This window comes from Brevibacterium permense, assembly GCF_025506275.1.
Taxonomy (GTDB): domain Bacteria; phylum Actinomycetota; class Actinomycetes; order Actinomycetales; family Brevibacteriaceae; genus Brevibacterium; species Brevibacterium permense_A.
In genome coordinates, this window is the sequence record NZ_QYCP01000075.1 from 1 (window position 1) to 56,416 (window position 56,416).

Consider the following 56,416-nt stretch of genomic DNA (forward strand, 5'->3'; position numbering starts at 1 on the left):
GCCGACCCCTCCGACCTGCTCGACCTCGCCGGACTCCTCACCGACGACGAGCTGGCGCTGCGCGAAAAGGTCCGCACTTTCGTCGACGAGCGGATCCGCCCGAACATCGCCGACTGGTACGAAGGCGCGATCTTCCCGACCGAGATCGTGCGTGAGATGGGCGAGCTCGATCTCCTCGGCATGCATCTGCAGGGCTACGGCTGCCCGGGGCGTTCCGCCGTCGAATACGGTCTCGCCGCCCTCGAACTCGAAGCCGGCGACTCCGGACTGCGCACCTTCGTCTCCGTCCAGGGATCGCTGGCGATGTCGGCAATCCACAAGTTCGGCTCCGAGGCGCAGAAGAACCGCTACCTGCCCGGAATGGCCGCCGGAGAGATCATCGGCTGCTTCGGACTGACTGAACCTACCGCCGGGTCCGACCCGGCATCCATGGCCACCACTGCCACACGTAACGCCGACGGATCTTGGACGCTCAACGGCGCCAAGCGCTGGATCGGTCTGGCCTCGATCGCCGATATCGCCGTCATCTGGGCCGCCACCGACGACGGCATCCGCGGCTTCCTCGTGCCCACCGACACCCCCGGATTCACCGCCACCCCGATCACGCAGAAGCTGTCGATGCGGGCCTCCATCCAGTGCGATATCGAACTTGAGGACGTGAAATTGCCCGCCGAGGCGGTCCTGCCCGAGGTCACGGGACTGAAGGGGCCGTTCTCCTGCCTCAATGAGGCCCGGTACGGAATCATGTGGGGCGCCATGGGGGCCGCCCGCGACTCCTTCGAGGTCGCCCTCGACTACGCACAGAACCGCCTCCAGTTCGACAAGCCGCTCACCGCCTACCAGATCACTCAGGAGAAGCTGGTGAACATGGCCCTCGAGATCCAGAAGGGCACCCTCCTGGCCATCCAGACAGGACGGCTCAAGGACGCCGGGACCCTCGATCCCGTGCAGATCTCCGTCGGAAAGCTGAATAACTGCCGCGAAGCCATCGCCATCTGCCGGGAAGCCCGGACGATGCTCGGCGGCAATGGCATCACCCTCGAATACTCACCGCTGCGGCACGCGAACAACCTCGAATCCGTGCGCACCTACGAAGGTACCGACGAGGTCCACACCCTCATCCTCGGCCGCCACATCACCGGCCAGCAGGCATTCCGCTGATCTGAGTGGGTTGAAGCAGAGGCGGGCTGCATGGTCCGGGCAGGAAATTATTGGCGCATCGTTAGTTTGTACGTACACTGTGTACGTACAAACTAACGATGATGCTCTCACATCACTTCTTGCAAAGGGGATTCGTCATGGTTGCCGAATCGCAGATCAAAAGTCGCATTCCGCTTTTCGACGGGATGAATCGGATTCCGGGTGGAATCATGCTCATTCCGCTCATCCTCGGCTCCATTGTCGGGACCTTCTTCCCCGGATTCCTTGACCTCGGGAACTTCACCACGGCGCTATTCAAAGACTCGGCTCTACCGCTAATCGGCATCCTCATCTTCGCCACGGGGATGCAGATCACATTGAAGACTTCGGGTCCGGTTCTGGCGACAGCGGGAACAATTCTCCTGACGAAATCACTCATTCCCGCAGCGCTGGTCGTCCTCTTGGGGCATTTCGTCGGGATCGACGGAATCCTGGGAGTCTCTATCCTTGCGCTGATCGTCACCATGGACAACAGCAACGGCGGCTTGTGGCTTGCCTTCACCGGTCGTTATGGAGATGCCCGTGATCGGGGAGCGTATATGGCCTCAGCCATTAACGATGGTCCCTTCTTCTCAATGCTCTTCCTTGGCGCGGCAGGACTTGCCGACATTCCCTACACTCTGCTTCTGGCTGCAGTGATCCCGCTCGTTCTCGGTATCATCGTCGGCAACCTCGATGAGAAATGGACCGAGATCATGCGTCCAATTCCGAATATGGTGATCCCGTTCTTCGCCTTTGCCCTCGGAACCGGAATCGATCTCGGAAACGTCGTCACTGGTGGCCTTTCGGGCCTTTTGGTCGGCGCCTTTGCCACTCTCTTCACCGGAACTTTGGCGTACTTCGGATACCGGTGGATCCTCCGTCGTGGCAATCAATCCGGAATCGGAATTGCCTCGGCGACGACAGCAGGAAACGCCATCGCCACCCCAGCGATCATCGCTGGCGCTGATCCGACGTTCGAGCCCTTCGTCGAGGTCGCAACAGCCCAGGTCGCCTCGGCAGTTCTCGTCTCCGCCGTTCTCGCTCCGCTCCTCGCCGCTTGGGTCCTCAAACGGGAGCGCGGACTCAAAGCTCAGGACGAGAATACCGAGTCAGCCCCGCTGCGCCCCGAGGGACTGTGACATCCCCGGCAGTCCTCGTCGTCGCCGACGACCTGACTGGAGCAACTGACTCGTCTGTGCAGTTCGCGCGTGCCGGTTGGCAGGCGCGACTTCAACTCGACGAGTCCGTCAGCGAGAATCAGTCGAACGGGACGGTGAGTGCGCGAGTTACCGACGCTCGTGCCATGAACGACGACGAAGCACGTCAACTGACGCGGGAAGCAGTGCTCGCTGGTACTGCTGGTCAAGATCAGTGCCTCTTCCTCAAGATCGACTCAACCCTGAGAGGCTCCGTCGCCGCGCAGATCGACGGCGCCCTGGCTGGATGGAAGACTGGACAACCGGAAGCGGTGGCCCTTGTCTGCCCTGCCTACCCGGCGATGGGTCGGACCGTCATCGGAGGCAGGCTGCTCGTCGACGGTACCCCGGTTGACGAGACAGCCATCGGAAACGACCCGGTCACGCCGGTGACAACCTCATTTGTGGCGGAAATACTGCCTGACAGCGAAGCTTTCAACGGCTCAATCGAGCACGAGCACCTAAGGCGTGCCATCAAAAGGGCTCAAGGCTCGGGCACCGCGTCTCTGACGGTGGACGCCCGCACCGACAACGATCTCAGTACCATCGCGGAGGTGGTCGCAGAGTTCGGCGGCACCGTCGTTCCTGTCGGCTCCGCTGGGTTGGCTTCCGCTCTCTCAACTGTCTGGGGCTCAGAACTGGAATTCCGGGAATGGGTCGTGCCGACCTGCCGTCGACTTATTATCGTGGCTAGCTCTCTGCACACCGTGACCCGCGAGCAGATCGTCGCACTCACTGAGTCAATGGCTGGAGCAGTCGAAGTCTGGAAGCCTGATCTGACGCAGATCCTGCACCGGGAATCACGTCGAGCATGGCTGGAAGAGGTGCGCGCAGATGACTCATCTGCGCCTGTCGTCGTCATCGATGCCCCAGCTGGACGGACAGTCCAGACGGACCTAGTCGCAGAATTTATCGCTGAGACGACGGCCGAACTCACCGGGTCGGATCCATCGACAGGACTCATGTTGTTGGGCGGTGAAGGAGCGCGAGCAGTGCTCAACCGGCTCGGCGCTCGCGGCCTGCTTATTCATTCGACGGTGCGGGAAGGCATCCCGATCGGCACCATCGACGGCGGGAATCGCCACGGGACAACTGTCGTCACAAAAGCCGGCGGCTTCGGTCGCCTCCCTGATGTTGCATATATTGCTGCAGATCTGCTTGGCATCGAGCTAGAAGGAAAAGAATAATGTCACTACCTGTTTTGGCCATCACTTTGGGAGACGTTGCAGGGATCGGTCCCGAGATCACCGCGAAGTCACTTCTCGGACACGACGAGCTGCGTGAGAAGTGCGTGCCGGTCGTCATCGGCGATGTGGCCTCGGTCCGGCGCGGAGTCGAAGCAGTTGGAGGGGAAGCCTCGGCAGTTCGAGAGATCAGCTCGCCTGCTGAAGCTCGCAACATTCCCGGCACCGTTGAGGTCGTTCAGGTCGGTCAGGATCTGAGCGATGTCGTCGTCGGCGAGCTCAGCGCAGCTGCGGGAGACGGTTCTTATCGGTACGTCGTCGAAGCGTGTCGACTGGCCAAGGCCGGGGACGTTGACGGCATTGTCACTGCACCGCTGAACAAAGCCGCGATGCACGCCGGCGGTCACCAGTTTCCCGGCCACACCGAGCTGCTTGCCCATGAGTTCGGTGTCAAGGATTACTCCTTGGTCCTCTCCGCGGGAGACCTCTATTTCTTTCACCTGACCACACATGTATCAATGCGCCAGGCGATCGAGGACATCACCTACGGTCGCACGCTCAGCGTCCTCAAACTCGCAGGCGCCTTTGCCAAATCGATGGGTACTCCGGACGAACTGATCGGACTTGCCGGACTCAACCCGCACGCTGGGGAGAACCGCCTGTTCGGTAATGAGGATGCCGATGTTCTAGCGCCAGCCGTCGCCGCGGCGAAGGACTCCGGGCTCAACGTAGACGGGCCGCTCCCCGGCGATGCTCTCATTCCCTCTGCAGTGCGCGGCAAGGTCAACCTCGTTGTCGTTTGCTACCACGACCAAGGTCACGCTCCGTTCAAGGCTGTCTACGGCGATGACGGCGTCAACATCACCGTCGGTCTGCCCGTAGTTCGCGTGTCCGTCGACCACGGCACAGCCTTCGATATCGCCGGACGGGGAATCGCACGCGAGACCAGCCTTGTGCTGTCTATCGAACGCGCCGCGGCTCTGGCACCCGAATGGGGTGTCGTGTGGGAAGCCGCGCAAGTGATGTGAGATATTCTGATCCGGCCGGGTGAGTCAGCCGAAGGTCCCCGTTCGGACAGAGGAGAATCATGTGGATCGATGATCAGTCTCCCACCAGACTCGACCCTGCGTCCGATGTCCCGTTGCACAGGCAACTTGGTGATACGGTGCGAACTGCAATTGCAGGTGGTCAGCTGCCTCCTGGGACTCGATTGCCTACTGAAGCTCAGTTCCAGGAGCGATTTGGAATCTCCCGGTCGGTAGTCAGGCAGGCGCTGTCGGGACTCACCAGTGATGGTCTGATCCAACGAGGCCGAGGACGCGGAAGCGTTGTTGCACCGAAGCATGAGCATCACCGGGCGGTTCAGAAGATGTCTGGACTGTCTGCTCAGATTGCTACCTCCGACGACGTAGTTACTACCGAAGTTCTTCGACTCGAGAGCGAAGCTGATCCTCGGGCAGAGGCGGCTCTAGGGACTTCGGATCTCGTATCGATATTGCGTCTACGCAGTGTCGGAAGCGAGCCGATTGCACTTATCCACACATGGTTGGCAAGGTCGACTGTGCCGGGACTGCAAGCCAGCGACCTTGTCGATGTCTCTCTGCACGAGACTCTCGCAGCGCGTTATGGGGTCCCCGTTTCCGCTGGGCGCAGGCAAGTGCGAGCAGTCGCAGCTTCGGGATCTGTGGCTGCCGAAATGTCCGTGCCAGTCGGCGCTCCATTGCTGGTGCTAGAAGGCACCAGTCTCGATTCTGCAGGGTCAGCCATAGAATACTTCTGCACCTGGCACAGAGGCGATCAGGTAGCTTTCGATGTCGATGCAGGGGCCAATGCCCAGGACAATTCGCGCTCGTTCAAATCAGGAAGCGTGAATCCACACAGTTCGCCAGACGAAGCCTTGGGACTGAGCGTCAGTGCACTACAACTCGCTGAGTCCTTGACAGAATTTGCTGCGCGTATCTCAGATGAGTCTCAAAGTTGAATTGCTGGGCACCTTTTGATGAGTTAACTATTCGGGGGACTCGGCCGCCACATCACCGGCCAGCAGGCATTCCGCTGAGCTGAGTGGGGCTGCAGTCGGCCGGTACCCAAGGTCAGCCGCTGACCTGCATCCCGCCGACCCACACCTCGGCGGGGGTGCGCAGACCCTCCAGGTCAGTCAGTGGATCGGTCCCGAGGACCAGTAGATCCGCACGGCCGCCGTCGACAATCCGCCCCCGGTCATCCAGCCCGAGCGCATCGGCTGCGCCCGAGGCGGCCGACCGGACCGCCTCGGCGGCAGTCATCCCGGCTTCGAGGAGATAGCCGAGCTCATCGTGCAGCGACGCACCGTGGGGCACGGGCGCGAACGGCGTCTCATTCGCGTCGGTGCCCGCAATGATCCGCGCCCCCGCCTCATGCAGGGCGCGCACATTCGCCAGAGCGAGCGCGAACGCGGAATCGGCACGCTCGCCGAGGCGGGCGTCGGCAATCGCACGCATCATCACCAAAGTGGGGGAGACGATGGTGCCCGTCTCGACGATCCGAGAGATCGTCGCCTCGCTCAGCCGTGCCCCGAACGGGACATGCGTGAGCACATCGACACCGGCCTCGAGGCCGCGATCGAACGCCCCCGGAGTGACCGCATGGGCGACGGTGAGCAGCCCCCGGCCACGGGCACCGTCGACGAGCGCCCGCAGCGTCGGAATATCGAGGGCGGGCACCTCGGTGGCGCCCCGATCCTCGATGATGATCTTGATGAGATCTGCTCCGCCGGCCTCCCTCCAGTCGAGGAACCGCTCGGCATCGTCGGGCCCGGTGACACCGGATTCGATGGGGAATCCCATCGCCTCGATCTGCGTGCTGCCCGGCGCCGAGGCGGCCGATCCGGCGCTGACGATCCCCGGGATTCCGCGGTCGGACCGGAATTCTTCGACAAACGAGTCCGGATGCGTGCCGAGATCGACGAGCGTCGTCAGCCCCGAGTGAAGAGCACCGACGAGCATTGCGCAGAATCGTCATTGACCCACCCTAGTCACCGCAGGCACCCGCCGTCCTCACAGTTCCGGGAACGTGACCCCGGTCAGCTCTTCGGACACCGCCCACAGTCGGCGAGCCACCTCGGTGTCGGTGGACTTCGCCGAACGGGAGGCGAACCCCGGTCTTCCGCGGATCTCGAACGGACCGGTGGGGCCGATGTAGCTGCCACCGGGCAGATCGGCGACAGCGGCACAGAGCGTCGGCCGTGCCCCGTTCTGCTCGCTCTGGGCGACCACCCGGGTGAACGCACGGCTGACTCGGGCGTCCAAGGAGCCGTCGTCGCTGGACCCGAAGAGGTTCGTCGCCGCCAACCCCGGATGGGCCGCCGTCGCGAGCACCGAGGATGACCGTTCGGACAGTCGACGTTGGAGTTCACAGGTGAAGAGCAGGTTCGCCAGCTTCGACTGACCATAGGCGGCCATCGGCCGATACGGTCGGCCCGTCCATTGGAGGTCGTCGAATTCGATCGTGCCGAACCGGTGGGCGATGGAAGCGACGGTGACGATGCGCTCACGCACCTGCGGGAGCAGCAGATTCGTCAGGGCGAAATGGCCGAGGTGGTTCGTCCCGAACTGCGATTCGAACCTGTCGACGGTCCGGTACAGGGGCGGGATCATGATTCCCGCATTGTTGATGAGGAGATCGATCGGATCGGTGAAGTCCGCTGCGAAATCGTGCACCGAGGACAGATCGGCGAGGTCGAGGTCGCGCACCTCCGTACTGCCGGACATCGTCGTTGCGGCGGCTTCACCCTTCGCGCGATTGCGCACGGCCAGGATGACGTGGGCACCGCGGCTTGCGAGTACCCGAGCTGTCACCCGACCGAGACCGCTGTTCGCGCCGGTGATGAGAACCGAGCGCCCTGTGAGATCGGGAATGCCGAAGTCGATCGGAGAAGTCATGAGGCCATCCTAGATTTCCGCCCTGGCAGTCGGCTGTTCAACCGAGCCGCCACCGCACCACCGAATTTGTTAGGGTAGCCTTCGTGCCGAAGACCCCTGAAACCGGTGCGCAGATTCTGCGCCGAGCCGCCCGTCGGCGCATCCGTCCACTGCTCGGCGGGTCGGGCGCACTGTCCGTGTGGCAGGTGTGCGAAGCGCTCGTGCCGGTGGCGATCGGCATCATCGTCGACCGGGCGATCATCCCGCTGTCGATCCCGGCTCTCGTCATCTCGATCATCGGCCTCGGCCTCCTCTTCACCGTGCTCAGCCTCGGGTACCGTTTCGGCGCACGTCTGTGCAACTCCGCCCGTGAACACGAAGCCCACGCCCTGCGCGTCGAGATCACACACGCGGCGCTGACCGCCCCGAGCCTGCCGGCCGACCGCACCTCGGGCGAAATCCTGTCCACCGCGTCCGCCGATGCCGACACCGCGGCCGCGTCCTTCCAGCAGGCCGGACGCGGCATCGCCTCGGTGTTGGGCATGATCACCGCCGCGGTCTTCCTCCTCATCGCCGACCCCGTGACCGGACTCGTCGTCCTCATCGCCGTGCCCATCGGTCTGATCATCGTCGCCCTGCCCGGCCGGTCCGTCTCCGTGCGCGCGACCGCGCAGCTCGAAGCTGTCGCCTCCGCCGGACGCTCGGCCTCCGACCTCATGCACGGACTGCGCGTGATCAAAGCGATGGGAGGGGAACCGTGGGCGGTGCGTCGCTACCGGACCACCTCCGATGCGGCCGCCGAAGCCGGCGTCGCCACAGGTGAGAGAACCGGCCGCGTGGCCGGACTCGGGGCGCTCGTCATGTCCGCGGTGCTGGCGATCGTCCTCATCGTCGCGGGCCTGCGTCTCATCGACGGCCAGATGAGCGTCGGGGCGCTGATCGGCATCCTCGGCATGACCGCCTTCCTCACCGAACCCATGCGCGCACTCGCCGACATCGTCGGCCTCTTCGCCCAATCACACGGAGCCGCCGACCGGATCGCCCGCCTGCTCACCAGCCTCGATGCTGCAACCAGCACAGCCGATGCGACGGACACCCTCGCCGAGGCGGCCCCCACCACCCGTGGCACCCGCCCGAGTGTCACCACCACCGAATCCGGAATCACCGTGACCGGATGGCCGACGAACGGCGAGGCCCGAGAACTCACCACCACCGGCGGAGCGCTGACCTGCATCGTCTCCGAGGATGCCGAGGACGCAGCCGTGCTGCTGGCTGAGCTGACCTCTCATGCCCGGATCCTCGGCCCCGCCCGGATGCTCGTCGCGCCCCACGACGTCGACCTGTTCGAAGGCACCATCGGATCGAACATCACGATGGTCGTCGCCGACGATCGGACAGAGGCAGCCGATCACCCGACCGGCCACCCGCCGATCTCGCCCGAGGTGCTCACCGCCTCGGGAGTCGATGAGCTGCTCGACCTCGTCGACGGGGGACTCGACTATCGGATCCAGGAACTCGGCGGGAACCTCTCCGGCGGTCAGCGGCAGCGCGTCGCATTGGCTCGAGCCCTGAACGCCGACCCGAAGATCCTCGTCCTCGCCGAACCCACCACCGCCGTCGACGCGGTCACCGAAGCGAAGATCGCCCAGGGACTCTGCCGACTGCGCCACAGGGGAGGAGACCAGGCCACGATCATCCTCACCTCGTCACCGGCCTTCCTCGCCGCCGCCGACACCGTCGTCTATCGCCCCACGTCAGGCCCGCTGCTCATCGGCCGCCACGCCGACCTCCTCGAGACAGACACCGACAGCGCCGCAGCATACAGAGATGCGGTGACCCGATGACGACACCGACCAATACCACCCTGACGATCGCCTCGCGGCGTCGCTCCTTCGCTCATCTGGCCCCGCTGCTGCGCCGCAGAGTCGGCTGGATCGTCCTCCTCGTCGTCGCGGGACTGGCCAACGCCGGAGCCGGCCTCGTCGGGCCGTGGGCGATCGGCCGTCTCGTCGACGAACTCCCCGCCGGAGCCGACACCGAACTCGTGTGGACGTGCGCCATCGCCGTCGCGATCGCCGGCATCGTCATGGCCGCCGGTACATGGATCGGCGCCTGGGCGCTCGCCCGGATCGCGATGCCCGTCGTCGCCGAACTGCGCACCGAGGTCGTCGACTCGGCCCTGACACTCGAGTCCCAGCGGATCGAACGCACCGGCACCGGCGACCTCGTCTCCCGCGTCGCCGACGACTCCCGCAAGATCGGCGAGGCCGCCGGCCAAGTGCTGCCGCTCGTCGTCGAATCCCTCCTCGTCGTCGTGGTCTCCGGCTTCGGTCTGGCCGCCATCGATTGGCGTCTCGGCCTCACCGGTCTTGTCGCCGTGCCGATGTACTGGCTCACCCTGCGCTGGTATCTGCCCAGATCAGAACCCATCTACAAAGAAGAACGCGCGGCTTTCGGCAGGCGCGCCGGCCGCCTGCTCGGCGGCCTCACAGGTAGCACGACCCTGCGTGCCTATCGCGCAGAGGCCGGGGAGATGCGACGCATCGACTCCGCCTCCGCGCATGCCCGCGACCTGTCGATCGACGTCTTCCGATTCGTCACCCGCGCCTTCGGTCGCAACAACCGCGCCGAGGCGGTCGTCCTCTCCCTGCTCCTGGTCGCCGGCTTCGTCCTCGTCTGGTTCGGGGAGTCCACCGCCGGCGCCGTGACCACGGCGGCCCTGGTCTTCCACCGCCTCTTCAACCCCATCGGCGCCCTCGTGGGACTCTTCGATCAGGTCCAATCGGCCGGCGCCTCCCTGACCCGGATGGTCGGAGTCATCGACGAAGCCAGAACCGCGCCGAGGCGACCGATCCAGGCTGCACCCACCACCCCCACGCTCGTGCTCGAGGACCTGTGGTTCTCCTACGACACCGACCCGGATACGGACAATCACGTGCTGCGCGGGGTGAACCTGAGCATCGCGCCGGGTGAGCACATCGCCGTCGTCGGCACCACCGGTGCCGGGAAGACGACGCTGGCGAAGATCGCCGCGGGACTGTCCGCACCCGGTCACGGACGGGCACGTCTCACGGATGGCGGGGCCGCCTCGGCGAACGGGGTGAACGTGGGGTCGATGGACGAATCCGCGCTGCGCCGGCATATCGCCATGGTCGCGCAGGAGGTGCACACCTTTTCCGGCAGTCTGCGCGAGAACATCACCCTGCCGCGTCCGGACGCAAGCAATGACGAGGTTCGCAATGCCGTGGACATGGTCGGCGCCGGGTGGGCGACGTCCCTGCCCAACGGCCTCGACACGCAGGTCGGGGAGGGCGGGGTCCGCCTGTCCGCGGTTCAAGAGCAGATGATCGCGCTCGCCCGCCTCGTCCTCGCCGACCCGGACTTCGCGATCCTCGACGAAGCCACCGCCGAGGCGGGATCGGCCGGAGCCCATGTCCTCGAATCCTCCGCCGAGGCGGCCCTTGCCGGCCGTGGTGCGCTCATCGTCGCCCACCGGCTCAGCCAAGCGGAGAAAGCCGACCGGATCCTCGTCATGGAGCACGGGCAGGTCATCGAGGAAGGCACCCACGCCGAACTCGTCGGTGCGGGCGGCCGCTACGCCGAGCTGTGGGAGGCCTGGTCGGGCTGAGGTCGTTGCCCAACCCGCGTCATCAGCTCAGGCCGAGCACCGTCGTGGCGATCGTGAAGTAGAGGATGAGGCCCGTGGCATCGCAGAACGTGGAGATGAACGGGTTGGAGAACACCGCCGGATCCGCCCCGACTTTCTTCGCGATGATCGGCATCAGCCCGCCGACGGTCGCGGCCATGATGCACACCGAGAGCAGGGTCAGTCCGATGACCAGGCCGATCGCCCAGCCGTAGACGAGCCCGGCGATGACGAATCCCAACGCGCCGAGCACAGAACCGAGTACCGCGCCCACGCGCAGCTCCCTCCAGATCACTCGTCCGAGGTCGCGGACGCGCACCTCGCCGACGGCCAGGGCGCGGGTGACGGTGGTGGCCGCCTGGTTGCCGGTGTTGCCGCCGGTGCCGGTGAGCAGCGGAATGAATAGCGCGAGGACGACGACCTGATCGAGTCGGTCCTCATAGACTTCGAGGACCTGGACGGTGAGGATCGCTGATACGGCGAGGACGAGCAGCCACACGATGCGGCTCTTGACCAGGCGAATGATCGTCGAGGACAGGTAGGAGCGGTCCAGCGGTTCCGTACCGGACCCGCGGGCGAGGTCCTCCGCGTCCTCCTCGTCGACGATATCGAGGACGTCGTCCATGGTGAGGATGCCGACGAGCCGCTCCTCCTGGTCGGTCACCGGCATCGCGATGAGCCGGTGGGAGAGGAACTCACGCGAGGCTTCCTCACGATCCGTCAGCGCATGAGTGCTCAGCGAATCACGAACCATGTCCTCGATGATCGTGTCATCCTCGGCGGCAAGCAGGTTGCGCAGCGACACCACTCCGCGCAGCACCCGGCCGGGACCGACGACGGGCAGCAGGTAGACGGTCTCGGGTCCGTCGATACGGGCGCGTACGACCTCCATCGCTTGGGCGGCCGTCCAATCCTCGTGGATGCCGAGGACTTCCGGAGACATGTACCGACCGATCGCGGACTTCGGGTAGCCGAGCACCGCGGACGTCATCGACCGCTCGCCCGGGGTCAGCCCCTTCATCAGGCGGCTGGCCACGCTGGCGGGCAGTTCACCGAACAGTTCGGCGCGGTCATCGGGGTCGAGGCCCTCGACGATATCGGCGACCTCGGGTTCGCGGAGATTGCCGATGAGTTCGGCTTGGTACGCCGGAGGCAGGTCCTCGAAGACGTCGAGTGCCTCCTCCTTCGTCAGCACGCGGAAGAGCATCGCCGACTGCAGCGGGGTCGAGGTGTGAACGAGTCGGGCAATCTCGGTACGCGGGACCAGCCTGGCCAGACCGGAGATCTCGTCGAGAGTGCCGGGATCGATTCTGCCGGTGAGCGCGGATTCGAGTCGGTCGGCCGCCTCGGTGCCCTCTGTCGTATCGGCCACACATGCCCCCTCACCTCGGACGGAAACTCCCGCAGTCAAGCCTAGGCCATCCACGAGGCGGTGCCGACCTCGCCTCGACAGCGCGCAGCCGCGACAATTCGGGCAGCACCGAAACAACACAGCCCTACGATGGTGGCATGACGAGGAGATTCCCGGAGTCCGCACCGAACATCGCCGCCCTGGCGTCGGCCATTGCCGACCCGAGGCGGGTGATGATCTGTGCCGGCCTCCTCGACGGTCGTGCCTGGACGCTCACCGAGCTCTCCCGCGCCCTGTCGATTCCGATGTCGTCGATGTCCGAACACGCCAACGTCCTCATCGACCACGATATTCTCGCCGAGCGACGGGAGGGGCGACACCGCTATGTTCAGATCGCTTCGGCCGACATCGCCGACTGGCTGGAGCACACGGGAGCCCTGGCCGGCGGATCGATGACCGCAGCACCGACGCTGGCCGCGAAGACCCGTGACCGTCAGCTCATCGAAGCCCGCACCTGCTACCGACACATCGCGGGCCGGTTCGGAACTCAGCTCTTCTCCGCACTGATGCAGCGAGAATGGATCGATCCGTCACTCACCATCACCGAATCCGGGAGGGCCGGGCTCGCCGAGGCATTCGGACTCGAGGTCGGTCAACCGTCCGCCTCGTCGCGACCCCTTGTGCGCCGGTGCCTCGATTGGACGGAGCGCCGCTCCCACCTCGGCGGTCGACTCGGCGATGATATCTGCCGCACCTTCTTCGACCGCGGGTGGATCCTGCGACGCCCGCGCTCGCGAGCTCTGACGATCACCGCGGACGGGCGCGACCGCCTCGACTGGGTGCTCAGCGCACAGAGAGATCATCTCTGACCGCCAGCGAACATTCCGACAGCGAACAACGGAGACCGACGATGACCGCACCCACCGACACCGCGAGAGCCTTCCGCGAACTGCACGTTCCCGGCGACCCGCTCATCCTGCCGTGCGCCTGGGACGTGGCCAGTGCGCAGCTCTTCGCCGAGGCGGGGCATGCGGCCATCGGCACCACAAGTCTGGGAGTCGCCGCTGCCATCGGCGCCGCCGACGAGGATCGCGAAACCCTGACCACAAGCGCGGATCTTGCCGCCGACCTGCGACGGGCGCTGCCGGACCTGCCGCTGACCTGCGACTTCGAAGACGGCTATGGCGACGGCCCTGAACTCGTCGTCGACTCCGTGTCCGAGGCATTCGCCGCCGACTCCGCGACCGGACTCATCGTCGACGGCATCAACATCCAGGACTCGCGACAGAATCGGATGAGCGAACCCGGAGTGCTCGCTGCGAAGGTGACGGCGATCAAGGAGTCGTTCCCTGCTCTGTTCGTCAACGCCCGGATCGACACATTCTGGACCGGCCAGGACAACCTCGGCGAGGTCACCTGCCGCATCGACGCCTACACCGATGCCGGCGCCGATGGCATCTTCGTCCCCGGAAACCTCGACCTCACGACGATCGAGGTGATCACCGGCCGCAGCCGGGTTCCGGTGAATGTGCTGGCAAGTCCGGGATATTCGCGGACGACGCTCGCCGAGGCGGGGGTGGCCCGGATCAGCACCGGATCCCTGCTCTACCGGGCGGCGATGTCGGGGGCGCTGGGTACCCTGCAAGTGCTCGCCGACGACCGCCCCGCACAGGCGGAGAACGTGCTGCCGTATCGGGCTTTCACTGGACTGAGTCGAGCTCAGTCCTCCTGATACGAGTCGTCGATGACTTCGGGCATGCCGTCGATGACCGAGACCTCTTCGGTTCCGTCGTCGGCCAGGGCATCGACATCGAGGTCGTCACCATCGAGCTCGGCGACTTCGAACTCGTCATCGTCATCGGAGACCATCTCGTCGCCGACACGATTGCCCTGTTCCGCGGCAGGTGACTGATCGGTGTTGAACTCGTCGGTGAGGCCGGGAGCCTCGTTCTCGTCGTCCCAGCCGGCGTCGTCGATGAGAGCATCGTCGGCCCCTTCGATGCCCGTGCCTTCCGGCCCTTCGGCACCGGGCTCGACGGTCGCCTCGGCGGGCTCATCGTCGATGCCGGAGTCGACGTCGACCTGGTCGGCCTCGGCCTCGGCGGCGCTGAGTTCGGGATCATCCAACTCTTCGGCCGTCGGATCGTCGAGTTCGGGATCGTCGAGGATGGGGTCGTCTTCCAATCGGTCGGCCGCATCCGAATCGAACTCGCTCATGATCTCTCCTTCGCTCGCAATCATGTTCGGGCCCTCATTCTTACACGTTGATGGGCCGCAGGCCACGGGCGCGCACTCACTTCCGGTCGAAGCGCTCTTTCCACTCCCGCCAATCCCAGTGCGCCAGAAACTTCTCTCCGGCCATTCGGCCCGACGAGATGAGATCGAGTTTGTCGGCCGTCGTCAAAGCGAAGTCCGTGCTGCTGTGGCCGGTCGTGTCGACGAACACCGTCCTTTCGGTCACCGAAGGGTCGTCGATGTGCCGCCGGTCGTGCGCGTTGATCATCGTTGACAGCAGGGACTTCGCGTATTGGAAGGTCGTCGCGTTGGGCCGCCATTCCGCGGCCGCCGTTCGCCGGGCCGAGAGCATGACGCCGAGGGTCGGCCACCGTGCCGGCAACGCGTCCTTGCGGTCGAAGATGTCGACGGGAAAGTTCGAGAGCAGTCCGCCGTCGGCACCGAGCACGGAGTCTCCACCGGCCACATTCGGCTGGGCGGGCAGAGCGCGCGGTCGGAAGAAGAACGGGCTGGCCGCCGAGGCGCACACCGCCTCGGCGACGGACTGACTGTCCGCATCGATGCCGAGGGCCTCCTCGTAGTCCCAGGGGAGACGGAGCATGCGGCCGCGGGAGACGTCGGAGACGATGACGACGAGGCGATACGACCGTTCCGGCGGAATTGCGCTTTCCGGATCGTCGAGCTTGAGGTCACCCCATGTGCGCACCCCCTGATCGGCCAAAGCCGTGGCGAGGAAGTCGTGGAGTGCCTGCCCCACATATATCCCCTTGTGCAGCAGCAGTCCCTGCACTCGCCCCAACCAGGGGACGTGGCGGAAGGCAGCAGAAAGGTCCTCGAACTCGGTGAAATCCTGTTCGAGGACCTTCTGCCGCAGAGTCTGCGGGCCGATGCCCGCCGCGGTCAGCGCACCGACGATGGCCCCCGCCGAGGTGCCGGCGATCCGGTGGAAGCCATAGCCGCCGTCGGCGAGAGCTTCGACCGTGCCGACCAGGCCCGGCAGCTTCGTACCGCCGCCCTCTAGAACGAGATCGGTCATCGCCATGGCGGCTCCTTTCCTTTGCACACTGATTCCATTGTGGACCAGCGCTGAGGATGTGCCGCCTAGTGACGTGCGACGGTGACGGGCACGTCTCCTTCCGGTGACCTGTGCGTCCGGTTGGGGCCGGTGCGACCGGTGAAGTGGTCCATCGTCTGGTTGACGCCGAGGAAGTCCATGACCTTGTCGAAAGCGCGGGTCGGCAGGAGGCGGGCACCCGGAACCAGGCGGACGAGTGAGGGCATGACCAGCTGCTCACGACCGGATTCGACGGAATCGAGGACCCGCGTGGCCACATCGTTCTCTTCGAGGATGGGGAGCAGGCGGGGGAATTTCGTCTGCACTCCCTTGAACATGCCGGTGTTGATATAGAAGGGGCACACAGCAAGCGTATTGACCCGGCTGCCGTCGGCGCGCAGCTCTCCGCGCAGTGACTCGGTGAAGCCCACCGCCGCCCATTTGCTCGCCGAGTAGTCGGTCTGTCGAGCGACGCCGGTCAGGCCGGCAGCGCTGGCGATGGTGACCACCGAACCGCGGTCACGTTCGATCATTCCGGGCAGGAATGCTTGGGTCGTCCAGTACAGGGCGAAGGTGTTGACGTCGTAGAGGCGACGGATCGCCGCCTCCTCCATGTCGAGAAGCTTCTTGCCGGAGACGATGCCGGCGCAGTTGACGAGGATGTCGATCTGACCGGTCTGCTCGGCCATGGCGGCAACCTGGTCAGCATCGCCGACGTTGAGGGTGAAGGATCGGGTCCTGGTTCCAGCGGCCTCCACCTCGGCGCGCACCGCGTCCCCGCGTTCGTCCGAGAGGTCCCAGATGATGACCTCGGCTGCGCCGCGTGCCGCCGCGTCCAGAGCCATGAGTCTGCCGATTCCGCTTCCGGCCCCTGTGATGAGGATGCGGTTGCCGGCGATCTTCGTTCCACGCGTCATGTCTGTGCGTCCTTGCAGTTAGGCGTCAGTGCTGTCCCTCGCGAGCAGAACCCGCCCAAGCGGACCTCACGAGATGTTACTCAACAGTACATCAGTGTGCTGTGGGTCACGCAAGGGCGGGTTGGCCGATCGCCTGTCGCCCGGGAAGGTCAGCTCTCCTTCATGCCTTTCTGGATGAGGTCCATCACCGAGGAGTCAGCGAGGGTCGTGACATCGCCGACCTCGCGATTCTCGGCGACGTCCTTGAGCAGCCGTCGCATGATCTTGCCGGACCGGGTCTTCGGCAGATCGGGCACGATCATGATCGAACGGGGAGTCGCGATCGGTCCGATCGAGGACCGCACATGACTTCGCAGCTCACCCACGACATCGTCCCCACCGTCGTTCGCGCTCTCCCGGAGGATGACGAAGGCCTCGATCGCCTGCCCTGTCATCTCATCAGCAGCCCCGACCACGGCCGCCTCGGCGACCTTCGGATGTGCGACGAGGGCGGACTCGATCTCCGCGGTCGACATCCGGTGACCGGAGACGTTGAGCACGTCGTCGACGCGGCCGAGGACCCAGAAATCGCCGTCGCGGTCGATCTTCGCTCCATCCCCGGCGAAGTACACGTCCGGATACTGCGACCAGTAGGTCTTCTTGAACCGTTCCTCATCGCCCCATAGGGTGCGCAGCATCGACGGCCACGGCTCCTTGATGACGAGGTAGCCGCCGTTTCCGGGTTCGACGGATTTGCCCTCATCGTCGTAGACGTCGGCGACGATGCCGGGCAGCGGACGCATCGCCGAGCCCGGCTTCGTCTCGGTCACGCCCGGCAGAGGGCTGATGAGGATGCTGCCGTTCTCCGTCTGCCACCAGGTGTCGACGACGGGGCAGCGGTTCCCGCCGATGTGTTCGCGGTACCACATCCACGCTTCGGGATTGATCGGCTCACCGACGCTGCCGAGCAGACGCAGGCTGGACAGGTCGTACTGTGCGGGGATGTCGCGGCCCCATTTCATGAACGACCGGATGGCCGTGGGCGCGCAGTAGAGGATGGAGACCTTGTACTTCTGCACGATCTCCCACCACCGGCCCCGGTGCGGTGTGTCCGGGGTGCCCTCATAGAGCACCGAGGTGGCCCCATTGGCCAGCGGACCGTAGACGATGTACGAATGGCCGGTCACCCAGCCGATGTCGGCGGCCGTCCAGTAGACGTCGGTCTCGGGTTTGATGTCGAAGACCGCCCAATGGGTGAAGGAGGTCCCGACGAGGTAGCCGCCCGTGGTGTGCATGATGCCCTTGGGCTTTCCGGTCGTGCCGGAAGAATACATGATGTAGAGCGGGTGCTCGGAGTCGAAGGCCTCCGGAGTGTGCGTCTCCGCCTGCCGATCGACGACCTCGTGCCACCACAGATCGCGGTCGCCATTCCAGTCCACGTCCTGGCCGGTGCGGCGGACGACGAGGACATTGCGCACCTCGGGGCAGTCCTCCATCGCCTCATCGACGACGGATTTGAGGCCTGAGGCCATGCCTTTGCGATAGCCGCCATCTGCGGTGATGACGAATTCGACTCCGCAGTCTTTGACGCGGTCGGCGATCGCCGAGGCGGAGAATCCGCCGAAGATGACGGTGTGCGGGGCGCCGAGGCGGGCGCAGGCCAGCATGGCGAACACCGTCTCCGGGATCATCGGCATGTAGATGGCGATGCGGTCGCCGGTCTTGACGCCGAGTTCGGTGAGAGCATTCGCGGTCTTCGAGACCTCGCGCAGAAGATCGGAGTACGTGATGGTGCGGGTGTCGCCGGATTCGCCTTCGAAGTAGTAGGCCACACGATCGCCGAGGCCGTTCTCGACATGGCGGTCGACGCAGTTGTAGCAGGCGTTGAGGCTGCCGCCGGTGAACCATTTCGCGAAGGGCTTCTCCGACCAGTCGAGGACCGTGTCGAAAGGCGTCTCCCAGCTGATCCGCTGAGCTTGCTCCTCCCAGTAGCCGATGCGGTCGGCTGCTGCCTTGTCGTACTCGTCGGCTTTCGCATTCGCATTCTCGGCGAAGTCCGATGGGGGTGGGAAAGCCCTGTCCTCGTGGCTGAGTTCCTGAATCGTCGGATTGTTCGTCATCGTGCTCTCCTTTCACCCTGCGCCACCACGACGTGGGCGGGTCATCGAACTCACCTTCAACCTACTCCAGTCGGTTCGGATTTCAAGGGGTGCCCGCAGACGCGAAGAAGCCCCGCTGCCCAGTCCAGGACTGGGAAGCGGGGCTTCCATCTGGTGGCTCCGACCGGCGTCGATCCGGTGACCTTTCGATTTTCAGTCGAACGCTCTACCAACTGAGCTACAGAGCCGAGCCGCCGACATACTCAATAAGTATGTCGAGAGAAACAAAGGCTCTTCCGAAGAAGAGCCTTATGCTCCGCGACCCTGACGGGACTCGAACCCGCGACCTCCGCCGTGACAGGGCGGCGCGCTAACCAACTGCGCCACAGGGCCTTGCTGTTGTGATGGAAGACCTTACGATCTTACACCGTACCCCCAACGGGATTCGAACCCGTGTCGCCGCCGTGAAAGGGCGGTGTCCTAGGCCTCTAGACGATGGGGGCCCAGGTTGTCCTCGGATTCCCCGTGGGCAACGACGTTAAGCTTATCCCACCCGATTCGCGGAATGCAAAACGAAAAGGGGTGTCCTCGGTCACACGACGGAAACGGTGCACTTCGACGTTCCGCAGGGCCGCCTCGGCGTGGGGATCGGGGTCGCTAGAGTGGGAGGCATGGAGGCCCTGAGTGATGAGGAGTTCGACGGGATCCTCGGCGAAGCCCTGGATCTGCTGCCCGCCGGGGTGACCGAACAGCTGGACAATGTCGCCCTGTTCGTCGAGGACCGGCCGGAGAACGGTGATCGACACCTGCTCGGCCTCTATGAGGGCACACCGATCGGGGAGCGGGGGATCGCCGGGTTCGAGATGCCCGACAATATCTTCATCTATCGTGACAACCTCATCGACTTCGCCGAGGATCGGGATCACCTGCGCGAGGAGATCGTCATCACCATCGTCCACGAGATCGCCCATTTCTATGGGCTCGATGACGAACGGCTCCACGAACTCGGGTGGGGCTGAACATCCCCGACCGAAGGGGTTGACGGGCTTACCGACGAGTCACTTGACGTCACGGGAATTGGCGTCCGCAAGCCTACTTCGCCTATTGTGGGCGGGTACATATCAGCACCGATACAACATTCCGTCCGTATCGATGCGGGGACACGGAGCCGTGAAAGCTGCGCCTCCTGGCCCCGCTGACCTGCGGGCAGGAGGCACTACCCCCTTATGACAGTTGCATCCAAGACTTCCAGCGCGGCGACCCCGGCCGTGCGAGTGCTCAATCTGGCAGGCATCGACTACAGCCTGCGCAGCTTCGACCACGACCCCGCCACCCGCCGTTATGGTTCGGAGGCCGCCGACAAACTCGGCGTCAGCTCCGACCAGGTGTTCAAGACCCTGATGATTCAGGTCGACGGGCAGCCCGTGACCGCGCTCGTCCCTGTCTCCGGTCAGCTCGACCTCAAGGCCCTCGCCTCCGCGCGTGGAGCGAAGAAGGCCCAGCTGTCTGGCGTCGCCGAAACCGAACGTCGGACCGGATACCCCGTCGGCGGAGTCTCTCCGTTCGGACAGCGCCATGCCGTGCCGGTCGTCGTCGACCGCACAGCTCTCGACCATTCGACAGTGTTCGTCTCGGCGGGCCGTCGCGGTCTCGAGATCGAGATCCGCCCCGAGGATCTCGTCATGCTCACGAACGCCCAGGTCGCGAAGATCGCCGCGCTCGACTGATCAGCTCTCGCTGATCTGAACGTCGGTCCCCGGCCTCACACCCATTCGACCTCACCGACCTCGGGCTCTGCCCGACCGGCGGTGAGGTCGGCGTACATCGCCACGGCATCGGCCACCTCGGCGAGGGGAACCAGGACGTCGAGTCCGACCTCACCTCCGTAGTCGGCCCGCGTCGTCCACCCCCGGTTCCCGGCCGCCCGCTCCAGGGCGTTGGCCTGGGCATAGTCGACGTGTGCGGACACAGGGACGCGCTCACGACGGGTGACGATCCTCGCCTCATCCACGGCCGCAGAGGTGGCCTGACCGTAAGCGCGCACGAGCCCGCCCGCACCCAGCAGGGTGCCCCCGAAATACCGGGTGACGACGGCGACGACGAAGGTCAGACCATGACCGGTGACCACATCGAGGATCGGAGCACCCGCAGTGCCGGCCGGTTCCCCGTCATCGCTGAAGCGCTGAGTGCGCGAATCGGTGTCGAGGACGAACGCCGAACAATGGTGGCGGGCCTTCGGATGCTCGGCGCGCACCTCGGCGATGACGGACCTGGCCTCGGCCTCATCCGCGGCGGGGGAGAGCCGGGCGAGGAAACGGGATCTCCTGATCTCGATCTCGGCCTCGACGGGGCTGACGATGGTCCGGTAAGACATGCTCGTCACTGTAGTCGAATGTGTTCTACGATGAGCCCACGGGCGCGGATTCCGCGCTCATCCCCGGTACTTCAGTGAAAGGGTGACAATGGTGCACCAGCCAGGCGAGATCGACCTCGCAGCGCTCAAGGACGAATCCGCTCGAGCCCGTGAACTCGACCGCGCGCACGTCTTCCACTCGTGGTCGGCACAGCGACTCATCGACCCGCCGACCGTCGCCCGCGCCCACGGGTCGACGGTCATCGACGGTGAGGGTCGGGAATTCCTCGACTTCTCCTCGCAGCTGGTGAACACGAACATCGGCCACCAGCATCCGGCCGTCGTGCAGGCGATCAAGGACCAAGCCGATGTGCTGTGCACCATCAGCCCGGCCACCGTCAACGCGGCCCGCTCCGAAGCAGCTCGCCTCATCACCGACCGCACCCCAGCCGGGCTCGATCACGTGTTCTTCACCAACGGCGGAGCGGACGCGAACGAACACGCTATCCGCATGGCACGCCTGCACACCGGGCGAACGAAGGTGCTCTCCCGCTACCGGTCCTACCATGGTGGAACCCAGACGGCCGTCAACGTCACCGGTGACCCGCGCCGGTGGGAGAACGAGACCGGAGAATCGGGCGTCGTCCACTTCTTCGGACCCTTCCTCTACCGTTCGGAATTCCACGCCACCACGGAGGCTGAAGAGACCGACCGTGCGCTCCGGCACCTGCGTCGGACCATCGAACTGGAGGGGCCGGCGACGATCGCCGCGATCATCCTCGAATCCATTCCCGGCACCGCCGGCATCATGGTGCCCAGTCCCGAGTACATGCAGGGTGTGCGGGCGCTGTGCGACGAGCACGGGATTGTGCTCATCGCCGACGAGGTGATGGCCGGGTTCGGACGGTCGGGCAAGTGGTTCGCCTTCGAACACTTCGACATCGTCCCCGATCTCATCACCTTCGCCAAGGGCGTGAACTCCGGGTACGTGCCGCTGGGCGGAGTCGTCATCAGCGACGCGATCTTCGAGACCTTCGCCGAACGCGTCTACCCCGGCGGGCTGACCTACTCCGGGCATCCGCTGGCGTGCGCCGCGGCGGTCGCGACGATCAACGCGATGGCCGAGGAGGGCATGGTCGAACACGCCGCTCACATCGGGGAGACGATCATCGGGCCCCGTCTGCGGCAGATCGCTGAGAACTCGAAGCACGTCGGCGAAGTCCGCGGCACCGGAGCGTTCTGGGCGATCGAACTCGTCTGGGACAAGGAGTCCAAGGAGCCGCTGGCCCCTTACGGCGGTGGCTCACCCGAGGTCGCCTCGGTGGTGGCGGCGCTGAAGGAACACGGCGTCATCCCTTTCAACAACTACCACCGGCTGCACGTGGTCCCGCCGATCAACATCAGCGAAGAGGACCTCGAACGCGGCCTCGGAGTCTTCGAGAAGGTCCTCACCGACTTGGACTTCCCCCGCTGATTAACTCCCACTACTACCTGACGGCGGCCCAGCAACCTCGCGCGAGGTTGCTGGGCCGCCGTCAGGTAGTAATTAGAGGGATTGGTGGGTGTAGTTGCCGCCTAAGACTGTCGCGCGGACCGGGATTGCTGCGATCTCGTCCGCGGCCACGTTGGCGGGGTGGGTCTCCAGTGCGACGAAGTCGGCGAGCTTGCCTCGGCTCAGCGTTCCCTTGTCCGCGCCCTGGCCCGAGGCCTTCGCCGCCTCGACCGTGTATGCCGCGATCGCCTCATCGACGCTTAAGGCTTCGGCCGCCGAACCCATGACGTCCCCGTCGCGGGTCTTCCGGGTGACATAGGCTTCGATTCCGCGCAGCACATTGCCGTCGGCACAGGGTCGATCCGAGCTGCCGGCCATCGGCACACCCGCATCGACGAACGACTTCGCCCGGTAGATCAGGTGCCGCCGGTCCGGCCCGAGCGAAGCGTTCATCCCGTCCCCGATGCCGTCGGCGAACGCCGCCTGCGGAGTGACGACGATACCGTGTTCGGCCAGCGTCGCCAGGTGCTCGTCATGGACCAACGCGGCATGCTCGATCCGGTTCGGCACCGCACGGCGGCCATAGCGCTTCTGCGCCTCGACGATGTTGGCGATCGCAGCATCCACGGCGGCATCACCGATGGCGTGCACGGCCAGCGACCAGCCGGAGGCATAGGTGTCGAGGATCTGCTGACGCAGCACCTCGGCGTCGTCCTGCAGATAACCGGGGTGGCCCTTGCCCGCGTAGTTCTCCCGCAGCGCCGCGGTTTCGCCGGACAGGGCCCCGTCCATGAAGAACTTCACGGGCCCGATCGAGATGAGATCATCGCCGAGGCCGGTGCGCAGTCCCGCATCCAGACCGATGCCGAACCCGTCGGCGGAATTCGCCTCGATCGGGTGCAGCCCGTCGGCCTGCGGCATGAGCTGAGCCCGCGCTCGCAGCTTGCCCTCTTCCCGGGCTCGCAGGTAACCGCTGATCTCGATGGGGGAGTGGCCGATCCAGCCGTAGGCGATACCGCATTCGCCGAAGGACGTGATTCCTTCCTTCGCGTAGTAGGCCGTCGCCAGGTCGAGGGCGTCGACGACGGTGTCCAGCGAATACGGGCGGATGAGATCCTGCACCAGGGTCTGCGCGGTCTCTTCGATCAGCCCCGTCGGATGTCCGGCCGCGTCACGCACGACCCTGCCGCCGACCGGCTCCTCGAAACCGGGATCCAGGATCCCCGCCCGACGCATCGCCTCGGTATTGGCGATCGCGGCGTGACCGGACGTCTGCCGCATGAACAGGGGCCGGTCACCGGTGATCTCGTCGAGTCTGGCCAGGTCCGGATACTGCCCGTCGTAGTCACGGTGGGCATACCCCGTGGCTTCGATCCATTCCCCGGACGGAGTCGTCGCCGCGGCCTTCTCGAGCGCCGCATACACATCGGGCAGACCGCCGGGCAGCGCCGTGACATCGACCGAGGCCAGGGTGAGACCGAACCACGTCGTGTGGCAGTGGACATCGTTGAAGCCCGGCAGCACAGTCGCCCCACCCAAGGACTCGACACGATCGGCATCGATGCCGTCGAGCTCCTCGTCGAAGCCGATGATCCGGTTGCCCCACACTCCGATCTTCTGCGCCCGCGGGCGCGTCGGATCCAGCGTAAATGCGTCGAGGTCGGTGAAGATCGCGTCGATTCTCATACCGCCACCTTAGTCAGATTCGCACGACTGCCGCCTCACCGTTCACGGCGGGCCGCTGCTGAGTTCACGGCAGGCGCGCCCCGCGAACGACCGGATCCGTGATGCAGTGGACGAGCGAGAGCCCCTTGTGTGCCAGAGCCTGTTCGAACGCGTTCCGGAAGGCCTCGGTCCGTTCGACGCGGATGCCGAGCCCGCCGAAAGCCGTGGCCATGGCTGCGAAATCCGGATTCTGCAGGGCCGTGGCCGTGGCCCGGCCCGGATATTCGCGGTCCTGATGACCGCGGATCGTGCCGTAGACCGAATTGTCGTTGAGCACGACGGTGATGTCCGCGCCGTACTGAACGGCCGTGGCCATCTCCTGCCCGTTCATGAGGAAATCCCCGTCGCCGGCGATGCAGAACACCGTCCGTTCCGGATGGACGAGCGCGGCGGCGACCGCGGCCGGCAGGCCGAATCCCATCGATCCGTTGCGCGGACCCAGCGCCGAGGGGAACCCGTGTGTGGGAAGGAACCTGGTCGCCCAGCCGGAGAAGTTCCCCGCCCCGTAGGTGATGATCGCGTCGTCCGGCAGCAGGTCCTGCACATGGACGAATGCTTCGTCCATGTCGACGAATCCCGCCGAGGCGGCCGACCCCGAGCCTGCCACCTGCGGTTTCCGCCACGCCTCGAGCTCGGCCCGGGCCTCTGCGACCCAAGCCGGCAGCGGCACGGCGTCCCCGGCAGCCTCGGACAGGGCATCGCCGAGCGGCGGCTCGTCGATCGAGCCGTCGGAGGACACCGAATACGTGCGGGTTCCCTCCTCGGTGAACAGGGACTGGGCGAACCGGCCGACCGAGGTGACGATGTGCTGGTCGAGGCGACCGAAGTGGCCGTGTGCATCGGCATCGGGGCCGATGACGACGGTGCGCTGTTCGACGCCGTTGCTGAACCCGTCGGTGGCCACGTCAGTGCGGACACAGCCCAAGAAGATGTGCAGGTCCGCCTCGGCGAGGACCCTCTTCGCCACGGGGGATGCACCGTAGCCCAAGATGCCGAGGAAGTTCGGGCTGTCGTGGTCGATGCCGTCATAGGCACGGAAGGTGCCGAGCACCCCGAGGCCGCGGTCGCGTGACCATTGGGCGATGCGCCGCGAGGTCGACGGCGACCAGTCCTCGCCGCCGATGATGAGCACGGGCCGGTCGGCGGCGGTGATGCGGGCGCGCAGCTCCGTGACGTCCCCGGCATACGGTGAGGCCGATCCGTGCACGCGTGGGGGCAGCACCGTTCCCGAACTCGGGCGGACGAGGACCTCTTCGGGCAGGCCGACGATGACGGGACCGGGCCGCCCGGTCACGGCGGTGTGCATGGCGTCGACAACCACCTCGGCGGCCTTATCGGGATCATCGAGGGTGAGCACCCTCTTCGCGGTCGAGGAGAACCAGCCGTCCAGGTCGAATTCCTGGAAGGATTCGCGGCCGCGATGATCGGTGGGGATGAGTCCGACGAAGACGACGAGCGGGGTCGCATCCTGGTAGGCGGTGTGGACGCCGACCTTGACGTTCGCCGCACCGGGACCACGCGTGACCATGGCGATGCCGGGAACCCCGGTCATCCGCCCCTCGGCGACGGCCATATATGCGGCCCCGCCCTCCTGACGGCAGACGATCGGGGTGATAGCCGAATCGCGGAGACCGTCGATGACGTCGAGATACGACTCGCCGGGAACCAGATAGGTGCGAGTGACTCCGTGTGCTTCGAGTTCCTCGACGATGAGATGACCTGCAGAAAGAGACGCGGAGGTGTCCATATCCCATGCTTATCATCATTTCGCCTCCTGTGGTTGTCTCAGCTGCCCACCACCCTGCCCATTCGAAACTGTGAGGTCGTATGATCGTGCAACAACGGAATCAGTACGGTCCGCCGACTGAGCCCGTGAGCAGGAATTCCACACCGGACCGGGGTGGGGACTGAGACTGACAGCCAGGAGGCTCTCGCATGACCGGAATCGACTCCGACCAGGCAACGGCGCAGGAGTTTGAGCCCACCGACCTCGGCGGCGGCCGCAGGCACGGTCGCGTCGGAGCCCCGTCGACACCGCGCCGGGCGCAGCTCGAGCGGGATCCGGGAATGCCGGCGAGCACGTGGCGGCTGCGTTCGGACGCGTGGGAGTACCTGAAGTTCGCGATCAAACGCCTGGCCGTCAGCGGCGGGGACTTCTCGATGATCGCCGAAGACGGCGAGGTGTGGCGCTCGCTGCGTTCGCTGAAGACGATCGAGCTCTACTGGGCAGGTTTCGGTCAGCGCTATGTCGAGGAGATCACCGACCTGCTCTCGAACGGCGAATTCGACCGCGCGCACGACATGATCACACGTGCGGTCAATCGGCTCCGGGGCACCACCGTGCCCGACACCGGCGAAGACGACCTCACCGAGGACGAGCGCGCCGAACTCAAGGACCGCCAGGACACCCGTCCCCGCTTCGAGGTCCTCATCGTCGATGAGACCACCGAGGGTGGCCGCGATGAGCTGCACACGGACCTGCTCAAACTCCGCAACGCCTCCGACCAGTTCATCTACGACTACGTCATCGTGCCCACCGCCGACGATGCGGTGGCGGCGGCCCTGACGAACCCGAACCTGCTCGCCTGCGTCATCCGCCCCGGTTTCACCGACAGCACCCGCGAGGTGCTCAGTCGTGACCTGCGCGATTCCATCGAGTTCGCGCACACCTCGACCAAGGAATCGCCGACGGCGCCGATGAGTCCGCTCAATTCGGTGCGCCGGGTGCTGCGGCTGGCCGACACCCTGGCGAATCTGCGCCCCGAACTCGACCTCTACCTCATGGCAGGCGCCCATATCGAAAGCCTCGCCGGTGCCCTGACGCACCGGTTCCGTCGCGTCTTCCGCCGCGAGGACCAGTTCGAACTCCATCTGTCCCTGCTGCGCCGCATCCAGCACCTCTACGACACTCCGTTCTTCGACGCGATCCGTGAGCACGCCCGCCGCCCCGCCGGTGTCTTCCACGCACTGCCCGTCTCCCGCGGCGGTTCCGTCGTCGGGTCGAAGTGGATCGGCGACTTCGTCGACTTCTACGGGCTCAATCTGCTGCTCGCCGAATCCAGTGCCACGTCCGGTGAGCTCGATTCCCTGCTGGCGCCGGTGCACACGCTGAAGAAGGCGCAGTCGCTGGCCGCCCGCGCGTACGGCGCCAAGCGCACGTACTTCGTCACGAACGGAACGTCGACGGCGAACAAGATCGTCCACCAGGCGGTCGTCTCACCCGACGAGGTCGTCATGGTCGACCGCAACTGCCACAAGTCCCACCACCATGCGCTCATGCTCACGGGTGCCCGCACCGCCTACCTCGAGGCGTACCCGCTCAACGATGTCGCCTTCTACGGGGCGGTGCCGCTGAACCGGATCAAGCAGCTGCTGCTCGACTACCGGGCCGCCGGCCGCCTCGACGAGGTGCGGATGATCACCCTGACCAACTGCACATTCGACGGCATCGTCTACGACCCCTACAAGGTCATGTCCGAATGCCTGGCGATCAAACCCGACCTCGTCTTCCTCTGGGACGAAGCCTGGTTCGCCTTCGCCCGATTCCACCCGGTCACGCGCAAGCGCACCGCCATGGTCGCCGCGGAGACCCTGGAGGAGAACCTGTCCACGAACGCCCACGCAGCGGCGTACCGGGAGCAGCAGAAGCGCCTGTTCGACCCCGAGACCGGCGCACCCGCCCCCGATTCGGTGTGGCTGGAGGAGGACCTGCTGCCGCCGCCTGACGCGACGATCCGTGTGTACGCGACACAGTCGACGCATAAGACGCTCACCGCGCTGCGCCAAGGGTCGATGATCCACGTCTACGATCAGGAGTTCTCCTCCGGCGCCGAGGATGCCTTCCACGAGGCGTATATGACCCACACTTCGACATCGCCGAACTACCAGATCCTCGCGTCCCTCGACCTTGGTCGCAGACAGGTGGAGATGGAGGGCTTCGCACTCTTGCAGAAGCAGCTCGACCTGGCGATGAGCCTGTCCTCGGCGATCGCCAGGCACCCGCTGTTGAAGAAGACGTTCAAGGTGCTCACCGCCGCCGATCTCATCCCCGAGGAATACCGGGTGACCGAACGGACGATGCCGCTGCGCGATGGACTGTCGACGATGTGGGATGCCTGGGTCCGTGATGAATTCGTCGTCGATCCCAGCCGCATCACCGTCGAGATCTCGGGCACGGGAGTCGATGGGGACACGTTCAAGCACGAGCACCTCATGGACCGCTACGGCATTCAGGTGAACAAGACGAGCCGGAACACGGTGCTGTTCATGACGAACATCGGCACCTCACGCTCGGCCGTCGCCTATCTCATCGAGGTGCTGGTCAAACTGGCTGGGAAGTTCAACGACCCGCACGAGCTGCAGGAGCAGGACGCGCTGACCGAGCCTGCCGCGGTGATGCCTCCGCTGCCGGACTTCTCGGCCTTCGCCCCCGACTACGCCGCTGAGGTGCCGGCCGAGGATCCGTCGAAGCAGCTGCCCGACGGCGACCTGCGCACCGCCTACTATGCGGGTCTGCGTCGCCAGAACATCGAGCACGTGCTCCCGCATGAGCTGCGACGCCGCGTCGAGAACGGGGAGCAGCCGGTCTCGGCCGGATTCGTCACTCCGTACCCGCCCGGGTTCCCGGTGCTGGTGCCCGGACAGGTCATCACCGCCGAGGTGCTCGACTTCATGTCCGCGCTCGACACCCGAGAGATCCACGGCTACGACTCCCGTCAGGGCTACCGCGTCATCCTCAAAGAGGTCCTGGAGAGCTGAGCGAGATCGACCGTGCAGACCAACCGTCTCATCCAGACCGTCGAAGCCCACACCGAGGGGCTGCCCGTCCGCGTCGTCACCGGGGGAGTGGGACCATTCCCCGGTGAGTCCATGGCCGAACGCCGTGAGTGGTTCATCGAGAACTCCGACGAACTGCGGACCTTCCTCATGTGCGAACCCCGCGGTCACGGGTGGCTCTCGGGAGCGATCCTGCAGCCGCCGACCCGTGACGACGCGGACTGGGGAGTGCTCTTCATCGAGGTCACCGGCGTGCTCCCGATGTGCGGAGCCGGCACGATCGCAGTGGCGACCGTGCTCGTCGAGACAGGCATGGTGCCCGTCGTCGAACCCGTCACGACCGTGCGGTTGGATGCCCCGATCGGGCTCATCACCGCCGAGGTGGTCGTCCGGGACGGTCGCGCCGAGTCGGTGACCATCGTCAACGTTCCCTCGTATGCGCACGCCCTCGGCCAGTCCGTCGAGGTGCCCGGGCGAGGGTCGATCGCCTGCGACATCGGCTTCGGCGGGAACTTCTACGCCTTCGTCTCCGCCGCCGACGTCGGCATCCCGTTCGAGCGCGACCGGGCTGAGGACTTCATCGCCGCCGGTCGAGAGATCATGGCCGCGGTCAACGAGCAGCTCGACCCGGTGCATCCGGTGACCGGGTTCCGCGGCTGCGAGCACGTCGTATTCCTTACGCCGCCGACGGAGCCCGGGCCCGATGGCGAAGTCCCCGATGCACGCCATGTGCTCATCAACTATCCCGGCTGGCTCGACCGGTCGCCCGGTGGCACCGGGACGAGCGCGCTCATGGCCGTCCGGCACGCCCGCGCGCAACTGGGCCTGAACACGGATTTCGTCAACGAGTGCTTCATCGGCACCACGTTCACCGGACGGCTGACCGAGGAGACGAGCGTCGGCGAACATGTGGCTGTGTTGCCGACGATCACCGGCAGCGCCTGGCTGACCGCGACCTCGCAGTTCATGCTCGACCCCAGCGACCCGTTCCCCGCTGGCTTTACGCTCTGAACCTCCGCAGATTAATCGACCGCTCACGTTACCGTCGAGCGCGCGCCTCGCCTACTGGTGACCTCGCCGACCGCTCGGGTTACCGCCGAGAGCACGCCGCAGAGCTTGATACGGCGGCGGTAAGGTGAGCGGTCGGCTGACCGGCGGCTACCCTAGCTGGCCGGGATGGAGGACGCGGGAGAGGAAGTCCTTCGTCCGCTGCTCCTGCGGGTTGCCGATGACGTCCTTGGCAGGTCCGGCTTCGACGACGACTCCTCCGTCCATGAAGACGACGCGGTCGGCGACCTGCCGGGCGAACTCCATCTCGTGGGTGACGACGACCATCGTCATCCCCGCCTCGGCGAGGTTGCGCATGACCTGGAGGACGTCACCGACGGTCTCCGGGTCCAGCGCCGAAGTCGGCTCGTCGAAGAGCATGACGTCGGGGTCCATGCTCAGTGCCCGGGCGATCGCCACGCGCTGCTGCTGACCGCCGGAGAGCGAACCGGGCTTGGCCTCCATCTTCTCGGACAGTCCGACCTTCGCAAGGTTCGTCTCGGCGACCTTGTTGGCCTCGGCCTTCGATCGCTTGAGGACCTTCGTCTGTGCGATCGTGAGGTTCTCGCGCACGGTGAGGTGGGCGAAGAGGTTGAAAGACTGGAAGACCATGCCGATGCGGGTGCGGGCGGCATCGATGTCGAGATCGAGGTCGGTCATGTCCATGCCGTCGACGACGATCGAGCCGCCGGTGGGAGTCTCGAGTGTGTTGATGCATCGGAGCATCGTCGACTTGCCCGAACCCGAGGGGCCGATGACGCAGACGACCTCGCCTTTGTCGACGTCGAGGTTGATGTCGGTGAGGACCTGATTCGTGCCGAAGCTCTTCTGGAGGTTGCGGATCGCGATTATCGGGGTCTTTGTTCCCCTCGACGAGGTGGCTGCTGCGGTCATCATTTCACTCCTGAATCTGCGGAACCGTACTTCTTCTCCAACACCCGCGACAGATACGACAGCGGGATCGTGATGATGAGATAGCACAGCGCGATGACGATGAACGGGGTGAGGTTCGCGGTGTTGACGATCTCGGCGCGGCCGAGCGCTGCCAGCTCACGTCCGTCGACCGAGGAACCGAGGATGTAGGCCAGCGACGAGTCCTTCGCGAGCAGAATGAGCTCGTTCGTCAACGGCGGGAGGATGATGCGCATCGCCTGCGGCAGCACGATCGTGAACATCGCACGCGACGAGGACATGCCGAGCGACCGGGCGGCCTCGATCTGCCCTTTCGGCACGGCCTGGATGCCGGCGCGGATCGTCTCGGCCATATAAGCCGAGGAGACGAGGCCGAGGGCGATCATGATAATGACGAGCTGCGGCAGGTTGAAGCCGGGGAAGGCCACAGGCATGCCGAATCCCAAGACGAGGAAGACGACGAGGGCCGGCAGTCCGCGGAAGAACTCGATGTAGATCGTCGCGAGCCATCGGTAGACGCCGACGGAGGACAGGCGCATGAGTGCGACGAACAGCGCGATGACGAGGCCGAGGGCGAAGCCGAGGAATGTGTAGATGACCGTGTTCTTCAACGCCATTGTGATGACGTCGGGGAACATGCCCGTGGCGATGTCGATGCGGCCGAAGGAATCGATGAGCGTCGGCCAGTCGGCGAAGACCGCGACGAGGACCGCTATGACGCCGAGGATGGCGTATTGGATGCCGCGGGAGAGCTTCGCCTTTTGGCGTTTGCTCATCTTCGCTTTCGGAGTGGCGGTGGCGGCCGGGACGGCGGGGCCGGTCTGGCGGCCGTCCTCGCTCGCTGTGGGAACTGACATGGTTGTCCTTCGAAAAACTGTGGCGGAGGGTGTCTGCCGGTGGTGCGTGCCGTGAGAGACGGAAAAGACTCAGGCAGGTCGGTAGAACTCAGCCGAACGGGCGGCCCGCTGCAATGACAGATGCAGCCGGCCGCCCATTCGCACGTGATCACTTCGGTGCGTCGCCGAACCACTTCTTGTAGATCTTGTCGTACTCGCCGTTGTCCTTGATCTCCTTGATCGTGTCGTCGACGGCCTTCTTCATCTCCGAGTTGCCCTTCTTCATCGAGATGCCGTAATGCTCATCGGTCTTGATGTCGAAGCCGACCGCGAAGCCCTTGTTCTCAGTGTTGTAGTTGTACAGCACACCGTTGTCGTTGATGACGGCGTCCACCTGACCGGTCTTGAGCGCTTCGAGCGAGAGCGGGAGGTCTTCGTAGGTGATGACTTCGGAGTCTTTGAAGTGCTCGGTCGCGTAGTCGAGGCCCGTGGTGCCGGCCTGAGCTGCGATCTTGAAGTCCTTCAGCGCCTTCTCGTCCTTCGCTGTCTTGTCGGCTTTCGTCAGAATCGCCTGGTTCGCATCGAAGTACGGCTCGGAGAAGTCCGTGGCCTCTTCGCGTTCAGGGGTAATCGTCGTCGCCGCGGCCGCGACATCGCACTTGTTCTGATTGAATTCCGCCCCCGAGGTGATCGTTTCGAACGAGGTGTTGATGATCTCCTGCTCGACACCGAGCTTCTTCGCCACGGCATCGACGATGTCGACGTCGAAGCCGACGACCTCGCCGTCCTTCTCGAACTGGAAGGGCTGGTAGGACAGGTGCGTGCAGGTCGTCAGCTTGCCCTCCTTGACGAGGGGGACTCCGCCTTTTCCGGTCGCTGCGGGTTCTGAAGCACCTCCACCGCCGCATGCGGACAGAGCGAGCATGGCGCCGGCGGCCAGAATGGCCAGGCTCGAGCGTCGTTTCATGGTTCCTCCAGGGGATCGGTGACCGTGTCGTCACGCAAACGGATTGCCCGGACATCCGTGTCTGGGCAATGTCTGAGAGGAATCCTACCGTGAACTGGATCACACCAATGACGCTTTGATGAGCACCGAGGCGGTTGTGACGAAATCGTAGTCATTCCCGGTGACCGGGACGGCCGCTCGGTCACTGACCGCGGACGCGAAAGGGCCCGACCAACGAAAACGTCGGTCGGGCCCTGATCCAGGAGTCTCAGCTCAGCTGATCCTCCATGTTGAGGTCAGAGGTGTCCTTGGCCAGCCACAGGGCGACGATCGTGACGATGGCCGCGGCGATGATGTAGAGGCCGCAGTAGAAGATCGACCCACCTTCGGCCTGCCACAGAGCGACCATGGCGAACGGTGCGGGACCGGCCCCGATGACGCTGGACATGTTGTAGGAGATCGCCGATCCGGTGTAGCGGACGTTGGCGGGGAAGAGCTCCGGCAGGTACGCGGCCATGGGCCCGAAAGTCAGCCCCATGAGGATGAAGCCGACGATGAGGCCGATGATGACTCCCGGGGTGCCGGCATTGAACAGGGCGTTGACGACGAGTCCGTAGGCGGCGATGAGCACGGTCACGCCCAGCAGCATCTTCCGGCGTCCCAGCTTCTCGGCCAAGGGGCCGGAGACGACGGTGAAGATGCCGAAGAAGACGACTCCGATGATGAGGTAGGTGAGGAATTCGTTCTTCGTGTACCCCAGCCCCGCGACGAAGCCTGCGGGGTCGAAGGGCTTTCCTGCCGCCTCGGCGGCGGTCTGGGCCTGCTCCGGGGTTGCCGGTGAGGTGCCGTAGGTGAGGGTGAACGCGGTCATGAAGTAGAAGATCACGTAGGTCGCGAGCATGATGAACGTGCCCAGGATGAGCGGCTTCCAGCTCGTGGCGAAGACCCGCCCGAGCGGGGCCTTCGAGATCTGCTGCTTCTGCGCCACGAGCTGGAACGCCGGGGTCTCCATGAGCGACATGCGGACATAGAGGCCGACGGCCACGAGCAGGGCCGAGAGCAGGAACGGAATGCGCCAGCCCCAGGCGAGGAACGCCTCGGGGGAGGTCCAGGTGCCAAGGGCGACGAAGAGCAGGTTCGCGATGATGAAGCCGACGGGGGCGCCGAGCTGTGGGAAAGTGCCCCAGATGGCGCGTTTGCCCTTCGGGGCATTCTCGGTGGCCAGCAGTGCCGCGCCCGACCATTCGCCGCCGAGGCCGACGCCTTGGCAGAAGCGCAGAAGAACGAGGAACAGCGGGGCGAGGACGACCCAGCCCGGCGTGCTGGCGGTCGGCAGCAGGCCGATGAGGAAGGTGCCGATGCCCATGATGAGCAGGGAGGCGATGAGCGTCTTCTTCCGGCCGATGCGGTCACCGAAGTGGCCGAAGATGATCGAGCCGAGGGGGCGGGCGACGAAGGCGACGCCGAAGATCGCGAACGAGCTCAGCAGCTGAGTCGTCGACGTCTGATTGGGGAAGAAAAGGGCCGGGAAGACCAGCGAGGAGGCCGTGGCGTAAGCGTAGAAATCGAAGAATTCGATCGTGGTGCCGACCATCGAGGCGGTCAGGACCTTGCCGCGGGTGTTGTTCTTCCGAGTCGCTGCGATTGCGTCGTCGACTCCAGGTGCCGACGAGGGATTCTCCGGCTGTGTTTCGGTGGACATGGTGGTGGTGCTCCGCTGCTTCGTGAGTGCAGGCACGGGCGGGTGGTCCGTGCCAATGGAAAAGGCCGTCGGCGCTGTGTCAGGCACAGCGTCGACGGCGACGAATCGACATTACGCTCGTCTCACAAAACGTGATTTCTGAGTCTCGCCAATTGGGATTACTAGGTGGTCGAAGTGTTCTGGACAACTCGGACGGGCGGTCAGTCCGCGGTGGTGACCTCGGTGACCGTCACCTTCTCCTTGGGTGCGCCGTCGCCGGCACCGGAGTCCGTGCCTTTGGCAGCGAGATCCGCGACGGTCTTCGTGCTCTTCTCATCCAGCTGTCCGAACACGGTGTAGTCGGGCGGCAGCGAGCTGTCGTCGTAGACGACGAAGAACTGGGAGCCGTTCGTATCCGGGCCGGAGTTCGCCATGGCCAGAGTGCCGGCCGGGTAGGTCTCGGAGCCGTCGAGCTCATCGGCGAACGAGTAGCCTGGGCCGCCGGACCCGGTTCCTGTGGGGTCGCCGCACTGGAGGACGAAGATGCCCTCGGTGGTCAGGCGGTGGCATTCGGTGTCGTCGAAGTACTTCTGCGCGGCCAGAGACAGGAAGCTGTTGACGGTGCACGGGGTGCGGTCGGCATCGAGGGTCACCGCGAGGTCCCCGGCGCTCGTCGCGACGGTGGCCTCGACAGTGCCCTTCGCCTGCGGCTTCTCTTCAGGAGCGTCGACTTCCTTCGCGCCGGTCTGCGGGTCAGCAGGGTAGGAGCAGGTTCCCGCAGCGGCCGAGGAATCCGAGCTCCCGGAGGACTCGCCGGAGTCCCCTTCGGAATCAGACGATCCGCATCCGCTCAGCAGCAGAAGGGCGAGAACGGCGAAAGCCGCGAGGGTCAGCACAAGGGCCGACTTCGGGTGATGGGTCAGGGCTTGAGAGCGACTGGGCGCAGGGTGATCCATGCGTTCATCGTATCGGCACTCAAACGTAGGTCACCATCGGATACTTTCAGCGCTCGAAAGTATCCGATGGTGACCCATATTTTCCGGAAAGTATCCGATAGCGACCTAGATCTGCTCGGGACTCAGGTCTCGACGGAGGTGCGGGAACTCGGGTCGGGGGAGCCGCCTCGGCGAAGGAAGATCGCAACGGAGATGACGATGAGCCCGGACACGCACAGGCCCACGCCCACCCACGCCGGTGCACGGTAGCCGAGGCCGGCGGTGATGACGATTCCGCCGAGCCACGCGCCGAGCGCATTGGCGAGGTTGAAGGCGGCATGGTTCATGGCCGCTGAGAGGCTCGGGGCGTCATGGGATTCGCGGAACAGACGCATCTGCAGGGCCGTGGTGATCATCGACCCGGAGATGCCGATGAGGAAGAGGGCGATGATGGCGATGGCCGCGATCTGGGTGAAGGCGCCGAAAGCGGCGAGCACGAGAGCCGAGAGGATCATGCCGCCGGTGGCCGAGCGCTCGATGGACTTGTCGACCAGGGGTCCGGCGATCAGCGACCCGGCGGTCATGCCTAGGCCGTAGACAGCGAGCACCCACGGGATCGCGACGCTGGGGACGCCGGCGACGTCGGTCATCGTCGGGGTGATGTAGGTGTAGACGGCGAACATTCCGCCGAAGCCGACTGAGCCGGCAACGAGGGTGAGGATGATCTGCACGCGTCCGAGCGCCTTGATCTCACCGCGGGCCGAGGGCACCGCGCCGAGCTTCACGCGCGGAACGCCGACGGCGACCATGATGACGGTGAGCATTCCGAGCGCGGCGACGAGGGCGTAGGCGCTGCGCCATCCGAACATATTGCCCAGTGCCGCAGCGAAGGGCACGCCGAAGATGTTCGCGATCGTCAGGCCGAGCATCACTCGTGACATGGCTCGGCCGCGGCGGTTGGCCGGGACGAGGGAGGCGGCGACGACGGCTCCGATGCCCAGATAGGCTCCGTGCGGCAGACCGGAGACGAAGCGCGCGATGTTGAACAGCCCGGCCGTCGGGGCGAGCATCGATGCGAGATTGCCCAGAGAGAAGAGACCCATCATGCACAGGAGCAGCAGCTTGCGATCCATGTGCGCGGCGATGGTCGTGATCAGGGGCGCGCCGACGACGACGCCGATCGCATAGAACGACACCGCATGCCCGGCCTGGGGGACCGTGATGCCCAGCTCCTCGGCGATCATCGGCAGCAGGCCCATGGTCGCGAATTCGGTCACCCCGATGGCGAAGGCGCCGATCGCCAAGGCGAAGACAGCGAACTTGTAGACTCCGCGGGAGACCGGGGCATCACTCATGGGGCTCCTTCAGGGGAAACGCGGGATCGGGGAGGCAACCGCACCAGCCTATTGCCCACAGCGGTTCCTCGGAACCCCTCAGGCACCCAATGTGACGATTCGAACAGCCTCAGTCGACGCTTGTCGCTTCCTCGGCGTCGTATTCGGCCAGAGCCTGCGAAGCGACGGAGAAGGCGGTGTTCGCGCTCGGCACGGAGCAGTAGATGGCCGACTGGAGGAGGACCTCCTTGATCTCATCGCGGGTGAGCCCGTTGCGCAGCGCAGCCTTGACGTGCATCGCCAGCTCCGCCTCGTGGCCACCTGCGATCATGGCCGTGAGCGTGATCGCCGAGCGCATCCTCCTCTCGAGTCCCGGCCGAGTCCAGATCTCACCCCAGGCGTAGCGGGTGATGAGGTCCTGGAAGTCGCTCGTGAAATCGTCGACCTTCGCATTCGCGCGGTCGACGTGGGCGTCGGAGAGCACCTGCCGTCGCACGGCCATTCCCGCCTCGCGCACATCGTCGCGGCTCGCCTCCCGCGGCCCCGAGGCGGTCGGCAGCTCGGGACCGGCATCCGGGGAAGCGGCTCCGCCGGCCCCTGCGCCGAGTCCCTTGCCCTGCAGAAAATCAGCGAGCAGACCCGCGGTCACGACCGGAGCCTCGGCCGGGACGAGATGAGCGGCGCCCTCGATGACCTCGAGCAGCGCCCCGGGAACCCCGTTTGCGATCTCGGCGAGCTTCGTCGCCGGAGTCGGCTGATCCTGTGAACCCGCGACTGCGAGCAGGGGACGCGTGATCTCGGGCAGTCGTGCGCGGACATCGAAGTCGGCCAGCGCATAGCAGAGAGCGGCATAGGAGAAGCGGTCGGCGTCCTGCAGCGAGTGCAGGAGCGCGGCCGAGGCCTCCGGCTCCCGGTCCATGAACCCTTCCCCGAACCAGCGCTGTGCCGAACCGATGACCTGCGTCGGGGTGCCTGAGGTCGCCACCGTCTGGGCGCGTTCCTCCCATGCCGAAGCCTCACCGATCTTCGCGCCGGTGCAGAAGACGGCGATGCGGCCGAAGCGATCCCCGTGGTCGAGCGCCAGCTGCAGGGCCGTTGCTCCGCCGATCGAATCGCCGGCGAGATCGACGGGAGCGCCGGGGCCGGCCACATCGGGAAGGACCCTATCGAGGGTGCCCAGGACCGCCTCGGCGAGGTCGGACATCGTGATTCGCGGGGCCATGGACGTCCCCGCGGGGACATCGATCGGTGCCGAACGGCCGTGACCGGGCAGGTCGATGCCGATGACCGTCGTCTCCGGACTGAGTGCGGTCAGTTCGGTGGCGGCCTGCTGCCATAGGGCTGCTGCGGAGGTGCCAAGCGAAGGCAGGACGACGAGCACTCGGGCATCGGCGGCAGGGGAGGCGGGGGCGGCAAGAACGGATGCGGTGAGGTCCATGGGTGTCACTTTCTTCGGTCGGTTCTCAAGTCGAAAAAACGGGTCTCAGTCGAAGGGCGGCAGGTCGATCTCCTGCGGTCCGGAGCTGTCGATGGTCGCCAGGATGGTGCGGCGGATGTCCTCGGCCTCACCGAGGTAGGACTCGGGGGTGAAGAATTCCTCGATTCCATCCTCGTCGCCGATCTCGGCGCGAAGTGCTGCGACAGGGTCGGAGCCGGGGGCGATGATGGCTGCGCGGGTGTCTTTGTCGATCCGGTCACCGAAGACGATGCCGAGCTTCTCCCCATAGATCCCGGGGGAAGCGGCGTCGAGGTTCGCGCGCATGGCATCGGCGTTGACCTGCAGGCCCGCGACCATCTCGTCGAGGATGATGAGCGAGGAGGTCGCTAGGGTCATGAGCTCGGACAGGGCCGGCCATTCGGCATGCCAGGCGCCGTCGGAGCGTTCTTCGATGGCTTCGGCGGCGGCCGTGGTCAGGGTGGACAGCGATCCGGGGACGCGCATTCCGTTGCGGTGGAGCAGCACCGCCGAGGTGGGATTCGACTTATGCGGCATCGTCGAGGATCCGCCGGTGGAGGCCAGTGACAGCTCACCGATCTCGGGGCGCACGCCGATGAGGACGTCACGGGCGATGGAGGCGCCCACGGTGACGCATTGGGCGAGGTGGGAGCCCCAAGACAGGATGCGGACGCGATCGGTGTGCCATGGGACGGGGATCTGGGTGAGCGCCGCATCGGGGCCGACCATCTGGACGTGGAATTCGCGGAGCAGGGATTCGGTCGAGTCGCCGGCGAACCAGCGGATCGCGGCACGGGTGCCAGCTGCCCCGCCGACCTGCACATAGTCGACGTAGGGTGCCTGGCCTTGGACTTCGTTGACCTCAGCGGCCCAGGCTGCGGCCTTGAGACCGAAGGTCGTCGGCAGGGCCGGCTGGGTGAGGGTACGGGCCAGGCACAGGGTCTTCGCATGAGCGTCGGAGAGTTCGACGAGGGAGGCGCCGATCACTTCGAGCCTGGCCTGCATCTGCCGCACGACGCGGGAGACGAGCAGACCGATGGCCGTATCGATGACGTCTTGGCTGGTCAGCCCCCGGTGCAGGCATCGTGAGGCTTCGGGGGAGAGCCGGGAGCGGACGAGGGCGAGGAACGGGATGAGCGGGTTGCCGCCGGATTCGGCGGCCTCACCCAGGGACTCGAGTTCGGTGTGATCGTCCGTGAGCGTGCGGATCGTGGCATCGATGGCGGCGGCCACCTCGGCGCGGATCTCCGACGACACCAGCCCCACCCGTCCCTGAGCGACGATCCATGCGGTCTCGACTTGGCCGATCGCGGTGATGAACGCGGCGTCGTCGATGGCTTCGGCTCCGCGCAGATCGCCGGGGGCGAAGAGGAACCGGGTGTGGGCGGTGTCGGTCATGTCGCTTCAGTCCTCGTGGCTGGGGAATCGGAGGAAGGGGGTTTCCTCCTCACCCTGCAACCGTATGTCGAAGTGCAGTGATCCGTCAGCCCCTCGAGTGGCGATGAGGCGGGCGCGCTCGTCTTCGTCGAGCGAGGATAGGAGCGGGTCAGCGGCTAGAGCCGCGGTGTCCTCGGGCAGATAGATGCGGGTGAACAGCCGGTTGAGCAGCCCGCGGGCGAAGATGACGACGCTGATGAAGGGTGCCTTGCCCGCCTCGGTGTGGCCGGGATCGACCGTGGAGAAGCTGAACTCGCCTTCCGGGTCGACGGCGGCGCGGCCGAAGCCGGTGAAGGTGAAGCCGTTGCGGCGCAGCGATCCCGTCTCGCGGGGGACAGCGCCGTGCTCATCGGGCTGCCAGATCTCGAGAATGGCATCGGGGACCGGGTCACCTGCCCCGTCGAAGACGGTTCCCGTCAGCTGCACGGCGCGAGCCGAGCCGGGCGGGACGAGCTCATTATCGTGCTCGAAGGGCAGTGCATAGCCGTAGAACGGGCCGACGGTCTGGCCCGGTGTCGGCGTGAGATCAGGGGTCGTGGGGGTGTCAGTCATCGTCCTCTTCTTCCATCCAGGTCCGGTTGGCACCGGTGAGCACGATGTCCCAGTTGTAGCCCATGAGGAATTCGTGCTCGGTGATGTTGTGGTCATAGGTCGCCACGAGGCGGTCGCGCGCCTTTTGATCGGTGATCGACTGGTAGATCGGGTCGAGAGCGAAGAGAGGATCCCCGGGGAAGTACATTTGGGTGATCATCCGCTGTGTGAACTCGGACCCGAAGAGCGAGAAGTGGATGTGGGCCGGTCGCCATGCGTTGTGGTGGTTCTTCCACGGGTAGGGGCCCGGTTTGATCGTCGTGAACGAGTAAGAGCCGTCGTCGCCGGTCAGGGTGCGGCCGACGCCGGTGAAGTTCGGGTCGATCGGGGCCGGGTGCTGGTCGCGTTTGTGGATATAGCGTCCGGCCGAGTTCGCCTGCCAGATCTCGACGAGCTGGTTGCGCACGGGGCGGCCTTCCCCGTCGAGGACCCGGCCGGTGACGCGGATGCGCTCACCGATGGGTTCGCCGTCGGCCTGGATCGTCAGGTCGGATTCGAGGGTGCCGATGTCCCGGTGTCCGAAGGCGGGGGAGAAGAGCTCGATCGTCTCGGGGTCGGTATGGCGGGGATCTTTCGTCGGGTGACGCAGGATCGATGACCGGTAGGGGCGGTAGTCCAGCCGCGGCTGGGTCTCGGGTTTCTTGCCGTCGGCGACATCCTGCTTGTACTGCGCTTCGATGCCGTCGATTTCGGCAGACAGAGTCGCCTGGGACTCGGCTGCGTCGTCGGGGCCTTTCACAGTCTGATCATCGTTCTCCGAGGACTGGTGCTGACTCATCGTCGAACCTTTCTTCGTCTCTTCGTCTTTTCGTCGGTTGACATCGTGGTGGGGTCGGTGGGGGAGCGGCTCAGCCGTGCGGCCAGCCCGTGTAGCACTCGGCCAGGTAGCGGCGACCGTGGTCGGATTCGAGAATGGACCGGAGTTCGCCGAGGCTGCGCTTCGTTTCGAAGGCATCCTGCGTCGGGTCGGTGTGGAGCATCCGTGTCATCTGGTACGAGAAGTTCTGAGCCTTCCACACGCGTTTGGTCGCGGTCTGCGAGTAGCCGGCCAGCGCCTCTGCGTCGGAGTCCTTGAGTGCCGAGATGAGGGCCGGTGCGAGCACGGCGACGTCGGCGAAGGCGAGGTTGAGACCCTTCGCTCCGGTCGGTGGGACGGTGTGGGCGCTGTCGCCGGCGAGGAACATCGAACCGTGCTGCATCGGCTCGGTCACGGCCGAGCGGAAGGGGAGCACGGTCTTGTCGAAGATCGGCCCGGTCTTGAGTTCGAATCCGTCGGGGCCGTCGACGCGGGCCTGGAGTTCGGTCCAGATCCGATCGTCGGACCAGTCGGCGACGTCGGTGTCGGGGGAAGCCTGGAAGTACATTCTCTGGACATTGTCGGAGCGCTGGGAAATCAGTGCGAAGCCGCGTTCGGAGCGGGAGTAGATGAGGACTTCGTGGCTGGGCGGGGCTTCGCAGAGGATGCCGAACCAGGCGAACGGGTACTCGTGGAAGAAGCGCTGCCGGGTGCCGTCGGGGATCAACGAGCGGCATGGTCCGCGGGAGCCGTCGGCGCCGACGACGTAACGGGCGTCGATGCGCAGTTCGTCGCCGCCCTCAGTGGTGGCGGTGACCCATGGGCGTTCGGTTTCGACATCGCCGAGGCGGGTGTCCGTGACCGAGTAATAGGTGGGGAGGCCGGTCCGTTCGCGGGCGGCGGAGAGGTCGACGAAGATCTCGTTCTGGGGGTAGAGCCAGACGGATTCGCCGACGAGTTCGGGGAAATCGAAGTGGTTCGAGGCGCCGTTGACTCGGATGTCGATGCCGTCGTGGCGGTGCCCGTCCGTGTGGACGCGGGATTCGACGCCTGCGGCCTCGAGCATGCGCACCGATCCTGCTTCGAGGATGCCGGCGCGGTGGGTGTGGGCGATGTCGTCGCGGCTGCGATTGTCGATGACGACGGATTCGATGCCTGCATTGTGCAGCAGGTGCGCGAGCATGAGCCCCGCGGGTCCGGCGCCGACGATCGCGACGTCTGTCTGAAGTTGTGCCACCTTGGCCTCCTTGCCTGTCTCTTCTGAACAGTGTGCGCCCAGTCACGGACGCGAGGCGACGACGTTCTCAATGAATGGGAGAGGGGCGGCTCCGGAGTCGAGTCGGGATGGGGTGACGTGAGAGTGCGGGAGCGGCTGCTTGATAACCATTCAATAACAGATCACAGAAGTGGTGCCTAAAAGTGTCTTTGAAGTAATGAACCAGTCACACTGAGTTCATTCCCCACTTCACTTCTTTGTGACCTTGGCGCTGGTGCGCCGCAGAACAGAGGCGCTGATGCGCCGCAGATGAGGAGTCATTGTGACGACAACCAAGACGCGTTCGCGCAAATTCAAAGCCATCCTCGCCGGTGGCATCGTCCTCGGCGTCGGCGCTGCCGTGACGCTGGCGGCCTGGACCGACGACGAATGGGCCGAAGGTGTCTTCGGCGCAGGTTCATTCAACGTCCAGGGCAGCACCGACGGAACGACATTCGCTGACCATGAGAGCAGTGACGGTGCCGCGGCGCTGACTTTCGATCTCGATGGCGGGGACAACATGTCGCCCGGCGATACCGTGGCGGCTCCTTTCGTGCTGCGCCTCGACGGACCGACGAACTACGACGCGGCCGTCTCTCTCGAGTCGGCGGCAGGCGGCGGGGACAACGCTGCGGCTCTGACCTACGCGATTGTTCAGGTCGACTCGGTGGGTGACTGCTCGGCCTCCGCAACGGGTACTTCCGTTGTGCCGGCGGGAACGGCGCTGGACTCGACCACGGGCGCTGCTGATTTCAATCTCACCGCGGGCGCAGACACTGCGACCGGCGACCCGGTCACGCTGTGCTTCCAGGTCACTGCCGGTGACTCGCTGGAACAGGGGCAGAACACCACCGCTCGGTGGCAGTTCACCGCGACCTCGGCCGAATGACGACGCTGAGCTGATCGATGAGGTCGCTTCTGCCGACGCTGTTTAAATTCTTCTCGTCCCGGCGGGTGTCTGAGGACGCCCGCCCGGTCCGTCGACGGCAGCTGCGTCAGCAACAGCTGCTGCGAGGCCGCCGCATCAAAGCGATTCTCGCCGGCGGCCTCGTCTTCGGCGTGGGCGCGACGGCCACGGTCGCCGCGTGGACGGACTCGGAAGAGGCCTCCGGCTCTTTCGAAGCCGGGCGGTTCAACATTGAGCTCCGGGCCGGCGGCGAATGGAACGGCACGAATGAGATGACCTTCAATGCGGGCAACATGTACCCGGGGCAGAAGGTCTACGCGCCAGTGTCAGTGCGCACCACGTCGAATACGTCGATCGACGGCAAGCTCACGGTCTCAGCACGCGGTATCTCCAATCCGAATACCTTTGCCTCTGCACTCACATACCGAGCCGTGGCCCGATCAACGTCGGGTGTCACCTGTAACGCGGGCAATTTTCCTGGTCAGGGCGCCTTCGTCTTCGGCAGCGCTACTGCTGCAATCCCGCTGAGCTCCACGCCGACAGCAGACACCACCCAGACCCTCAAAGCCGCCTCAGCGTCGGTCCAGGACTATTGCTTCGAGGTGACACTGGCAAGCAACGCTCCGAGCTCTGCCCAAGGTCTGCAGTCGAGCCACACCTGGACGTTCACAGCCGAGTCCACCGCGCCGGGGAATTGACCATGGCGGGCTCTATGACACGCAAGAGAAACGTGGGTTCATTGCTGGGCGGGGCCGTGCTCAACATCCTCGCCGTCCTCGGCGTGGTCTGCATCGTGCTCGGCATCCTCAGCTTCGTCTTCAACATATCGATCATCATGTTCAAAACCGGGTCGATGAGTCCGACGATCCCGGCCGGATCGGCCTCGCTCGTCCGTGAGATCCCCGCCGAAGAGATGGAAGTCGGTGACATCGTCACCGCCGATCGCGGGGAGAAGGTCCTGCCGGTGACCCACCGCGTCACTGAGATCCAGAGCATTGACGACTCCACCGGTGCCGTGACCTTTGAGATGAAGGGCGACGCGAACGCCGAGAAGGACCCTGACCCCTACACCGCCGAGACGGTCCGAACGGTGATGTTCTCCATCCCCGGGGTTGCTCCGATCCTTCAACAGTGGCGCAACCCGTTCCTGCTCGGCGGCATCACGATCGCGGCCAGCCTCCTCGTCGTGTGGGCATTCTGGCCACGACGCGATGAGGATGACGACAACACCCTCGCCGAGGCGGCCCGCCCCAGTGCGCGGTCACCGCGGCACGCAATCGCGCTGCCGATGGTGGTGGCCGTGACTGCGGGTGGGCAGATAGTGCCTGGGGTGTCGTTCGCCGAGGATGCTCTGCCCGTAAACGCTGATCATTCCCTGTCCGCGTCGTCAGGAGCGACAGATGACATCCTGCGAATGCGCGACTTCGGGGATATCGAGAAGATGCGCCACCTCAGTCCTGGGGCATCGGCCACATGGACGGTTGATATCTGGACCGACGCCTCCGAACCGGGAGATATAACGGTCTCAATCGGGTCGGGGGCAGGGGCGGAGGCGCTGACGGATTCGCTGTCGATCGATGTGCGGGAATGCGCGATGACTGAAGCGGAGGACCCGTGTCCAAGCGGTTCGCAGATGTTGATTCGCGGAATGGTGCTCAGCGAATTGGAGCCGGCTGCTGACGACGGTCTCACCCTGCTGGAAATGGACAGCGATGACTCTCGCCGAATCGAGGTAACGGCGACTCTCGCTGGCGACGCTGATGTCCGCGCGGTAGCTGGCGCCACGGCGGGTGTGCGCGTGCTGGCGGAAGGACTCGGCGACAAGGTTTCGACAGGGCCAGGAGATCCCGGGGATCCAGGTGATCCTGGCGCGCCGGGCGATTCCGGCTCTGATTCTGATGGCACTGTCGAGGGCGCGGCCGATGCCGGCGGTTCCGGCGAGCTGCCGTGGACCGGAATCGATGGTTGGCAGTGGATTCTGCTCGCAGCATTCTTGCTCGTTGTCACCGGCTCAGCGATCGTGTCGCGAACCAGGAAGGCGAGGCTGTCATGACTTGCAGGAACTCGCCGCGACAATCTTGGAGACGAGCTCGTCTGCTGTTGGCAGTAGTCGCATTGCTCGCCCTCGTCGCCGGTCCAGCCGCAGTCAACGGCACCCTCGCCGGTTGGAATGATGAGAAGATAAGCCAGGGGGCGTTCACTGCGGGCAAGGTCCCAGCACCGGTGTTGACCGGCAAGTGCCAGTTCCGTCCGGGTCTTCTTGGTATCGGTGCTAGTGTGCGAGTCTTTTGGAAGCCTCCGGCGGGTTACTCACTCAGCAACATCGTTGTCACTGCATCTACGAGCGGTCTTGGGTCCGTCCTGGCACCGATCACCGGCTTCAATCTGACATCGAACACGACCTCGAACAGCGATGGATCGTACACGACAGACGTGCCCACCAACCTACTTGGCGGATTGCTCGGACTCGGATCCGAATTGGAGTTAGCCTTTCAGGCCAGACATGCCAGCGGTTGGGTTTCCACATCTGCCTCTGTCGCTAGCAACGCCGGGCTGCTGGGCGGAATCGGCGGAAACTGTCGCAATCTGACGTGATTCCGGGGTCTGCCGATCTTTCGTAATGGCAGATGTGCGGGTTTCCGTTCTCGGGGACACCCGCACACATATGGAGCATTACCGCCTCACGGGCGTGGGTTGATCACCCGACCCCAGGTTGACTTATTGCCCCAGATGTTCTGCCGCAGCCCCTCGAGCTGAAGGATCTGCGAGTGGTCGACGAACAAGTTGCATTCGTTTCCGTAGTTCTTGATGTACCACTCGAAGACCGGTCCGTCGGCGGCTTCGAACATGACGTTCTCGAGCCCCAGGCCGTTGATGATCGAGGCTCCGGCATCGAGCGCCCGCTTGCCACGGTCGACGAGATCGCCGATGTCCTTTGCAGACTCCGCAGCCAGTTCGGCCTCACCGGAGTCTCCGCCGGAACCGATCTGGATGCCCAGCTCCGGCTTAGCTTTGAGACCGGCCTTGACGACCTTCTCGACGAGGCGCTCAAGGCCTGAGGTCGGGAGCATGATGAATCCGGTCGAGATCTCGATGACGTCGAAGCCGACCGCTTTAGCCTCTTTGAGGTACTGGTCGACTGCGTCATCTCCTTAGCGCAGGACCGTTTCGATCCATCCGCCGGAGGACACATACGCCCCGTTCTCATGGGCGATATCGCTGAAGGCCTTCACCTGCTCGGCTGGGACGAGGGAGAACGAGCCCCCGGCCCACTTGATGCCGTCGACCCACTGACCGGCGACTTCGAAGACGTCCTGCAGGTGCCGGGTGCCGAAGGTCGAGTAGTACGGGGCGCGGATCTCGGTCATCCCGATGGCGCGGGGTTTGGCCGAGCGGCGGGCGCGGGTGACTCAGCCTCAGCTGCGAGTCTGGGGAACGTGCGCGAGGACCGCGGTCAGCTCGCTGACCCGGTGATTCTCGAGGTCGCGGACAAGGTCGGCGATCTCGTCACGCAGCTCCGCCTCGGCGAAGGGGGACGTCAGGGCGTCGAACTTCTTCCGGGCTCCCTTCCAATCGAGAGGATGCGCGGTGAAACCCTCATAGTCGTCGGTGTTCGCCCGGAACTGGGTCCCATCGCCGAGGGTGACGACGAGGTCGGCGCACATCTGCTCGGGGAACCGGTCGCTGAATTCCGTGGAGGGAGTGATCGTGACCTTGTGCATGAGGTCCTGGACATCGTCGGCGACGATCCGTTCAGTCTTGTACTGCGCCGGATTGAGCTCACCGTCGAGGAGGACGACCGCGAGCATCCACGGCAGTGAATGATCGGCCTCCTCCTTCGTGCGGATGGAGCGCTTGTCGCCTTCTTCGCCGCCGCCGATGATCGAGTATGCGACATCGAAGGTCGTCAGTTCGACGCTGGCGATGGCATCGGCGCGGAATCCCTCCTGGGAGCGGACGTCCTGTGCGGCGTCGAGGGCCGACTGCGAATGGATCTCCGCATTGTGCTTCTTGATGATCGTGTCCGTGACCTTCTCGAGATCCTCCGCCGACCAGTCGAGGTCGAAGTCTCCGGCCAGGGCCTTGAAGCCCTTGTTGCCCTCGAATACCTCGGCCGGTCCGGTGATTCCGCGTGAGGCAAGGAGCGCGTCGAAGACTCCCTCCTTCGACACGTGGGGATAGGCCAGGCCCTTCCAGTGGCTGAGGTCTCCGGTCCGGGTGACCCGCAGTGCGACGTTCGCGGTGCCGGCCATGGCGGCAGCATTCGCGATCTGTTCGACTCCCAGACCCAGTGCCTTCGCCGAGGCGGCCGCCGCAGCGAAAGCGCCCTGTGTCGTGTGGTCGAAGCCGAGGTCTCTCACCGGTGCGACATCCGAGAGCCGGGTGTGGATCTGATAAGCCACGGCGAAGGCCGTGAGAAAGTCCGCGCCCGAGGCGTCGGCCAGTTCCGCGGCCGCGAGGACCGCGCCCATATTGTCCGACGGGTGGTTGGTTTCGCCCTTGGCCAGGTAGGCATCCATGAAGTCGAGATATCGGCTCAGGGCGGAATTGAAGAACGCGACGTGATCGGGGCTGGCCTGGCCACCGCCGATGAGCGTGGCTCCGCGACTGTCCCCGAGGTCCTCGATGAGGGTTCTGATTTCCTGCAGCGGGGGAGCGTCCAGGGCGCCGATGGCGACGCCGATGGTGTCGAGGACGCGGATCTTGAGCTGTTCTAGAGCGGTATCGCTGAGCATGTCCAGCGAGGCATCGGCGACGAACTGAGCGAGTGATTGCACCTCTGTCGGTGCGTGGTGCTGGTCCATTGTGACTTTCATTTTGCCCCCCCTTATTAGGTAAGGCGTACCTTAATCATGACCCTAAAAGTATCTTGACGTCAAGATACTTTTGCTGAGAGCTGAGTCGCATCGGACTGAATGGGAGGTGCTGTGCCCGGCGGTGGTTGACTGACCAGTGATTGTTGAGCAAAATGGACGGTTGTCGTGTTCGTCCGCGAACCTGCCGTGAACAGAAAGCAGCTCAATGATCATCACCGGACTCATCGTCGGCCTCGTCCTCGGATTCGTCTTCCAGCGAGGACGTTTCTGCGTGACCGGCGCCTTCCGTGACCTCACGCTGACGGGGAACACGCGCTGGTTCTCCGCCCTCATCGTGCTCATCGCCGTGCACTCCATCGGCCTGTTCCTGCTCAACAGCTTCGGAGTCATCGCCCTCGAGGCGACGCCGTTCCCGTGGCTGGCCTCGATCGTCGGCGGACTGATCTTCGGCTGGGCCATGGTCTACGCCGGAGGCTGCGCGACTGGCACCTACTACCGTGCCGGTGAAGGACTCGTCGGCAGCTGGTTCGCCCTCATCTTCTATGCGCTCTTCTCCGCGGTGATGAAACTCGGCCCGCTCGCCGGCTTCACCGAAGGCATCCGCGGGATCACCCTGGACGACGGCAGCCTGCAGGCGAGCACCGGCATCAGCCCCTGGGTCTTCGTCGCCATCATCTCTGCAGCGGCGATCTGGCTGACCGTCCACCATGCCCGCAGACTCAAGACTCCGATGGCCACCCTGCCTCCGCGCAAGACAGGCCTGGCGCACCTGCTCACCGAGAAGCGCTGGAACCCCTTCGCCACAGCCGTGGTCATCGGCATCATCGCCACGATCGCCTGGCCGCTCTCCGCCGCCACGGGCCGCAACTCGGGTCTGGGCATCACCACCCCCTCGGCGAACCTCGTCGGATACCTCACCACGGGTGACACTCAGCTCATCGACTGGGGCGTCATGCTCGTCATCGGCATCCTCGTCGGCTCCTTCATCGCCGCCAAGGCCTCCGGCGAGTTCCGGGTCCGCGTGCCGGACAAGAGCGTGATCATCAAGTCGATCATCGGCGGTATCGGCATGGGCGTCGGCGCAGCCATCGCCGGCGGCTGCACCGTCGGCAACGCGATGGTCTCGACCGCACAGTTCGAATACCAGGGCTGGGTGTCGATGGTCTTCATGATCGTCGGCTCCGGAATCGCAGCGAAGGTCTCCATCAAACCGAAGAAGTCGCAGGCCGCAGAGCCCGCGGCGGAAAGCAGGACAGTATGAAGCAAGTACTCGAAACCGACGGCCAGGTCTGCCCCTTCCCTCTCGTGGAAGCCAAGGACGCGATGACCGGTCTGGAAACCGGTGACGAACTCGTCATCAACTTCGACTGCACCCAGGCCACGGAGGCGATCCCGCAGTGGGCCGCCGAGAACGGCTACCCCGTCACCCACTTCGACCGAGTCACCGACGCGAGCTGGACCATCACCGTCCAGAAGGCCTGAATCGCGGGAGACACCAACCACATCGGCCGGCGCAGCTGCAAAGCTGTGCCGGCCGATGCACAATGTCAGTGTCGATGCCTAGACTCAAGACATGAAGATCACGGTTCTCGAAGGCGATATCACCGAGATGGCCGTCGACGCGATCGTCAACGCCGCGAATTCCTCCCTGCTCGGTGGCGGCGGGGTCGACGGAGCCATCCACCGCGCGGCCGGTCCCGCACTCCTCGAAGCCTGTCGCGAGGTCAGGCAGGCCACCCATGTGCGCGGTCTGCCGCCGGGCCAGGCCGTGGCCACCTCGGCGGGGGAGCTGCCCGCCCGCTGGGTCATCCACACGGTCGGCCCGAATCGGACCGCGGGGGAGGCCGATCCTGAGATCCTCGAGTCCTGCTTCGAGTCGAGCCTCAACCTCGCCGAGGAGCTCGGCGCCTCCTCGATCGCGTTCCCCGCCATCGGCGGAGGAGTCTACGGCTGGTCGCCCAGGGACGTCGCCGAGGCGGCTCATTCCATCATCGTCGACGGACGGTCCCGCGGACGTTGGGAATCGATCGACGAGGTGCAGTTCGTTCTCTTCAGCGATCAGATGACCAGCGTGTTCTGCCAGGTCTTCGACCACGATCAGTGGTGATGCCATGAAGGTCAACAGGGTCATTCCTGACATCGCCGTCGACGACCTCGACGCCGCACGGGAGTTCTATGCGGGCTTCCTAGGGCTGAGCAACGAGGAATTCAATCTCGGCTGGGTCGCACGCTTCACCTCTCCGGGTACCGGCGCCAGCGTGCAGGTGCTCACCGACGATGAAACCGGGCAGACGAATCCCGTGGCTTCGGTGCTCGTCGAGGACGTTGATGCCGCCTACGCCGAAGCACAGGAGCAGGGCATCGAGATCGTCCACCCGCTCATCCACGAGAAATGGGGAGTACGGCGGTTCTTCGTCCGCGCCCCCGACGGCAACGTGTTCAATATCGTCGCGCATCCGGAGTGAACCCACGCGGGGCAGTGTTCACTCTGCCCTGTGCCGCACTCTGTGCACGACCGCCACTGCCAGTGTGCTGATGGCGCATCCGGCGGCGATGAGCAGCGGAATTCCGGAGACTATGGCCTCGACGAAATACTCGGGGCCGGTCTGCAGAACCGGACCGACGACCTTGACGAGGAGGAAACCGAGAACGCCGATGAAGAGGAACAGCGCCGCCCTCTTGCCGAGAACCACCGCCAGGGGCTTCGGATACTGATAGGTCTGTGTCGTGCTCATGGTCGATCACCTTATGTTTTCGTCCACGGTCCAAACAATTTGGGCTGTGCCTGCAACGCTACGCCTGCAAGCAGAGTGTGCACTGGGGGTACTGAAGACGTTCGATGGGAGCAGCCGGCGATCACCCGCCTGAAGCACCGCCCGGCCGAACCAGCCCCGTCTCATAGGCGAGCACGATCAGCGCAGCGCGGTCCCGGGCATCGAGACGAGTGAGCAGACGACTGACATAAGTGCGAGCAGTGGCGGGGCTGAGGAAGAGTTCGGCAGCGATCTCGTCATTGGTCAGCCCCCGCCCGATTCCGCTGAGGACCTCGACCTCCCGTTCAGTCAGCTCATCGAGCCCATGCCCGTCCGGATCGGGAGAATGCCCCTCGGCGACGGCCCGCATGACCGCGGCGGTGACAGATGGAGACAACAGGGCATCACCGGCGGCGACCGTGCGGATCGCGCCGCGCAGATCGTCGGGAGAGACATCCTTGAGCAGGTAGCCTGCAGCACCGGCGCGGATGGCGGCGAAGACGTTCTCGTCTTCGTCGAAGGTGGTGAGCATGAGCACCCTGACCTCGTTCAACGCGCCATCGGCGACGATGGCCCGCGTCGCCTCGATCCCGTCCATCACAGGCATGCGGATGTCCATGAGCACGACATCGGGGCGCAGCTCCCGCACATGCGACAGCCCTGACCTCCCGTCCGCCGCCTCGGCGATGACAGAAATGTCTCCGTCGCGTTCGGCCAATGGCCGCAGACCTGCCCGGACCAGCTCCTGATCGTCGACGATGACGACGCGGATCGCCTCGGTCATTCATTCTCCTCCACGTCGATCGGCAGGTGCGCTGTCACAGTGAACCCTTCGTCGCTCGGTTCGGCACCGAGGCGACCCCCGAGCAGCCTCGCCCGTTCCGACATCCCGCGGATGCCGGCACCGATGGCCGTGTCCGCGGTCCCGCCGTGACCGTCATCGTGGATGCGCACGATGAGCTCGTCGCCGCGTACCTGCGCCGAGACACGGGCCGCGCTCGCCCCCGAATGGCGGAACACGTTCGTCACCGACTCCTGGACGATCCGGAAGGCCGCCGTGTCGACTGCTCGCGGCAGCCGTTCGGGGTCGACGTCGGTCTCGACCGTGACTTCGAGGCCGGCGGCTCGGGCAGCTTCGACGACGGTGGAGATCGAGGCCAAACCCAGCGCCGAGGCGGGTCCCGCGTCGGTCTCACCCACGGACTCCTCACGGAGCACCTTGACTGTGCGACGCAGTTCCCGCAGTGCCTCCGAGGTGGCCCCGCGCACCCGTTCGAGTGCGGCCGCACGGTCGTCCGGGTCCACGGCCTCGGCCGCCACGGAGGTATGCAGAGAAGCCACGGACAGGGTGTGGCCGATCGTGTCGTGGAGGTCGCGGGCGATGCGCACCCGTTCGGAGTGCATCCGCGCCTCGGCTGCCCGGGACTCCTCAGCCGTGGTGAGGGCGGCAATGCGCGCCGACTGCATGCGGGTCTCCCGGACCAGGCGAACCACGGAACCCAGGGCGATCGCCGCGGCTGCCAGGGCGAGTTCGGTGACGAAGCCGTACCCGGTCAGTTGGGCTCGCGGATCGAGGTCATCGAACCGGTAGAACGTCGACACGGCAATCAGGACCGCGGCACCGAGCACCGCCCACGAGGTGCGTCGCACCTCGGCAGTGGAGTAGAGGGCACCGACAGCGGGTAGGACCATGCCGATCGGCGGCAGGTTCAGAGCGTAGTAGGCGAAGATCCCGAACACGGTCACGGCCAGAACGATCAGCGGAAGGCGGCGACGCAGGAGCAGCAGGGCTCCGAAGCCGATGGCCCAGGCGACGCCGGGCAACGGGGAGGACTCGGCATCGGCGGCGATGACGAGCGAGATCACCAGGGTCACCGCAACCGCCACGGACACATCGGTCAGCCACGGTTCGAGGCGCTCGCGCTCCTCACCCGTCTCACCCGCAGCTGTAGAACCCATAGTCCAAGACTACGGAGCGTTCGCGCTCACCGCAGTCGTTCGGCGTTGATCGGGCGATCGCCTGCAGGCGATTCGAGCCTTGACTCGGGGCGGAAGGAACTGACGCCTGAGCGTCGATGTGGGAAATCCGGCCGACTGGAAGAGTTGAGGAGATGAATACGACAACACATTCGAAACGTCCCCTGTCCTGGCCGCTCATCGTCGGTCTGTCCTCGCTGGCACTGCTGTGGCCGCTGACCGGACTGTGGCCCATCCTCGGTGACGGTGCCGTCCGCGCGCTCATCCTGCTCGGCCTCACCGGAGCGGTGTGGATCGGGACAGTCGGCTTCGCCCGCGTTGCACGGCCCGTGCTCACCCTGACGATCTGCGGTGCCGCATACGGGTTCCTCAACCTCGCCCTCGGAGGCCTGCTCGCCAGTACCGGAATGACCGGCGCAGGCCCCTCTATGCTCATGGCCTTCATCCCCAGCGTGGCGATGGGCGCCGGCGTCGGCGCGCTTGCCGGGTTGGCTGCGACCGGCATCCAGAAGCTTCTGGGCGGACGGAACGAACGATGAGACCGCGCAGACGCGCCTCGGTCGCAGCCGGTACGGCGGTCACACTGGTCGTTGCGGTCGGGTTGACTGCCTGCGGAGTGTCGACCACCTCGGTGACGGAGGCCGAGTTCACGAACGAACTGGCCATCCCGCCGTTGGCGGAATCGACGGTCGAGAATGGGGTGCGCACCTTCGACCTCACCGCGCAGGCGGGGTAGACGGAGTTTCCCGGTCAGGACGGGCCGACGGAGACCTGGGGGTTCAACGGGGAGTTCCTCGGGCCCACCTTGCGGGCCGAACGCGGGGAGAAGGTCGCCGTCGACGTCGCGAACGACCTCGACGAACCGACGAGCGTGCACTGGCACGGTATGCATCTGCCGGCGACGATGGACGGAGGGCCGCACCAGATGATCGACCCTGGTCAGACGTGGAAACCGCACTGGACGATCGACCAAGCGGCCGCGACCCTCTGGTACCACCCGCATCCGCATGGGAAGACCGAAGACCACGTGTACAGAGGGTTGGCCGGGATGGTCATCCTCGACGATGACGCGACCCGGTCTGCCGAGCTGCCACACGAGTACGGGGTCGATGACCTGCCGCTCATCGTCCAGGACAAGTCCTTCGACGACGGTGAGCTCGAGCTTTCGCACGACGGGGCCGAGCCGGGGATGCTCGGCGACACCGTCATGGTCAATGGCACGATCGGCGGGGTGCAGGAGGTGAGCGCGGAGAAGGTGCGGCTGCGTCTGCTCAACGGATCGACGGCGAGGACGTACGCCTTCGAATTCCCCGATCGGTCGATGGATCTCATCGCCGGTGACGGCGGACTCCTCGACGAACCAGCCGAGGTCGACCAACTCCGGTTGGCGCCGGGGGAGCGCGCCGAGGTGGTCGTCGACTTCACCGCCGGTGAGACGGTGCGGATGCGCTCGGCCGAGGTCGACCTCGGCGGAGTGGCGGTGCCGGCGACGATGGGCGGACACGATTCCTTCGACGTACTCGAATTCCGAGCAGCCGAGACCCTGACACCGGCACCCGAGCCCGCGTGGTCGCCGTCGTCACACGCCGAGGAGGTCGCCCTTGTTGAGGCTGAGACAGCCAAGACCCGTAAGTTCGAACTCGAGGAACGAGAGATCAACGGCGAGCGGATGGACATGAACCGCATCGACGAGGTGGCCTACGTCGGCGACACCGAGGTGTGGGAGGTGCGCAGCACGCAGCCGATCCCGCACAGCTTCCACATCCACGACGTGCAGTTCGAGGTGCTCTCGGTTGATGGAGAGGCGCCGCCGGTGGAGGTGAGCGGAAGGAAGGACACGATCTATCTCGAACCGAATCGCGACTACCGACTGCTCATGCGATTCGAGGATTTCGCCGACCCGACGATGCCGTTCATGTATCACTGCCACATGCTGCTGCACGAGGACGAGGGCATGATGGGCCAGTTCGTCGTCATCGAGCGAGGTCAGGAGGCAGAAGTCGGGGTGCCGCCCGGGCACGAAGGTGCAGGGCACGAGCACTGAGGTGGGTTGATGCTCGCTTGCCTCTGGATGTTCAATTGCCGCCGATGTTCAAGGATCGTGAACATCGGCGGCAATTGAATATCGGTCTGCGAATTGGAGACAGTTCTGTCTATGCAGATATATACCGAGGGTGTCTATTTGTGCATAGGTGAGAGGCGGTCGGCGTGACGGGCGCTGCCTCTCTGGCGTCGGTAGCACATTTTATTGAACACCCGGGTTTGGATCGCCTGACGCGAACCTCACACCGCGGTGTAGCCGCCGTCGATGAGGTAGTAGGCGCCGGTGACGAACGAAGCGTCGTCGGAGAGCAGAAACGATACGACCTTTGCGACTTCATCGGCGGTGCCCAGGCGGCCGAGAGGGTGCTTGGCCTTGAGTCCTTCAAGCGTTTCGGCGTCCAGGCTCGATTCGAGCAGGGGAGTCGTGATGTAGCCGGGGCCGACGGCGTTGATGCGCAAGCCTTCGGCGCCATATTCGGCGGCGGCATTCTTCGTGATGCCGACGACGCCGTGCTTGGCGGCGGTGTAGGCGCCGTTGTTGATCGCAGCGACGGTTCCGTGAACCGAAGCCATATTGACAATCGCGGAATCCTTCGCGCCGGACTCGAGCATGGCCGGGATCTGGAAGCGCATTCCGTAGAGCACGCCGTTGAGGTTGACGTCGATGACCTTGTCCCACGAATCGAGGTCGGTCTCGCCGACGGGCACCTGCTTGCCGCCGATGCCCGCGTTGTTCACGGCGAAGTTGAGTCCGCCGTAGGTGTCGACGGCGAACTTGACGACCTTTTCCGAGTCCTCCCTCGAGGACGTGTCCTGCCGGATCGCCGAGGCGGTGCCTCCGGCCTCGGTGATTTCGCCGGCGGCACGCTCGGCTGCCTCGAGATTGATGTCGGTGATGACGACCTTCGCGCCCTTGGAGGCGAGGTCCTTGGAGATAGCCTCTCCGAGGCCTGATCCGCCTCCGGTGACGATTGCGACCTTGTCCGTGAAATCTGCCATGGTGGTGACTCTCTTTCTCGAAAATCTTCGGGGCCCAGCTGATGTGGCCCTCACCAGGTGTAACGAGGAAGACTCGGAGAACATTCCGCTGTGAGTCGGGCTGTTTGGTCACACGGGGCATTGATCGAGGCCGGCAACAATGGTTCACTGGTTGCAATCTGCAACTAGAATGATGGTCGCCGCGGCTCGAGGGGGAGCGATGGGAAAAGTGGCATGGGGTTTCACCTGTTCGATCGACGGATTCATCGCCGGGCCGGGCCATGACATGTCGTGGCTCTCGGCCTCCGAGCCGAACGCCGAAGGCACCACCGAGGGCTTGGCGTCGAAAGTCGCCGTCATCATCTCCGGCCGCCGCGGCTACGACGCGGCCAAGGTGCAGGCCGCCGAACGCGATGAGCTGACGTCCGAGGCCTACGGGGGAGCCTGGTCGGGCACGGAATTCGTCCTCACCCATCGTCCCGAGGAACTCGCCGGGGACACCTCGGTGACGGCGATGAATTGCACCGTCACCGAGGCGGTCGAGAAGGCCCAGGCCATCGCCGGCGACCGCGACATCCAGATCATCAGCGCCGACATCGCCCGGCAGGCACTCGAGGTCGACCTCAT

Annotated in this window: 51 protein-coding genes, 3 tRNA genes and 2 pseudogenes (1 of these 56 cut by a window edge); 26 read left to right on the forward strand and 30 right to left on the reverse strand. The window is 65.1% G+C overall.

What is annotated here, in order from left to right; genetic code table 11:
• The 5 genes from D3I60_RS04010 to D3I60_RS19320 all read left to right on the forward strand — a co-directional run.
• Positions 1-1,161 (forward strand): acyl-CoA dehydrogenase family protein (locus tag D3I60_RS04010; RefSeq protein WP_262774853.1); only part of this gene is annotated, 1,161 nt, incomplete at its 5' end.
• Between the two features lie 98 nt (positions 1,162-1,259).
• A complete protein-coding gene (locus tag D3I60_RS04015; protein WP_262774854.1) occupies positions 1,260-2,321 on the forward strand; it encodes a 2-keto-3-deoxygluconate permease in 1,062 nt (353 codons plus the stop codon).
• Positions 2,318-3,565, forward strand: coding sequence for a four-carbon acid sugar kinase family protein (locus D3I60_RS04020; protein WP_262774855.1), 1,248 nt, complete (start codon positions 2,318-2,320; stop codon positions 3,563-3,565). The genes D3I60_RS04015 and D3I60_RS04020 overlap by 4 nt, the downstream gene beginning before the upstream one ends.
• Entirely contained in the window at positions 3,565-4,590 is a 1,026-nt protein-coding gene (gene pdxA / locus D3I60_RS04025; protein ID WP_262774856.1) for a 4-hydroxythreonine-4-phosphate dehydrogenase PdxA, read from the forward strand. The genes D3I60_RS04020 and pdxA overlap by 1 nt, the downstream gene beginning before the upstream one ends.
• Positions 4,591-4,649: 59 nt before the next feature.
• Positions 4,650-5,543, forward strand: a complete 894-nt coding sequence (locus tag D3I60_RS19320; protein ID WP_369415269.1) for a GntR family transcriptional regulator — start codon at positions 4,650-4,652, stop codon at positions 5,541-5,543.
• Between the two features lie 112 nt (positions 5,544-5,655).
• Here D3I60_RS19320 and D3I60_RS04030 read toward each other — a convergent pair whose 3' ends face one another.
• Together D3I60_RS04030 and D3I60_RS04035 are read right to left on the reverse strand one after the other, a co-directional pair.
• Entirely contained in the window at positions 5,656-6,546 is an 891-nt protein-coding gene (locus D3I60_RS04030; RefSeq protein WP_262774857.1) for an amidohydrolase family protein, read from the reverse strand.
• Positions 6,547-6,597: 51 nt separating this feature from the next.
• Positions 6,598-7,482 (reverse strand): oxidoreductase, encoded by an 885-nt coding sequence (locus tag D3I60_RS04035; RefSeq protein WP_262774858.1) that lies wholly within the window; start codon positions 7,480-7,482, stop codon positions 6,598-6,600.
• A gap of 83 nt (positions 7,483-7,565) precedes the next feature.
• On the opposite strand from D3I60_RS04035, the gene D3I60_RS04040 reads away from it, so the two are divergent.
• Together D3I60_RS04040 and D3I60_RS04045 are read left to right on the forward strand one after the other, a co-directional pair.
• Complete coding sequence (locus tag D3I60_RS04040) at positions 7,566-9,305, forward strand: ABC transporter transmembrane domain-containing protein (RefSeq protein ID WP_262774859.1); 1,740 nt, start codon at positions 7,566-7,568, stop codon at positions 9,303-9,305.
• Entirely contained in the window at positions 9,302-11,089 is a 1,788-nt protein-coding gene (locus D3I60_RS04045; protein ID WP_262774860.1) for an ABC transporter ATP-binding protein, read from the forward strand. The genes D3I60_RS04040 and D3I60_RS04045 overlap by 4 nt, the downstream gene beginning before the upstream one ends.
• Positions 11,090-11,111: 22 nt before the next feature.
• On the opposite strand, the gene mgtE is transcribed toward D3I60_RS04045, so the two are convergent.
• Entirely contained in the window at positions 11,112-12,479 is a 1,368-nt protein-coding gene (gene mgtE / locus D3I60_RS04050; RefSeq protein WP_262774861.1) for a magnesium transporter, read from the reverse strand.
• Positions 12,480-12,616: 137 nt separating this feature from the next.
• Here mgtE and D3I60_RS04055 point away from each other — a divergent pair, with 137 nt between their 5' ends.
• Positions 12,617-13,327, forward strand: a complete 711-nt coding sequence (locus tag D3I60_RS04055) for an ArsR/SmtB family transcription factor (protein WP_262774862.1) — start codon at positions 12,617-12,619, stop codon at positions 13,325-13,327.
• Positions 13,328-13,368: 41 nt separating this feature from the next.
• A complete protein-coding gene (locus D3I60_RS04060; RefSeq protein WP_262774863.1) occupies positions 13,369-14,190 on the forward strand; it encodes an isocitrate lyase/PEP mutase family protein in 822 nt (273 codons plus the stop codon).
• Here the strand turns inward: D3I60_RS04060 and D3I60_RS04065 are convergent.
• The 7 genes from D3I60_RS04065 to D3I60_RS04095 form a co-directional block, all read right to left on the reverse strand.
• Positions 14,178-14,675 (reverse strand): hypothetical protein, encoded by a 498-nt coding sequence (locus D3I60_RS04065; protein ID WP_262774864.1) that lies wholly within the window; start codon positions 14,673-14,675, stop codon positions 14,178-14,180. The two genes, D3I60_RS04060 and D3I60_RS04065, sit on opposite strands and share 13 nt — an antisense overlap.
• 76 nt (positions 14,676-14,751) lie before the next feature.
• On the reverse strand, positions 14,752-15,735 hold the full coding sequence (locus D3I60_RS04070) for a patatin-like phospholipase family protein (protein WP_262774865.1): 984 nt from the start codon (positions 15,733-15,735) through the stop codon (positions 14,752-14,754).
• A gap of 59 nt (positions 15,736-15,794) precedes the next feature.
• Positions 15,795-16,664, reverse strand: coding sequence for an SDR family oxidoreductase (locus D3I60_RS04075; protein WP_262774866.1), 870 nt, complete (start codon positions 16,662-16,664; stop codon positions 15,795-15,797).
• 149 nt (positions 16,665-16,813) lie between these two features.
• On the reverse strand, positions 16,814-18,763 hold the full coding sequence (acs, locus tag D3I60_RS04080) for an acetate--CoA ligase (protein WP_262774867.1): 1,950 nt from the start codon (positions 18,761-18,763) through the stop codon (positions 16,814-16,816).
• Positions 18,764-18,914: 151 nt separating this feature from the next.
• A tRNA-Phe gene (locus tag D3I60_RS04085) sits at positions 18,915-18,990 on the reverse strand.
• Positions 18,991-19,061: 71 nt separating this feature from the next.
• Positions 19,062-19,135 (reverse strand) — tRNA-Asp (locus D3I60_RS04090).
• 37 nt (positions 19,136-19,172) lie between these two features.
• Positions 19,173-19,245: transfer RNA gene (locus tag D3I60_RS04095), tRNA-Glu, on the reverse strand.
• Between the two features lie 168 nt (positions 19,246-19,413).
• On the opposite strand from D3I60_RS04095, the gene D3I60_RS04100 reads away from it, so the two are divergent.
• Both D3I60_RS04100 and ybaK read left to right on the forward strand, forming a co-directional pair.
• On the forward strand, positions 19,414-19,761 hold the full coding sequence (locus D3I60_RS04100; RefSeq protein WP_262774868.1) for a metallopeptidase family protein: 348 nt from the start codon (positions 19,414-19,416) through the stop codon (positions 19,759-19,761).
• Between the two features lie 207 nt (positions 19,762-19,968).
• Positions 19,969-20,469 carry a Cys-tRNA(Pro) deacylase gene (ybaK, locus tag D3I60_RS04105; RefSeq protein ID WP_101546357.1) on the forward strand — a complete coding sequence of 167 codons (501 nt, stop codon included), beginning with the start codon at positions 19,969-19,971 and terminating at the stop codon, positions 20,467-20,469.
• A 35-nt stretch (positions 20,470-20,504) separates the two neighbouring features.
• Here ybaK and D3I60_RS04110 read toward each other — a convergent pair whose 3' ends face one another.
• Positions 20,505-21,116: an IMPACT family protein gene (locus tag D3I60_RS04110; protein WP_262774869.1), complete on the reverse strand. Its 612-nt coding sequence runs from the start codon at positions 21,114-21,116 to the stop codon at positions 20,505-20,507.
• 88 nt (positions 21,117-21,204) lie between these two features.
• On the opposite strand from D3I60_RS04110, the gene D3I60_RS04115 reads away from it, so the two are divergent.
• The gene (locus tag D3I60_RS04115) at positions 21,205-22,569 is read left to right on the forward strand and encodes an aspartate aminotransferase family protein (protein WP_262774870.1); all 1,365 of its coding nucleotides are present in this window, start codon (positions 21,205-21,207) and stop codon (positions 22,567-22,569) included.
• A gap of 72 nt (positions 22,570-22,641) precedes the next feature.
• Here the strand turns inward: D3I60_RS04115 and D3I60_RS04120 are convergent, their stop codons facing one another.
• On the reverse strand, positions 22,642-24,273 hold the full coding sequence (locus tag D3I60_RS04120; protein ID WP_262774871.1) for an amidohydrolase: 1,632 nt from the start codon (positions 24,271-24,273) through the stop codon (positions 22,642-22,644).
• A 64-nt stretch (positions 24,274-24,337) separates the two neighbouring features.
• On the reverse strand, positions 24,338-26,059 hold the full coding sequence (locus D3I60_RS04125; protein ID WP_262774872.1) for a thiamine pyrophosphate-dependent enzyme: 1,722 nt from the start codon (positions 26,057-26,059) through the stop codon (positions 24,338-24,340).
• Between the two features lie 188 nt (positions 26,060-26,247).
• Here D3I60_RS04125 and D3I60_RS04130 point away from each other — a divergent pair, with 188 nt between their 5' ends.
• On the forward strand, positions 26,248-29,070 hold the full coding sequence (locus tag D3I60_RS04130) for an aminotransferase class I/II-fold pyridoxal phosphate-dependent enzyme (RefSeq protein WP_262774873.1): 2,823 nt from the start codon (positions 26,248-26,250) through the stop codon (positions 29,068-29,070).
• Positions 29,071-29,082: 12 nt separating this feature from the next.
• Positions 29,083-30,099: a proline racemase family protein gene (locus D3I60_RS04135; protein WP_262774874.1), complete on the forward strand. Its 1,017-nt coding sequence runs from the start codon at positions 29,083-29,085 to the stop codon at positions 30,097-30,099.
• 147 nt (positions 30,100-30,246) lie between these two features.
• Here D3I60_RS04135 and D3I60_RS04140 read toward each other — a convergent pair whose 3' ends face one another.
• The 11 genes from D3I60_RS04140 to D3I60_RS04195 all read right to left on the reverse strand — a co-directional run bounded on the left by D3I60_RS04140 (position 30,247) and on the right by D3I60_RS04195 (position 42,296).
• Positions 30,247-31,029: an amino acid ABC transporter ATP-binding protein gene (locus tag D3I60_RS04140; RefSeq protein ID WP_276584388.1), complete on the reverse strand. Its 783-nt coding sequence runs from the start codon at positions 31,027-31,029 to the stop codon at positions 30,247-30,249.
• Positions 31,029-31,823, reverse strand: a complete 795-nt coding sequence (locus D3I60_RS04145) for an amino acid ABC transporter permease (protein ID WP_262774904.1) — start codon at positions 31,821-31,823, stop codon at positions 31,029-31,031. The genes D3I60_RS04140 and D3I60_RS04145 overlap by 1 nt, the downstream gene beginning before the upstream one ends.
• A 229-nt stretch (positions 31,824-32,052) precedes the next feature.
• Positions 32,053-32,850, reverse strand: coding sequence for a transporter substrate-binding domain-containing protein (locus D3I60_RS04150; protein WP_262774875.1), 798 nt, complete (start codon positions 32,848-32,850; stop codon positions 32,053-32,055).
• Positions 32,851-33,097: 247 nt separating this feature from the next.
• On the reverse strand, positions 33,098-34,531 hold the full coding sequence (locus D3I60_RS04155) for an MFS transporter (protein ID WP_346659546.1): 1,434 nt from the start codon (positions 34,529-34,531) through the stop codon (positions 33,098-33,100).
• Between the two features lie 200 nt (positions 34,532-34,731).
• On the reverse strand, positions 34,732-35,466 hold the full coding sequence (locus D3I60_RS04160) for a peptidylprolyl isomerase (protein WP_262774876.1): 735 nt from the start codon (positions 35,464-35,466) through the stop codon (positions 34,732-34,734).
• 122 nt (positions 35,467-35,588) lie between these two features.
• Entirely contained in the window at positions 35,589-36,800 is a 1,212-nt protein-coding gene (locus D3I60_RS04165) for an MFS transporter (RefSeq protein ID WP_262774877.1), read from the reverse strand.
• A 109-nt stretch (positions 36,801-36,909) separates the two neighbouring features.
• The gene (gene pcaDC, locus D3I60_RS19490) at positions 36,910-38,217 is read right to left on the reverse strand and encodes a bifunctional 3-oxoadipate enol-lactonase/4-carboxymuconolactone decarboxylase PcaDC (RefSeq protein ID WP_440588557.1); all 1,308 of its coding nucleotides are present in this window, start codon (positions 38,215-38,217) and stop codon (positions 36,910-36,912) included.
• 45 nt (positions 38,218-38,262) lie between these two features.
• Positions 38,263-39,633 (reverse strand): lyase family protein, encoded by a 1,371-nt coding sequence (locus D3I60_RS04180; protein ID WP_262774878.1) that lies wholly within the window; start codon positions 39,631-39,633, stop codon positions 38,263-38,265.
• A 6-nt stretch (positions 39,634-39,639) separates the two neighbouring features.
• On the reverse strand, positions 39,640-40,224 hold the full coding sequence (gene pcaG / locus D3I60_RS04185; protein ID WP_262774879.1) for a protocatechuate 3,4-dioxygenase subunit alpha: 585 nt from the start codon (positions 40,222-40,224) through the stop codon (positions 39,640-39,642).
• The gene (gene pcaH, locus D3I60_RS04190; protein WP_262774880.1) at positions 40,217-41,041 is read right to left on the reverse strand and encodes a protocatechuate 3,4-dioxygenase subunit beta; all 825 of its coding nucleotides are present in this window, start codon (positions 41,039-41,041) and stop codon (positions 40,217-40,219) included. Before pcaH ends, pcaG begins: the two co-directional genes overlap by 8 nt.
• Positions 41,042-41,111: 70 nt before the next feature.
• Entirely contained in the window at positions 41,112-42,296 is a 1,185-nt protein-coding gene (locus D3I60_RS04195; RefSeq protein WP_262774881.1) for a 4-hydroxybenzoate 3-monooxygenase, read from the reverse strand.
• Positions 42,297-42,597: 301 nt separating this feature from the next.
• Here D3I60_RS04195 and D3I60_RS04200 point away from each other — a divergent pair, with 301 nt between their 5' ends.
• The 3 genes from D3I60_RS04200 to D3I60_RS04210 all read left to right on the forward strand — a co-directional run bounded on the left by D3I60_RS04200 (position 42,598) and on the right by D3I60_RS04210 (position 45,274).
• Positions 42,598-43,203 (forward strand): SipW-dependent-type signal peptide-containing protein, encoded by a 606-nt coding sequence (locus tag D3I60_RS04200; protein WP_262774882.1) that lies wholly within the window; start codon positions 42,598-42,600, stop codon positions 43,201-43,203.
• Positions 43,204-43,268: 65 nt separating this feature from the next.
• Complete coding sequence (locus tag D3I60_RS04205; RefSeq protein WP_262774883.1) at positions 43,269-43,919, forward strand: SipW-dependent-type signal peptide-containing protein; 651 nt, start codon at positions 43,269-43,271, stop codon at positions 43,917-43,919.
• Positions 43,920-43,933: 14 nt separating this feature from the next.
• On the forward strand, positions 43,934-45,274 hold the full coding sequence (locus tag D3I60_RS04210) for a signal peptidase I (protein WP_262774884.1): 1,341 nt from the start codon (positions 43,934-43,936) through the stop codon (positions 45,272-45,274).
• Positions 45,275-45,902: 628 nt separating this feature from the next.
• On the opposite strand, the pseudogene D3I60_RS04215 reads toward D3I60_RS04210, so the two are convergent.
• Together D3I60_RS04215 and D3I60_RS04220 are read right to left on the reverse strand one after the other, a co-directional pair.
• A pseudogene (locus D3I60_RS04215) lies at positions 45,903-46,607 on the reverse strand (phosphosulfolactate synthase); the annotation flags it as partial.
• A 30-nt stretch (positions 46,608-46,637) separates the two neighbouring features.
• Entirely contained in the window at positions 46,638-48,038 is a 1,401-nt protein-coding gene (locus D3I60_RS04220; RefSeq protein ID WP_262774885.1) for an MmgE/PrpD family protein, read from the reverse strand.
• A gap of 205 nt (positions 48,039-48,243) precedes the next feature.
• On the opposite strand from D3I60_RS04220, the gene D3I60_RS04225 reads away from it, so the two are divergent.
• From D3I60_RS04225 to D3I60_RS04240, 4 genes are all read left to right on the forward strand, one after another.
• Positions 48,244-49,299, forward strand: coding sequence for a YeeE/YedE family protein (locus D3I60_RS04225; RefSeq protein ID WP_262774886.1), 1,056 nt, complete (start codon positions 48,244-48,246; stop codon positions 49,297-49,299).
• Positions 49,296-49,520, forward strand: coding sequence for a sulfurtransferase TusA family protein (locus D3I60_RS04230; protein ID WP_262774887.1), 225 nt, complete (start codon positions 49,296-49,298; stop codon positions 49,518-49,520). Before D3I60_RS04225 ends, D3I60_RS04230 begins: the two co-directional genes overlap by 4 nt.
• 91 nt (positions 49,521-49,611) lie before the next feature.
• Positions 49,612-50,145, forward strand: a complete 534-nt coding sequence (locus D3I60_RS04235) for an O-acetyl-ADP-ribose deacetylase (protein ID WP_262774888.1) — start codon at positions 49,612-49,614, stop codon at positions 50,143-50,145.
• 4 nt (positions 50,146-50,149) lie between these two features.
• Positions 50,150-50,503, forward strand: a complete 354-nt coding sequence (locus D3I60_RS04240) for a VOC family protein (RefSeq protein ID WP_262774889.1) — start codon at positions 50,150-50,152, stop codon at positions 50,501-50,503.
• Positions 50,504-50,521: 18 nt separating this feature from the next.
• On the opposite strand, the gene D3I60_RS04245 is transcribed toward D3I60_RS04240, so the two are convergent.
• The 3 genes from D3I60_RS04245 to D3I60_RS04255 form a co-directional block, all read right to left on the reverse strand.
• A complete protein-coding gene (locus tag D3I60_RS04245; RefSeq protein WP_262774890.1) occupies positions 50,522-50,773 on the reverse strand; it encodes a hypothetical protein in 252 nt (83 codons plus the stop codon).
• Positions 50,774-50,894: 121 nt separating this feature from the next.
• Positions 50,895-51,575, reverse strand: coding sequence for a response regulator (locus tag D3I60_RS04250; protein ID WP_262774891.1), 681 nt, complete (start codon positions 51,573-51,575; stop codon positions 50,895-50,897).
• Positions 51,572-52,750, reverse strand: coding sequence for a sensor histidine kinase (locus D3I60_RS04255; RefSeq protein WP_262774892.1), 1,179 nt, complete (start codon positions 52,748-52,750; stop codon positions 51,572-51,574). The genes D3I60_RS04250 and D3I60_RS04255 overlap by 4 nt, the downstream gene beginning before the upstream one ends.
• A 152-nt stretch (positions 52,751-52,902) precedes the next feature.
• On the opposite strand from D3I60_RS04255, the gene D3I60_RS04260 reads away from it, so the two are divergent.
• The 4 genes and pseudogenes from D3I60_RS04260 to D3I60_RS19130 all read left to right on the forward strand — a co-directional run bounded on the left by D3I60_RS04260 (position 52,903) and on the right by D3I60_RS19130 (position 54,812).
• The gene (locus D3I60_RS04260) at positions 52,903-53,307 is read left to right on the forward strand and encodes a hypothetical protein (protein ID WP_262774893.1); all 405 of its coding nucleotides are present in this window, start codon (positions 52,903-52,905) and stop codon (positions 53,305-53,307) included.
• Positions 53,304-53,504 (forward strand): hypothetical protein, encoded by a 201-nt coding sequence (locus tag D3I60_RS04265; protein WP_262774894.1) that lies wholly within the window; start codon positions 53,304-53,306, stop codon positions 53,502-53,504. The genes D3I60_RS04260 and D3I60_RS04265 overlap by 4 nt, the downstream gene beginning before the upstream one ends.
• A 33-nt stretch (positions 53,505-53,537) precedes the next feature.
• Positions 53,538-53,825, forward strand: a pseudogene (locus tag D3I60_RS19125) (multicopper oxidase domain-containing protein); the annotation flags it as partial.
• The gene (locus D3I60_RS19130) at positions 53,817-54,812 is read left to right on the forward strand and encodes a multicopper oxidase family protein (RefSeq protein ID WP_346659547.1); all 996 of its coding nucleotides are present in this window, start codon (positions 53,817-53,819) and stop codon (positions 54,810-54,812) included. The pseudogene D3I60_RS19125 and the gene D3I60_RS19130, both read left to right, overlap by 9 nt.
• Before the next feature lie 239 nt (positions 54,813-55,051).
• Here the strand turns inward: D3I60_RS19130 and D3I60_RS04280 are convergent, their stop codons facing one another.
• Positions 55,052-55,810 (reverse strand): SDR family NAD(P)-dependent oxidoreductase, encoded by a 759-nt coding sequence (locus tag D3I60_RS04280; protein ID WP_262774895.1) that lies wholly within the window; start codon positions 55,808-55,810, stop codon positions 55,052-55,054.
• A 199-nt stretch (positions 55,811-56,009) separates the two neighbouring features.
• On the opposite strand from D3I60_RS04280, the gene D3I60_RS04285 reads away from it, so the two are divergent.
• On the forward strand, positions 56,010-56,416 hold the 5' portion of the coding sequence (locus D3I60_RS04285; protein ID WP_262774896.1) for a dihydrofolate reductase family protein. Its footprint extends 172 nt past the window's final position; only the first 407 of its 579 coding nucleotides appear in the window; its start codon is at positions 56,010-56,012; the stop codon falls past the right edge of the window.

Coding starts and splice junctions, on each gene's coding strand:
- D3I60_RS04235 (WP_262774888.1), top strand. CDS start 49,612: ATGAAGATCACGGTTCTCGAAGGCGATATCACCGAGATGGCCGTCGAC.
- D3I60_RS04055 (WP_262774862.1), top strand. CDS start 12,617: ATGACGAGGAGATTCCCGGAGTCCGCACCGAACATCGCCGCCCTGGCG.
- D3I60_RS04250 (WP_262774891.1), bottom strand. CDS start 51,575: ATGACCGAGGCGATCCGCGTCGTCATCGTCGACGATCAGGAGCTGGTC.
- D3I60_RS04120 (WP_262774871.1), bottom strand. CDS start 24,273: ATGAGAATCGACGCGATCTTCACCGACCTCGACGCATTTACGCTGGAT.
- D3I60_RS04150 (WP_262774875.1), bottom strand. CDS start 32,850: ATGAAACGACGCTCGAGCCTGGCCATTCTGGCCGCCGGCGCCATGCTC.
- pcaDC (WP_440588557.1), bottom strand. CDS start 38,217: ATGGACCTCACCGCATCCGTTCTTGCCGCCCCCGCCTCCCCTGCCGCC.
- D3I60_RS04230 (WP_262774887.1), top strand. CDS start 49,296: ATGAAGCAAGTACTCGAAACCGACGGCCAGGTCTGCCCCTTCCCTCTC.
- D3I60_RS04045 (WP_262774860.1), top strand. CDS start 9,302: ATGACGACACCGACCAATACCACCCTGACGATCGCCTCGCGGCGTCGC.
- D3I60_RS04240 (WP_262774889.1), top strand. CDS start 50,150: ATGAAGGTCAACAGGGTCATTCCTGACATCGCCGTCGACGACCTCGAC.
- D3I60_RS04100 (WP_262774868.1), top strand. CDS start 19,414: ATGGAGGCCCTGAGTGATGAGGAGTTCGACGGGATCCTCGGCGAAGCC.
- D3I60_RS04165 (WP_262774877.1), bottom strand. CDS start 36,800: ATGAGTGATGCCCCGGTCTCCCGCGGAGTCTACAAGTTCGCTGTCTTC.
- pdxA (WP_262774856.1), top strand. CDS start 3,565: ATGTCACTACCTGTTTTGGCCATCACTTTGGGAGACGTTGCAGGGATC.
- D3I60_RS04130 (WP_262774873.1), top strand. CDS start 26,248: ATGACCGGAATCGACTCCGACCAGGCAACGGCGCAGGAGTTTGAGCCC.
- acs (WP_262774867.1), bottom strand. CDS start 18,763: ATGACGAACAATCCGACGATTCAGGAACTCAGCCACGAGGACAGGGCT.
- D3I60_RS04035 (WP_262774858.1), bottom strand. CDS start 7,482: ATGACTTCTCCGATCGACTTCGGCATTCCCGATCTCACAGGGCGCTCG.
- D3I60_RS04115 (WP_262774870.1), top strand. CDS start 21,205: ATGGTGCACCAGCCAGGCGAGATCGACCTCGCAGCGCTCAAGGACGAA.
- D3I60_RS04015 (WP_262774854.1), top strand. CDS start 1,260: ATGATGCTCTCACATCACTTCTTGCAAAGGGGATTCGTCATGGTTGCC.
- D3I60_RS04145 (WP_262774904.1), bottom strand. CDS start 31,823: ATGAGCAAACGCCAAAAGGCGAAGCTCTCCCGCGGCATCCAATACGCC.
- D3I60_RS04260 (WP_262774893.1), top strand. CDS start 52,903: ATGAATACGACAACACATTCGAAACGTCCCCTGTCCTGGCCGCTCATC.
- D3I60_RS04225 (WP_262774886.1), top strand. CDS start 48,244: ATGATCATCACCGGACTCATCGTCGGCCTCGTCCTCGGATTCGTCTTC.
- D3I60_RS04255 (WP_262774892.1), bottom strand. CDS start 52,750: ATGGGTTCTACAGCTGCGGGTGAGACGGGTGAGGAGCGCGAGCGCCTC.
- D3I60_RS04075 (WP_262774866.1), bottom strand. CDS start 16,664: ATGACGCGTGGAACGAAGATCGCCGGCAACCGCATCCTCATCACAGGG.
- D3I60_RS04065 (WP_262774864.1), bottom strand. CDS start 14,675: ATGAGCGAGTTCGATTCGGATGCGGCCGACCGATTGGAAGACGACCCC.
- D3I60_RS04030 (WP_262774857.1), bottom strand. CDS start 6,546: ATGCTCGTCGGTGCTCTTCACTCGGGGCTGACGACGCTCGTCGATCTC.
- D3I60_RS04160 (WP_262774876.1), bottom strand. CDS start 35,466: ATGGATCACCCTGCGCCCAGTCGCTCTCAAGCCCTGACCCATCACCCG.
- D3I60_RS04070 (WP_262774865.1), bottom strand. CDS start 15,735: ATGGCGATGACCGATCTCGTTCTAGAGGGCGGCGGTACGAAGCTGCCG.
- D3I60_RS04220 (WP_262774885.1), bottom strand. CDS start 48,038: ATGAAAGTCACAATGGACCAGCACCACGCACCGACAGAGGTGCAATCA.
- pcaH (WP_262774880.1), bottom strand. CDS start 41,041: ATGAGTCAGCACCAGTCCTCGGAGAACGATGATCAGACTGTGAAAGGC.
- D3I60_RS04125 (WP_262774872.1), bottom strand. CDS start 26,059: ATGGACACCTCCGCGTCTCTTTCTGCAGGTCATCTCATCGTCGAGGAA.
- D3I60_RS04210 (WP_262774884.1), top strand. CDS start 43,934: ATGACACGCAAGAGAAACGTGGGTTCATTGCTGGGCGGGGCCGTGCTC.
- D3I60_RS04140 (WP_276584388.1), bottom strand. CDS start 31,029: ATGACCGCAGCAGCCACCTCGTCGAGGGGAACAAAGACCCCGATAATC.
- D3I60_RS04280 (WP_262774895.1), bottom strand. CDS start 55,810: ATGGCAGATTTCACGGACAAGGTCGCAATCGTCACCGGAGGCGGATCA.
- D3I60_RS19320 (WP_369415269.1), top strand. CDS start 4,650: ATGTGGATCGATGATCAGTCTCCCACCAGACTCGACCCTGCGTCCGAT.
- D3I60_RS04265 (WP_262774894.1), top strand. CDS start 53,304: ATGAGACCGCGCAGACGCGCCTCGGTCGCAGCCGGTACGGCGGTCACA.
- D3I60_RS04245 (WP_262774890.1), bottom strand. CDS start 50,773: ATGAGCACGACACAGACCTATCAGTATCCGAAGCCCCTGGCGGTGGTT.
- D3I60_RS04060 (WP_262774863.1), top strand. CDS start 13,369: ATGACCGCACCCACCGACACCGCGAGAGCCTTCCGCGAACTGCACGTT.
- D3I60_RS04155 (WP_346659546.1), bottom strand. CDS start 34,531: ATGTCCACCGAAACACAGCCGGAGAATCCCTCGTCGGCACCTGGAGTC.
- pcaG (WP_262774879.1), bottom strand. CDS start 40,224: ATGACTGACACCCCCACGACCCCTGATCTCACGCCGACACCGGGCCAG.
- D3I60_RS04110 (WP_262774869.1), bottom strand. CDS start 21,116: ATGTCTTACCGGACCATCGTCAGCCCCGTCGAGGCCGAGATCGAGATC.
- ybaK (WP_101546357.1), top strand. CDS start 19,969: ATGACAGTTGCATCCAAGACTTCCAGCGCGGCGACCCCGGCCGTGCGA.
- D3I60_RS19130 (WP_346659547.1), top strand. CDS start 53,817: ATGGTCATCCTCGACGATGACGCGACCCGGTCTGCCGAGCTGCCACAC.
- D3I60_RS04180 (WP_262774878.1), bottom strand. CDS start 39,633: ATGACCGACACCGCCCACACCCGGTTCCTCTTCGCCCCCGGCGATCTG.